The organism is Mesorhizobium sp. M7A.F.Ca.US.011.01.1.1 (assembly GCF_003998295.1).
Classification (GTDB): domain Bacteria; phylum Pseudomonadota; class Alphaproteobacteria; order Rhizobiales; family Rhizobiaceae; genus Mesorhizobium.
Genome location: NZ_RZRT01000004.1, coordinates 110,798 through 166,793, shown reverse-complemented (window position 1 = coordinate 166,793; position 55,996 = coordinate 110,798). Strand labels below are relative to the sequence as shown.

The 55,996-nt window shown below is 63.1% G+C and carries 55 protein-coding genes (2 of these 55 cut by a window edge); 24 read left to right on the top strand and 31 right to left on the bottom strand.

The annotated features are described in order from the left end of the window. The 6 genes from EOA13_RS07660 to EOA13_RS07635 all read right to left on the bottom strand — a co-directional run. Nucleotides 1–14 carry the 5' end (the start) of an ABC transporter permease subunit gene (locus EOA13_RS07660; RefSeq protein WP_127291034.1) on the bottom strand. 1,969 nt of this gene lie to the left of the window's left edge, so 14 of the gene's 1,983 nt are visible here — the first part of the coding sequence; the start codon lies at nucleotides 12–14; the stop codon falls past the left edge of the window. Continuing rightward, nucleotides 11–1,096: a glycine betaine/L-proline ABC transporter ATP-binding protein gene (locus EOA13_RS07655; protein ID WP_127291032.1), complete on the bottom strand. Its 1,086-nt coding sequence runs from the start codon at nucleotides 1,094–1,096 to the stop codon at nucleotides 11–13. Before EOA13_RS07655 ends, EOA13_RS07660 begins: the two co-directional genes overlap by 4 nt. A 78-nt stretch (nucleotides 1,097–1,174) precedes the next feature. Next, entirely contained in the window at nucleotides 1,175–2,149 is a 975-nt protein-coding gene (locus EOA13_RS07650; protein ID WP_127291030.1) for an ABC transporter substrate-binding protein, read from the bottom strand. Between the two features lie 419 nt (nucleotides 2,150–2,568). Continuing rightward, nucleotides 2,569–3,333 carry an SDR family oxidoreductase gene (locus EOA13_RS07645; RefSeq protein WP_127291028.1) on the bottom strand — a complete coding sequence of 255 codons (765 nt, stop codon included), beginning with the start codon at nucleotides 3,331–3,333 and terminating at the stop codon, nucleotides 2,569–2,571. 79 nt (nucleotides 3,334–3,412) lie between these two features. Beyond that, nucleotides 3,413–4,303 (bottom strand): DUF427 domain-containing protein, encoded by an 891-nt coding sequence (locus EOA13_RS07640; RefSeq protein ID WP_164780019.1) that lies wholly within the window; start codon nucleotides 4,301–4,303, stop codon nucleotides 3,413–3,415. After that, nucleotides 4,300–5,955 carry an ABC transporter substrate-binding protein gene (locus tag EOA13_RS07635; RefSeq protein ID WP_127291026.1) on the bottom strand — a complete coding sequence of 552 codons (1,656 nt, stop codon included), beginning with the start codon at nucleotides 5,953–5,955 and terminating at the stop codon, nucleotides 4,300–4,302. The genes EOA13_RS07640 and EOA13_RS07635 overlap by 4 nt, the downstream gene beginning before the upstream one ends. Nucleotides 5,956–6,068: 113 nt before the next feature. Between EOA13_RS07635 and EOA13_RS07630 the strand changes: the two genes are divergently transcribed. Next, complete coding sequence (locus tag EOA13_RS07630; protein ID WP_127291024.1) at nucleotides 6,069–6,971, top strand: LysR family transcriptional regulator; 903 nt, start codon at nucleotides 6,069–6,071, stop codon at nucleotides 6,969–6,971. 26 nt (nucleotides 6,972–6,997) lie between these two features. Here the strand turns inward: EOA13_RS07630 and EOA13_RS07625 are convergent, their stop codons facing one another. The 8 genes from EOA13_RS07625 to EOA13_RS07590 all read right to left on the bottom strand — a co-directional run bounded on the left by EOA13_RS07625 (nucleotide 6,998) and on the right by EOA13_RS07590 (nucleotide 16,762). Continuing rightward, nucleotides 6,998–9,040: an ABC transporter ATP-binding protein gene (locus tag EOA13_RS07625; RefSeq protein ID WP_127291022.1), complete on the bottom strand. Its 2,043-nt coding sequence runs from the start codon at nucleotides 9,038–9,040 to the stop codon at nucleotides 6,998–7,000. After that, entirely contained in the window at nucleotides 9,033–9,911 is an 879-nt protein-coding gene (locus EOA13_RS07620) for an ABC transporter permease (protein ID WP_127291020.1), read from the bottom strand. Before EOA13_RS07620 ends, EOA13_RS07625 begins: the two co-directional genes overlap by 8 nt. Beyond that, nucleotides 9,908–10,861 carry an ABC transporter permease gene (locus EOA13_RS07615; protein ID WP_127291018.1) on the bottom strand — a complete coding sequence of 318 codons (954 nt, stop codon included), beginning with the start codon at nucleotides 10,859–10,861 and terminating at the stop codon, nucleotides 9,908–9,910. The genes EOA13_RS07620 and EOA13_RS07615 overlap by 4 nt, the downstream gene beginning before the upstream one ends. 71 nt (nucleotides 10,862–10,932) lie before the next feature. Next, nucleotides 10,933–12,597: an ABC transporter substrate-binding protein gene (locus tag EOA13_RS07610; RefSeq protein ID WP_127291016.1), complete on the bottom strand. Its 1,665-nt coding sequence runs from the start codon at nucleotides 12,595–12,597 to the stop codon at nucleotides 10,933–10,935. Between the two features lie 249 nt (nucleotides 12,598–12,846). Beyond that, nucleotides 12,847–14,031, bottom strand: a complete 1,185-nt coding sequence (locus tag EOA13_RS07605; RefSeq protein ID WP_127291014.1) for a mandelate racemase/muconate lactonizing enzyme family protein — start codon at nucleotides 14,029–14,031, stop codon at nucleotides 12,847–12,849. A 1-nt stretch (nucleotide 14,032) separates the two neighbouring features. After that, a complete protein-coding gene (locus EOA13_RS07600; RefSeq protein WP_127291012.1) occupies nucleotides 14,033–15,139 on the bottom strand; it encodes a mandelate racemase/muconate lactonizing enzyme family protein in 1,107 nt (368 codons plus the stop codon). A gap of 35 nt (nucleotides 15,140–15,174) precedes the next feature. Next, the gene (locus EOA13_RS07595) at nucleotides 15,175–15,867 is read right to left on the bottom strand and encodes a GntR family transcriptional regulator (RefSeq protein ID WP_127291010.1); all 693 of its coding nucleotides are present in this window, start codon (nucleotides 15,865–15,867) and stop codon (nucleotides 15,175–15,177) included. A 106-nt stretch (nucleotides 15,868–15,973) separates the two neighbouring features. Beyond that, nucleotides 15,974–16,762: a 2OG-Fe(II) oxygenase gene (locus EOA13_RS07590; protein WP_127291008.1), complete on the bottom strand. Its 789-nt coding sequence runs from the start codon at nucleotides 16,760–16,762 to the stop codon at nucleotides 15,974–15,976. A gap of 102 nt (nucleotides 16,763–16,864) precedes the next feature. Between EOA13_RS07590 and EOA13_RS07585 the strand changes: the two genes are divergently transcribed. Then, nucleotides 16,865–17,797, top strand: coding sequence for a LysR substrate-binding domain-containing protein (locus EOA13_RS07585; protein WP_127291006.1), 933 nt, complete (start codon nucleotides 16,865–16,867; stop codon nucleotides 17,795–17,797). Between the two features lie 22 nt (nucleotides 17,798–17,819). Here EOA13_RS07585 and EOA13_RS07580 read toward each other — a convergent pair whose 3' ends face one another. The 3 genes from EOA13_RS07580 to EOA13_RS07570 are packed head-to-tail and all read right to left on the bottom strand — an operon-like array spanning nucleotide 17,820 to nucleotide 22,411. Next, nucleotides 17,820–18,971 carry an efflux RND transporter periplasmic adaptor subunit gene (locus tag EOA13_RS07580; protein WP_127291004.1) on the bottom strand — a complete coding sequence of 384 codons (1,152 nt, stop codon included), beginning with the start codon at nucleotides 18,969–18,971 and terminating at the stop codon, nucleotides 17,820–17,822. A gap of 15 nt (nucleotides 18,972–18,986) precedes the next feature. Further along, nucleotides 18,987–22,163 (bottom strand): multidrug efflux RND transporter permease subunit, encoded by a 3,177-nt coding sequence (locus tag EOA13_RS07575; RefSeq protein ID WP_127291002.1) that lies wholly within the window; start codon nucleotides 22,161–22,163, stop codon nucleotides 18,987–18,989. Next, entirely contained in the window at nucleotides 22,157–22,411 is a 255-nt protein-coding gene (locus EOA13_RS07570) for a hypothetical protein (protein ID WP_023808708.1), read from the bottom strand. Before EOA13_RS07570 ends, EOA13_RS07575 begins: the two co-directional genes overlap by 7 nt. 243 nt (nucleotides 22,412–22,654) lie before the next feature. Here EOA13_RS07570 and EOA13_RS07565 point away from each other — a divergent pair, with 243 nt between their 5' ends. Then, on the top strand, nucleotides 22,655–23,245 hold the full coding sequence (locus tag EOA13_RS07565) for a TetR/AcrR family transcriptional regulator (protein WP_023808707.1): 591 nt from the start codon (nucleotides 22,655–22,657) through the stop codon (nucleotides 23,243–23,245). A 329-nt stretch (nucleotides 23,246–23,574) separates the two neighbouring features. Here the strand turns inward: EOA13_RS07565 and EOA13_RS07555 are convergent, their stop codons facing one another. From EOA13_RS07555 to EOA13_RS07535, 5 genes are all read right to left on the bottom strand, one after another. Continuing rightward, the gene (locus tag EOA13_RS07555) at nucleotides 23,575–24,597 is read right to left on the bottom strand and encodes a LacI family DNA-binding transcriptional regulator (RefSeq protein ID WP_127291293.1); all 1,023 of its coding nucleotides are present in this window, start codon (nucleotides 24,595–24,597) and stop codon (nucleotides 23,575–23,577) included. A gap of 137 nt (nucleotides 24,598–24,734) precedes the next feature. Further along, nucleotides 24,735–25,526 (bottom strand): ATP-binding cassette domain-containing protein, encoded by a 792-nt coding sequence (locus EOA13_RS07550; protein WP_127291000.1) that lies wholly within the window; start codon nucleotides 25,524–25,526, stop codon nucleotides 24,735–24,737. A gap of 3 nt (nucleotides 25,527–25,529) precedes the next feature. Next, a complete protein-coding gene (locus EOA13_RS07545; RefSeq protein ID WP_127290998.1) occupies nucleotides 25,530–26,516 on the bottom strand; it encodes an ABC transporter permease in 987 nt (328 codons plus the stop codon). 114 nt (nucleotides 26,517–26,630) lie between these two features. Then, entirely contained in the window at nucleotides 26,631–27,566 is a 936-nt protein-coding gene (locus EOA13_RS07540) for a substrate-binding domain-containing protein (RefSeq protein ID WP_023808703.1), read from the bottom strand. Between the two features lie 345 nt (nucleotides 27,567–27,911). Then, nucleotides 27,912–29,069 (bottom strand): fumarylacetoacetate hydrolase family protein, encoded by a 1,158-nt coding sequence (locus tag EOA13_RS07535; RefSeq protein ID WP_127290996.1) that lies wholly within the window; start codon nucleotides 29,067–29,069, stop codon nucleotides 27,912–27,914. Nucleotides 29,070–29,288: 219 nt separating this feature from the next. Here EOA13_RS07535 and EOA13_RS07530 point away from each other — a divergent pair, with 219 nt between their 5' ends. The 8 genes from EOA13_RS07530 (at nucleotide 29,289) to EOA13_RS07490 (ending at nucleotide 36,632) form a co-directional block, all read left to right on the top strand. Next, entirely contained in the window at nucleotides 29,289–30,569 is a 1,281-nt protein-coding gene (locus EOA13_RS07530) for an FAD-dependent oxidoreductase (RefSeq protein WP_127290994.1), read from the top strand. 103 nt (nucleotides 30,570–30,672) lie between these two features. Then, on the top strand, nucleotides 30,673–31,557 hold the full coding sequence (locus tag EOA13_RS07525) for an ABC transporter permease (protein WP_023808700.1): 885 nt from the start codon (nucleotides 30,673–30,675) through the stop codon (nucleotides 31,555–31,557). Continuing rightward, nucleotides 31,554–32,423, top strand: coding sequence for an ABC transporter permease (locus tag EOA13_RS07520; RefSeq protein ID WP_127290992.1), 870 nt, complete (start codon nucleotides 31,554–31,556; stop codon nucleotides 32,421–32,423). The genes EOA13_RS07525 and EOA13_RS07520 overlap by 4 nt, the downstream gene beginning before the upstream one ends. Further along, the gene (locus EOA13_RS07515) at nucleotides 32,408–33,478 is read left to right on the top strand and encodes an ABC transporter substrate-binding protein (protein WP_127290990.1); all 1,071 of its coding nucleotides are present in this window, start codon (nucleotides 32,408–32,410) and stop codon (nucleotides 33,476–33,478) included. The genes EOA13_RS07520 and EOA13_RS07515 overlap by 16 nt, the downstream gene beginning before the upstream one ends. A 308-nt stretch (nucleotides 33,479–33,786) precedes the next feature. Continuing rightward, complete coding sequence (locus EOA13_RS07505; protein WP_127290988.1) at nucleotides 33,787–34,395, top strand: cupin domain-containing protein; 609 nt, start codon at nucleotides 33,787–33,789, stop codon at nucleotides 34,393–34,395. Next, nucleotides 34,385–35,470 carry an ABC transporter ATP-binding protein gene (locus EOA13_RS07500; protein ID WP_127290986.1) on the top strand — a complete coding sequence of 362 codons (1,086 nt, stop codon included), beginning with the start codon at nucleotides 34,385–34,387 and terminating at the stop codon, nucleotides 35,468–35,470. The genes EOA13_RS07505 and EOA13_RS07500 overlap by 11 nt, the downstream gene beginning before the upstream one ends. A 96-nt stretch (nucleotides 35,471–35,566) precedes the next feature. Then, on the top strand, nucleotides 35,567–36,175 hold the full coding sequence (locus tag EOA13_RS07495) for a 2'-5' RNA ligase (RefSeq protein WP_127290984.1): 609 nt from the start codon (nucleotides 35,567–35,569) through the stop codon (nucleotides 36,173–36,175). 103 nt (nucleotides 36,176–36,278) lie between these two features. After that, nucleotides 36,279–36,632 (top strand): nuclear transport factor 2 family protein, encoded by a 354-nt coding sequence (locus EOA13_RS07490; protein WP_127261632.1) that lies wholly within the window; start codon nucleotides 36,279–36,281, stop codon nucleotides 36,630–36,632. Between the two features lie 103 nt (nucleotides 36,633–36,735). Here EOA13_RS07490 and EOA13_RS07485 read toward each other — a convergent pair whose 3' ends face one another. Continuing rightward, a complete protein-coding gene (locus EOA13_RS07485) occupies nucleotides 36,736–37,215 on the bottom strand; it encodes an SRPBCC family protein (protein WP_127290982.1) in 480 nt (159 codons plus the stop codon). Then, nucleotides 37,212–37,568, bottom strand: a complete 357-nt coding sequence (locus tag EOA13_RS07480) for a metalloregulator ArsR/SmtB family transcription factor (RefSeq protein ID WP_023808692.1) — start codon at nucleotides 37,566–37,568, stop codon at nucleotides 37,212–37,214. The genes EOA13_RS07485 and EOA13_RS07480 overlap by 4 nt, the downstream gene beginning before the upstream one ends. A 146-nt stretch (nucleotides 37,569–37,714) precedes the next feature. Between EOA13_RS07480 and EOA13_RS07475 the strand changes: the two genes are divergently transcribed. Next, entirely contained in the window at nucleotides 37,715–38,062 is a 348-nt protein-coding gene (locus EOA13_RS07475) for an ArsC family reductase (protein WP_127290980.1), read from the top strand. A gap of 223 nt (nucleotides 38,063–38,285) precedes the next feature. Here the strand turns inward: EOA13_RS07475 and EOA13_RS07470 are convergent, their stop codons facing one another. From EOA13_RS07470 to EOA13_RS07460, 3 genes are read right to left on the bottom strand one after another with little or no spacing between them, the layout of a single operon-like run. Beyond that, nucleotides 38,286–38,642, bottom strand: a complete 357-nt coding sequence (locus EOA13_RS07470) for a DUF488 domain-containing protein (RefSeq protein WP_127290978.1) — start codon at nucleotides 38,640–38,642, stop codon at nucleotides 38,286–38,288. Nucleotides 38,643–38,661: 19 nt separating this feature from the next. After that, nucleotides 38,662–39,918 (bottom strand): aminopeptidase, encoded by a 1,257-nt coding sequence (locus EOA13_RS07465; protein ID WP_127290976.1) that lies wholly within the window; start codon nucleotides 39,916–39,918, stop codon nucleotides 38,662–38,664. After that, the gene (locus tag EOA13_RS07460; RefSeq protein ID WP_127290974.1) at nucleotides 39,915–40,907 is read right to left on the bottom strand and encodes a LysR substrate-binding domain-containing protein; all 993 of its coding nucleotides are present in this window, start codon (nucleotides 40,905–40,907) and stop codon (nucleotides 39,915–39,917) included. Before EOA13_RS07460 ends, EOA13_RS07465 begins: the two co-directional genes overlap by 4 nt. Before the next feature lie 94 nt (nucleotides 40,908–41,001). Between EOA13_RS07460 and EOA13_RS07455 the strand changes: the two genes are divergently transcribed. The 3 genes from EOA13_RS07455 to sbmA all read left to right on the top strand — a co-directional run bounded on the left by EOA13_RS07455 (nucleotide 41,002) and on the right by sbmA (nucleotide 43,872). After that, entirely contained in the window at nucleotides 41,002–41,223 is a 222-nt protein-coding gene (locus EOA13_RS07455) for a hypothetical protein (RefSeq protein ID WP_127290972.1), read from the top strand. A gap of 115 nt (nucleotides 41,224–41,338) precedes the next feature. Beyond that, on the top strand, nucleotides 41,339–42,499 hold the full coding sequence (locus EOA13_RS07450; RefSeq protein WP_127290970.1) for a YbfB/YjiJ family MFS transporter: 1,161 nt from the start codon (nucleotides 41,339–41,341) through the stop codon (nucleotides 42,497–42,499). 113 nt (nucleotides 42,500–42,612) lie between these two features. Then, nucleotides 42,613–43,872, top strand: coding sequence for a peptide antibiotic transporter SbmA (gene sbmA / locus EOA13_RS07445; RefSeq protein WP_127290968.1), 1,260 nt, complete (start codon nucleotides 42,613–42,615; stop codon nucleotides 43,870–43,872). Nucleotides 43,873–43,907: 35 nt separating this feature from the next. Here the strand turns inward: sbmA and EOA13_RS07440 are convergent, their stop codons facing one another. Beyond that, the gene (locus tag EOA13_RS07440; RefSeq protein ID WP_127291290.1) at nucleotides 43,908–44,906 is read right to left on the bottom strand and encodes a polysaccharide deacetylase; all 999 of its coding nucleotides are present in this window, start codon (nucleotides 44,904–44,906) and stop codon (nucleotides 43,908–43,910) included. 213 nt (nucleotides 44,907–45,119) lie between these two features. On the opposite strand from EOA13_RS07440, the gene EOA13_RS07435 reads away from it, so the two are divergent. Next, nucleotides 45,120–45,785: a tetratricopeptide repeat protein gene (locus EOA13_RS07435; protein WP_127290966.1), complete on the top strand. Its 666-nt coding sequence runs from the start codon at nucleotides 45,120–45,122 to the stop codon at nucleotides 45,783–45,785. Beyond that, entirely contained in the window at nucleotides 45,782–47,215 is a 1,434-nt protein-coding gene (der, locus tag EOA13_RS07430; protein WP_127290964.1) for a ribosome biogenesis GTPase Der, read from the top strand. The genes EOA13_RS07435 and der overlap by 4 nt, the downstream gene beginning before the upstream one ends. Nucleotides 47,216–47,243: 28 nt before the next feature. Here the strand turns inward: der and EOA13_RS07425 are convergent, their stop codons facing one another. Beyond that, nucleotides 47,244–48,167, bottom strand: coding sequence for a LysR substrate-binding domain-containing protein (locus EOA13_RS07425; RefSeq protein WP_127290962.1), 924 nt, complete (start codon nucleotides 48,165–48,167; stop codon nucleotides 47,244–47,246). 120 nt (nucleotides 48,168–48,287) lie between these two features. On the opposite strand from EOA13_RS07425, the gene EOA13_RS07420 reads away from it, so the two are divergent. The 7 genes from EOA13_RS07420 to EOA13_RS07390 all read left to right on the top strand — a co-directional run bounded on the left by EOA13_RS07420 (nucleotide 48,288) and on the right by EOA13_RS07390 (nucleotide 53,868). Next, nucleotides 48,288–49,586, top strand: coding sequence for an MFS transporter (locus tag EOA13_RS07420; protein WP_127290960.1), 1,299 nt, complete (start codon nucleotides 48,288–48,290; stop codon nucleotides 49,584–49,586). A gap of 144 nt (nucleotides 49,587–49,730) precedes the next feature. Next, nucleotides 49,731–50,915 carry a cell wall hydrolase gene (locus tag EOA13_RS07415; protein ID WP_127290958.1) on the top strand — a complete coding sequence of 395 codons (1,185 nt, stop codon included), beginning with the start codon at nucleotides 49,731–49,733 and terminating at the stop codon, nucleotides 50,913–50,915. Between the two features lie 254 nt (nucleotides 50,916–51,169). After that, the gene (locus EOA13_RS07410; RefSeq protein ID WP_127272330.1) at nucleotides 51,170–51,577 is read left to right on the top strand and encodes an AtpZ/AtpI family protein; all 408 of its coding nucleotides are present in this window, start codon (nucleotides 51,170–51,172) and stop codon (nucleotides 51,575–51,577) included. A 59-nt stretch (nucleotides 51,578–51,636) separates the two neighbouring features. After that, complete coding sequence (locus EOA13_RS07405; RefSeq protein WP_013532843.1) at nucleotides 51,637–52,395, top strand: F0F1 ATP synthase subunit A; 759 nt, start codon at nucleotides 51,637–51,639, stop codon at nucleotides 52,393–52,395. Between the two features lie 83 nt (nucleotides 52,396–52,478). Further along, the gene (locus tag EOA13_RS07400; RefSeq protein ID WP_006206606.1) at nucleotides 52,479–52,703 is read left to right on the top strand and encodes a F0F1 ATP synthase subunit C; all 225 of its coding nucleotides are present in this window, start codon (nucleotides 52,479–52,481) and stop codon (nucleotides 52,701–52,703) included. A 63-nt stretch (nucleotides 52,704–52,766) separates the two neighbouring features. Then, nucleotides 52,767–53,366, top strand: a complete 600-nt coding sequence (locus tag EOA13_RS07395; RefSeq protein ID WP_127290956.1) for a F0F1 ATP synthase subunit B — start codon at nucleotides 52,767–52,769, stop codon at nucleotides 53,364–53,366. Between the two features lie 10 nt (nucleotides 53,367–53,376). After that, nucleotides 53,377–53,868, top strand: a complete 492-nt coding sequence (locus EOA13_RS07390; RefSeq protein ID WP_127290954.1) for a F0F1 ATP synthase subunit B — start codon at nucleotides 53,377–53,379, stop codon at nucleotides 53,866–53,868. Nucleotides 53,869–54,146: 278 nt separating this feature from the next. Here the strand turns inward: EOA13_RS07390 and EOA13_RS07385 are convergent, their stop codons facing one another. Both EOA13_RS07385 and EOA13_RS07380 read right to left on the bottom strand, forming a co-directional pair. Further along, nucleotides 54,147–54,842 carry a ribonuclease HII gene (locus EOA13_RS07385; RefSeq protein WP_127290952.1) on the bottom strand — a complete coding sequence of 232 codons (696 nt, stop codon included), beginning with the start codon at nucleotides 54,840–54,842 and terminating at the stop codon, nucleotides 54,147–54,149. 152 nt (nucleotides 54,843–54,994) lie between these two features. Continuing rightward, on the bottom strand, nucleotides 54,995–55,996 hold the 3' portion of the coding sequence (locus EOA13_RS07380; RefSeq protein ID WP_023808673.1) for a PA0069 family radical SAM protein. 153 nt of this gene lie beyond the right edge of the window; only the last 1,002 of its 1,155 coding nucleotides appear in the window; the start codon falls outside the window, past its right edge — the gene reads right to left on this strand; the stop codon is at nucleotides 54,995–54,997.

Below are 55,996 nucleotides of genomic sequence, written 5' to 3'. Positions count from 1 at the left end.
GCTGTCACCATCATGCGCCGGCCCTCGAGCGATCGATGCCGGCCAGCAAATCGATCACCGCTTGCGGCGTCACCTCGCCGATCGGCTTGCCGGTGCCGTTGACCACCGCGAACGGCTTGTTGGCGGCAACGATGCTGGCGGAAAAGCTCGATATCTTGGCATCCGGCGCCACCGTGCCGCCATGCTCCGAGCCGTCGCAGGCGCGCATCAGGCTGCGTGCCGAGATCACCTTGGCGCGGTCGACGTCGCGGGTGAACTCGGCGACATAGTCGGTCGCCGGATTGACCACCAGCTCCTCCGGCGTGCCGATCTGGATGACCTCGCCATCCTTCATGATGGCGATGCGGTCGGCCAATCGGATCGCCTCGTCGAAATCATGGGTGATGAAGACGATGGTCTTGTGCAACATGGTCTGCAGCCGCATCAGCTCATCCTGCATTTCGCGGCGGATCAGCGGGTCGAGCGCCGAGAACGGCTCGTCGAGGAACCAGATTTCCGGTTTGGTCGCCAGGCTGCGGGCGATGCCGACACGCTGCTGCTGGCCGCCGGACAGCTCGCGCGGATAGAAATGCTCGCGGCCACGCAGGCCGACAAGTTCGATGACCTCGCGCGCCCGCGCTTCGCGTGTCGCCCGGTCCTGACCCTGGATGCCGAGCGGGAAGGCGATGTTCTCCAGCACGTTGAGATGCGGCAGCAGGGCAAAGTTCTGGAACACCATGCCCATGCGGTGCCGCCGCAATTCGATGAGTGCTGCATCGGAGATTTTCAGGAGGTCATTGCCTTCGAATTCGACCTTGCCATGGGTCGGCTCGACCAGCCGCGACATGCAGCGCACCAGCGTCGACTTGCCGGAGCCAGAGAGCCCCATGATGATGAAGATCTCGCCCTGGCGGATTTCGAGGTCGACGGCGCGCACCGCGCCGACCAGCCCGGCGGCAGTGATTTCGGCCATGCTGGCCTTGCCGTCGCGCTCTCGGATGAAATTGGCCGCATTCGATCCGAACAGCTTCCAGACATTGCGGCAGGCAAGCTTTATCGGGCGGGCATCTTTTGGCGTGCCCGCCCCAATGGACCCCTGTTCAGTCTTGTCCGTCATTCAAACGTCCTTCTGGAACATCAACAAGTGAGGCCCGGCTGATCAGGCAGCCGGGTCTCATTTTTCCAGTTGGAACGATCACTGCGCCCAGGCTTTCCAGTCTGCCTCATGGGCAGCGATCCAGGCGGCCGCGACATCTTCCGGCGTCTTGCCGCCGAGATCGATCTCGCCGCTCATCTTGTTGAGTTCGTCGGTGTCGACCGTGTAGGCCTTAGCCACCTTGTAGGCGACCGGCCATTTGTCCTTCATGCCGGACCAGGAGTACTTCCAGATCTCGCCATGCGGCTTGCCGCAGTCATATTTGGCGTCGGGATTGGTACCCCATTTCGGGTCATTGTAGCACTCGGGCGTGTATTCGGGGAACTCGACCCATTCGCCCTTGTACTTGGCCGGCGCCCAATGCGGCGAATAGATCCACAGCATGATCGGCGCCTTGCGCTGGTAGGCCGAATCGAGCTCCGCGAACATCGCTGCGTCGGTGCCGGCATGGATGACGGTGAAGGGCAGTTTCAGCGCCTCGACGCGCTCGTCGTCAAAACCTTCCCATGTCACCGGGCCGCCGAGATAGCGTCCTTTCGGCGCGGTCTCCGCCGTCGAGAAGGCTTCCGCGCATTTCGGATCCTTCAGCGCTTCCCAATTGGGCAAGCCGGGGCACTTCTCCTTCATGTATTCGGGAAACCACCATTCTTCCTTGGCCTTGGGGCCGAGCTTGCCCAGCCGTTCGGTCTGGCCGGTCGCATCGGAGGCCTTCATGGCCTCGCCGGCGGTCGTGTCCCAGAATTCCATGCCGACATCGAGATCGCCATTGGTGAGGCCTGTGGTCAGGCTGGAAAGGTAGTCGGCGGTCGGATACTCGACTGTGTAGCCGAGCTTTTCCAGGATGCCGCCGAGGATCTTGGCGTTCAGGTTGACGCTGGTCCAGTCGAACAGCGCGATCTTGATCGGGTCGTTGGATTCCGGCGCGGCTGCGTAAGCCGGTGATGTAAGCGCACTTGCGGCGGCAAGCGCGAAGGCTCCCATTGTTAAGTTCGAAATCACACTGCGAAGTGACATGCTTGTTCTCCTTCAAGCTGTGAAAATTATCGTTCGTTCCCTTCTTGCGGCTTTTCTTGATTGTGTTGGAAAGGCTGGTCTTTGCGCAAGGCCGTCGGCGCCAAATTGTTGCCCCGGCTTTGGCCAGCGCAGGCAAGATGGTGCTCAATTCTGGTGATGATGGGACAGGATTGGAGTGTCGGCGTCATGGCTGCCGACGGATCGCTGCGGGAGCGGTCATCTGCGGATCGATTGCCAGTCCTGCGGCGCCCTGCAAGGTGCGAGCCATCAAGGTCCTATGATCTCGGCTACCCGCCTGGTAAGCCCCATCTCGCCAAGGCCGTTTCATAGGATGAAATTATATATACCAAGGTTCATGTCGCGCAACGACTAACGCTTCGCGAGACGTACAAATTCAGACTGCAGGCGAAGCTGAGCTCTTACCAGCAGACGTAGCCGCCATCGACAATCAGGTCGAGGCCGGTGACGAAGCTCGCTGCGCGGCTGGCGAGGAACACCGTCGGCCCGACCATTTCCTCCGGCGCCGCCATGCGCCCCATCGGCGTGTCGCGCTTGAAGATCTTCACTTCTTCCGCCACCTCCGGCCGCTTGTTCATCGGCGTCAGCGTGTAGCCCGGACTGACGACATTGACGCGCAGGCCGCGATCGGCCCACTCCATGGCGAAGCTCTTCGACATGTGGATGACGGCGGCCTTCGAAGAGTTGTAGTGCGCCTGCGTCAGGCCGCGGTTGACGATGGTGCCCGACATCGAGGCGATGTTGATGATCGAGCCCTTGCCTCGCACCAACATCTTGCGCGCTTCGGCCTGACAGGACAGGAACACGCCGGCGACATTGACGTCGTGAACCTTCTGCCATGTCTCCAGCGGCATCGTCTCGGCGGGTTCGGAGCCGGCGATGCCGGCATTGTTGACGGCGACGGTGAGCGCACCGAGTTCGCTCTCAACGCGATCGATCGCAGCCGCGAGATCGCTCTGCGATGTCACTGTACCGGTCAGCACCAGCGCTTTGCGGCCGAGTGCCGCGATTCGGTGCGCGGTCTCGTCCAGCCCACCCTTCGATGTATGGCCGAAACAGGCGACGTCGGCACCTGCCTCGGCGAGCCCGATCGCGATTGCCTGGCCGATGCCGCTACCGGCGCCGGTGACCAGCGCGACATCGCCATCCAGCTTGAAAAGATCCATCGAGTGCCCTCCCTGCCTCGGAGAGGGTATGGCTGAGCCGTGTTTCGATCAAGCGCCCGCGCGCAGGCGGCGTCGATGCTCAGAAATAACCGCTCGACGCGGCCGTGGCTTCCTTCGGGATTTCGACGCCGTCGACCAGGATCTTGTCGACCAGTTCGTGGTGGAAGCAGACCAGCCCCTTGATGCGCTCTGCCTCGTGCACCGGTTCCGGATAATACCAGACGAGGTTCTCGTGACGTTTGGCCTTCGTCGTCACGTGATAATAGCTGGAGATCCCCTTGTAAGGACAGCGCGAGATGTAGCGGCTGGGCGCGAACATATCGAGCCGCGTGTCGGCGATCGGCAGATAGTGGCGCACCGGATGGCCGGTCTCGAACAGGAACACGCCGCGGCGTGAATCGGCGACCTGTTCGCCGTCGAGGATGACCTGCACGCGCCGCGACGACGGCAGGCAGTCGACCCGGCGGAACGGATCGCGCGCGTGGACGAAGATCTCCTCGTCCTCCTCGAACCAGTGGCCCATCTTGCTCCAGGTGAACGACATGTAGTCCGATATCGGCGGACAGCCCTTCACCGGATCGAGATAGCGCCAGGCCGCGTCCTCGACCAGCGTGATGCCGGTGTTGAGCGAGTAGTGGGTGGCTGTGCCCTTGAATGGGTCCTCCGTCGTCGTCTTGCTCGGCAGCAGGAATTCCTCGCGAACGTCGCCGATCGGGAAATAGTAGACCGGCAGGTGATCGGATTCGTAGAACACCAAGGCATTGGTCGTATCGGCCACGGTCATCGACCCCACCTGCACACGCAGTCGCTTCTGCGTGGGCATGGTGAAGGCGACATAGCCCGGCTCGAATTCGTACTGCACGATGTTGTCGAGCAGCGGAAAATGCGGCCCGCGGCCGCGCAGATGGGGCTTGCGAATGGTAGTCTCCCGTTTCTTTTCTTTCGTGATCGGGCGTTGTCGCACGATCAGCTCAATGATACGCGATCAAGCAGCAGCCCGGCGGCGATCGGCGGCAAGCCGCTGACATTCTTGCGCACCGGCACCAGCAGATCGGGGAAATAGCTGAAAATCACCGGCGTCTCGTCGAGCAACAGTTTCTGAATGTCGGAGGCGGCACTGCGTTGCGCGCCGACGTCGAGCGCCTTGAGATAGCTGGCGACCATACCGTCATAGGCCGGGCTCTTGAAATGCGCCGCATTCCACGGGCCGTCGCTGACCAGTGGGCTTTTCAAGAAGACGTTGGGCACGCTGCGATGCGCGTAGTCTGTGATGCCGAGCGGGCTGTCCAGCCAGTCCGACTGGCCGAACACCGCCTTGCCGTAATATTTGTCCTGGTCCTCGATGTTGAGCGAGATGCGCGCGCCGATCTCCTTGGCGAAGTTCTGGAACAGCTGCGCATAGCCGGGAATGTCGGAATAGCGCAGCGTGGTCAGCGTGATGTCGAAGCCGCTGGCGAGGCCCGCCGCTTCGAGCAACTGTTTGGCCTTGGCGATGTCCTGGACGCGCTGCGGCACCGTCTTGTCGGTCGCTGGGAAGGCCGGCGCAAACGGGCTGTCATTCCCGGTCGCCGCCATGCCGCGGCACAAGCCGTCGACCAGCTTGGAGCGGTCGATGCACAGCGCCAGCGCCTGGCGCACGCGCTTGTCGGTGAACGGGCCGGTGTCGCAGCGCATGTGAAGCTGGCGGTGCGCGGTCGAAGCGACGCGCAGCACGGTGATATCGGGGCTGTTCAGCACCACCTGGCTGACATCGAGCGGGACGGCATCGAGGATGTCGACCTCGCCGGCCTGCAGCGCCAGGATGCGCGGCTGCACGTCGCCGTAGAATTTGAACTCGAGCCGGTCGGGCAATGCCTTCTCGCCCCAATAGTCGGGGTTGCGGATAAAGGTCGCGCCAACCTTCGGCGTGTAGGTCTCCAGCCGGAACGGCCCGGTGCCTTCGAAAGTCTTTTCGTAATCGCCTTTGTAGCTCGCCGGCAGGATGACAGCGTTGTAATTGTCGATCGACACCGAATAAGGAAAGCTGCCATTTGGTGCATCGAGATGGAAGGCGACGGTGTGATCGTCGACCTTCTGCGTGCCACCCTTCGACAGCAGCCCCTTAAACACCGACAGCGCGTTCGAGGCGCCGTTGGGATCGGCCAGTCGGTCGAAGGTTGCGACGACATCGTCCGCCCTGAAGTCCTCGCCATTGTGGAATTTCACGCCCTTGCGCAGCTTGAAGGTCCATACGCTGCCATCCTCGTTCGGCGCCCAGCTTTCCGCCAGCACCGGCTTCAAGGTGAGGTCCGGCTGCGTGACGCAGAGAAATTCGGCGGTCTGGAAAACCAGCTGGTAGCTGCCGCTGTCATAGTATGTGACGGGATCGATGGCGCCGCCCGGCGTCGCCACGCCGGCGCGCACCGTGCCGCCCGGCTTGCCCTCGGCGCGCGTCTGCTGGGTGCCGAAGCCAGCTGCCGCGACAAGGCTGCCCAGGAACGGCAGGGAGAGGCCAAGCGCGCTGCCATGGCGCAGGAAATCGCGGCGGCCCATCCTGCCGGCCAGCAATTCGTCGACAGCGGAATTTTCGATTGCGGTGAGCGTTCTGCGAGCGTTGTCGATCATCCGGAAATGCTTGGGCATGGCTGGATTCCTCGCTGGTCTTGGGGCTCGGCCATCTAGTTCATTGTTGACTGCCGCCGGAAAGCGATATTTTTTGATAGGGGCCATCGAAATTTTCGATGCAAGAGGTGGGCATGGACACTGAAAATCTGCGCAGCTTTCTCGAAGTCGCCACGCATGGCAGCTTCACCGTCGCGGCCGGCCGGCTCAACCTCGCCCAGTCCACCGTCAGTGCGCGGATCAGGGGGCTGGAGGAGCAGTTGGGCCGCCGGCTTTTCGTGCGCGACCGCGATGGCGTCACGCTGACGCCGGCCGGCCGGCAGTTCCTGCCGCATGCCTCGTCGATCACCCGCACCTGGGAGCAATCGAGACAGGACATTGCCGTTCCCGATGGCTACGAGACCTTGCTGCGGCTGACCGCGCCTGCCTATCTCTGGGACCGCATCACCTCGCCATGGGTCGAGTGGATGCGCGCCAGGCGGCCGAACGTGGCGCTGCGGCTCGAAGGCAGCTTTCCGGACTCGGCGATCGACCAGCTGGCGGAAGGCCTGCTCGATATCTGCATCCTCTATCTGCCGCGGCCGCATCCCGGCATCGTCTACGAAACGCTGGCTGTCGATCAGGTCGTGCTTGTCCAGCATGCTGCGCAGACGAAGCCGTGGACCGAAAACTACATCCTGATGGACTGGGGACTGGAATTCCGCATCGAGCACGACCGCGCCTTTGCCGGCATGGTCAAGCCGGCCATATCGGCCGGGCTGGTCTTCATCGGCCTCCAGCATGTCCTGTCGCAGCAAGCCGCCGCCTATCTGCCGCTCAGCGCCGTCAGCGGCCATATCGAGCGCGGCGAAATGCGGCGCATCGACAACGCCCCGGTGTTCCAGCGGCCGATCTACCTCGCCTATCCCTCGAATCCCGTGTCTTCGGATGTTCTGGATGTCGCGCTCACAGGTCTGCGCACGCTGGCCAGGGACTGGGCCGAAGGGCAGGGCTTTTCAGAAGGTGACCGTGCTGTCAGCATGGCCGGTCAGATTTGACAGGCCCGGCCACGCGAGCGAGAGCGCTATGCCGGCTCGGCCACGACCGCTTTCTGCAGCCTCGCCAGTTCAGCGTAGGGAATGTGGCAGCGGATGGAATGGCCGGGCTGGGCCTCGCTGAGCGGCGGCTCCTGCTGCTCGCAGATCGGGCCGATCTTGCGCGGGCAGCGCGTGTGGAACACGCAGCCCGACGGGGGGTTGGTGGCGCTGGGGATTTCACCGTCGAGACGAATACGCGCCGTCTCGGTGTGGTCGAGTTTGGGCACCGCCGACAGCAGCGCTTCGGTGTAGGGATGATGCGGCCCGGAAAAGACGTCTTCGGACGGTCCGAGCTCCATGATGCGGCCGAGATAGAGCACGGCGATCTTGTCGGAGAGGTAACGCACCACGGCCAGATCGTGCGAGATGAAGATGTAGCTGACGTCTTCCTTCGACTGCAGGTCGGCGAGCAAGTTGAGGATCGCCGCCTGCACCGAGACGTCGAGCGCCGAGGTCGGCTCGTCGCACACCACGATGCGCGGATCGCCGGCGAAGGCGCGCGCGATGGCGACGCGCTGCTTCAGGCCGCCGGAGAGCTGGCGCGGCTTGACGGCGAGATGGCGGTCGGTGAGCCGCACCGAGCGGACGAGGTCGTTGAGACGAGCCTCCAGCGCCTTGCCGGAGAGGCCGGCCAATCGCTTCAGCGCGCGGCCGATCAGGTGGCGGATCGAATGCGAGCGGTTGAGTGCGGAGTCCGGATTCTGGAAGACGATCTGCATCGCCTTGATCTGGTCGTCGCTGCGGTTCTCCAGCCTGGGCGCCAGCGCCTTGCCCTCGAGCTCGATGGTGCCGCCGTCGTCGGGCGGCACCAGGCCGAGCAGCAGCCTGGCGAAGGTCGTCTTGCCGCTGCCGGATTCGCCGACCAGCCCGAGCGTCTCGCCGGGCCGCAGGTCGAGCGACACATCCTTGACGGCGCGCAGCGCGTGGCCATGGCTGGCATAGGTCTTGTTCAGCCCCGCGACCCGCAGCACCGGTGCGGCTGTCGCCTTTGGTGCTACCGCTACATCGCTGGGTGTCGTGCGTGGCAGCGCCTGCGCCTTGTCGTGATAGTGGCAGCGTGACAAGCGCCTCCCGCGTTCGTCACTCAGATCATAGAGCGGCGGCAATTCGGTGCGGCAACGGTCGTCGGCGAGCGCGCAGCGGTCGGCGAAGGCGCAGCCCTTGATGTCAGCCCCGATGCCCGGCAAAAAACCCGGAATGGTATCGAGCCGGCCCTGATCCTTGCGTTGGCCGCCGCGCGGCAGGCAGCGCAGCAGGGCGACCGTGTAGGGATGGCGCGGATCGTTGAATACAACCTCCGTCGGCCCTTCCTCGACCAGCATGCCGGCATAGAGCACGCCGACCCGGTCGCACATGTTGGAGACGACGGCGAGATTGTGGCTGATGAACAGGATCGAGGCCGACAGTTCCTGCCGCAGCTGCGCGATCAGGTCGAGCACTTCGGCCTCCACCGTCGCATCGAGGCCGGTGGTCGGCTCGTCAAGGATCAGCATCGAGGGATCGTTGGCCAGCGCCATGGCAATCGCCACGCGTTGCTGCATGCCGCCGGAAAGCTGGTGCGGGTAGCGCTGCATGACGCTGACGGGGTCGGAGATGCGCACGCGGTTCAGCATCGCAATCGCCCGGTCGGTGGCCGCTTGTCCCGAAATGCCGCCGAGTTCAAAAATCTCGGTCAGCTGACGGCCGACGCGGATCGACGGATTCAGCGCCTTGCCCGGGTCCTGATAGACCATGGAGACGCTTTCCGCGCGCGCCCGCCTGAGCGCCTCGGCGTCCAGCTTCATCACATTCTGGCCATCGAGGGAGATGGCGCCCCCGGTGATCGAGCCGTTGCGCGGCAGATAGCGCACGACGGTGAGCGCCACCGTGGATTTGCCGCAGCCGGATTCGCCGACCAGCCCATAGGCCTCGCCCTGGCCGATGGTGAGGCTGAGGTTGCGCAGCACCGCGCGGTTGCGGCCGGCGACGCGGTAGGCGACCGACAGATCGGTGAGTTCGAGTGCGTTTTCGGCCTTGGCGGAGTTAGTCATTGAGCGCTCCGTGAACGCCGTCGGCCGCCAGATTGACGCCGATCACCAGCGAGGCGATGGCGAGCGCATCGAACAGCACCGTCCACCAGAAGCCGCCGCCGATCATGCCGTAATTGTTGGAGATCGACAGCCCCCAGTCGGGGGAGGGCGGCTGGATGCCAAAGCCCATGAAGGAGAGCGTGGCGACGGCGAAAATGGCATACCCGAGCCGCACGGTGGTTTCGACCAGGACCGGCGGGATGACGTTGGGCAGGATCTCGACGAACATCGTATGCAGTGCACTTTCATGCCGAAGCTGTGCGGCGGCGACATAGTCGAGCTCGCGCTCGGCCAGCACCGCCGAGCGCACGGTGCGCGCGATGATCGGCGCGAAGCTCAGGCCGATGACGACGATGACGGTCGTCTTCGAGGTGCCGAGCGCCACGATCGCCAGCAGCGCAACGATGACCACCGGGATCGCCATGAAAGCTTCGAGGATGCGGCTGACGACATCGTCGACGAGGCCGCGAAAATATCCGGTCAACAACCCAAGCGCCGTGCCGGCCACTGTCGCCAGCAAGGTTGCCAGCGGTGCGACGGTCAGGATGTCGCGCGAACCGACGATGACGCGCGAGAAGACGTCGCGGCCGATCTGGTCGGTGCCGAACCAGTGTTCGAAAGAGGGCGGCGCCAGCGCGTTGATGATGTCGTCCGCAAGTGGATCATAAGGTGCGAAATGCTCGCCGAACAGCGCACAGGCAACCCAGAACAGCACGATGGCGAAACCGACAAGGAATGTTCGCGAGCGCAACAGCGAGAAAAAGACCTCCGCCAGCGGGCCGCGCCGGCGCGTGTCGTCTGGTGTCGGAGAGCTGGTTTGGACGGCGCTCATTGATCTGACCCCAGACGGATACGCGGATTGAGCACGGAATAGAGGAAGTCGGCGACAAGGGTGGCCACGGCATAGACGATGCCGATGGTGAGGATGCCCGACTCCAGCATCGGGAAATCCTTGCCGCGCGCGGCGGTGAAGATCAGCGAGCCGATTCCCTGATAGCGAAACAGCGTTTCGATGACGACAAGGCCGCCGATGAGGTAGCCGGTCTGCGTCGCGATGACAGTGATGGTCGGCAGCAGCGCGTTGCGCAGCACATGCCGCCAGATCACCGTGCGCCAGGGCAGGCCCTTCAGCACGGCCGTTCGCGTGTAGTCGGAATCGAGCGCCTCGATCATGCCGGAGCGTGCCATGCGGGCGATGTAGCCGAACAGCACCAGGAACAGCGGCAGCGAGGGCAGGATCAGGTAATAGAGTTGCGTGAAGAAGCCGGCATCGCGCGGCCATGCGGCCGAGATCGGCAGCCAGCGCAGCCACACGCCGAAGATCAGGATCAGGATGATGCCGGTGACGAATTCCGGCAGCACCGTCACCGACAGGCCGCCAAGGCTGATGATGCGATCGAGCGGCCGGTTGAGGTTGAGCGCTGCAACGACGCCGCCGAGGATGCCGATCGGCACCACCAGAACGAAGGCGACCGCCGCCAGCTTCATCGAATTGCCGAGCGCATCGATGACGAAAGGCGCGACCGGTGAGCGGAAGATGTAGGACGTGCCCATGTCGCCCTGGACGAAATTGGAGATCCAGCTCCAATACTGCGCCAGCAGCGGACGATCGACACCGAGCGTGTGATTGAGCGTGTTGACCGCGCGCTGGTCTGCGAACGGACCCAATATTGCGCGCCCGACATTGCCGGGCAGCACCTGGCCGCCCAGGAACACCATGATGCTGAGCAGGAACAGCGTGACGAGCGACAGCGAGACACGCCGGACAAGAAAGGAGAGAATGGCTAGGACTCCTTGTGGAGCCAGCCCCCATGCGGGAGCTGGCTGTTAGAGGATTGGCTTTTCCTTTCCGCTCAGGCCTTCGATGCCTTATCGAGGAACAGCTGCGACATGGCGGTCGGCTGTACGCCGGCCACGCCCTTCGCCGTCGCCGTCAGATAGTCGTAGAAATAGCCGAAGATGACAGGCGTTTCCTCGAGCAGCAGCTTCTGGATCTTGCCGGCGTCGGCCTTCTGCGCCTCGAGGTCAAGGGCCGCGATGTAGCTGGTCGCCAGCGCGTCATAGTCCTTGTTCTTGAAGTGTGCCGCGTTCCAGGTGCCTTCACTCTTCAGCGGTGCCGCGAGATAGACATTCGGCACGCCGCGGTGACCATAGTCGGTGATGCCCATCACCGAATCCAGCCAGTTCGACTTGCCGAACACCGCGTCTCCGTAATAGCCGCTCTGGTCGAGGATGTTGAGGTCGAGTTGGACACCGATCTCCTTGACCCAGTTCTGGATGAGCTGGGCGTATTCAGGGATTTCCAGGTAGCGTTCGGTGGTCAGGGTTATCTTGAAGCCCTGGCCAAGGCCGGCTGCTTCCATGAGCTGCTTGGCCTGGGCGATATCCTGCTTGCGTTGCGGCACGCTCGTATCGGTCGAAGGATAGACGGCGGCGAATGGGCTGTCATTGCCCAGAGCAGAGCGTCCCTTCATGAGGCCGGCGGCCAGCTTGTCGCGATCGAGGCAGAGCGCAATGGCACGGCGCACGCGCGCATCTTTCAACGGACCCTCGTCGCAGCGCATGTGCAGTTGCTGATGGGCCGACGACTTCAGGCTGATGATGTCGACGTTCGGATCGTTGAGCAGAGCGACACCGGCCAGCACCGGCATCTGGTTGATGATGTCGACCTGGCCGCCCTGCAGCGCCAGGATCTGCGGCTGCATGTCGGTGAAGAAGGTGAACTCGGTGCGTTCCGGCAGCGCCTTCGGCCCCCAATAGTCCTCGTTGCGGACGAAGGACGCACCGACCTTTGCCGTGTATTTCTCTATTTTGAACGGCCCGGTGCCGTCGAAGCTCTTCTCGTAGTCGCCCTTGTAGCTCGCCGGGATGATGACGGCGTTGTAGTTGTCGGATGACAGCATGTAGGGGAAGTTGCCGTTCGGCGCATCGAGGTGGAATTCCACCGTGTAGTCGTCGACCTTCTTGGAAGCGCCCTTCTGCAGGATGCCGGTGAACACCGACAGCGCGTTGGACGAGTTTGCCGGGTCGGCGAGGCGGTCGATGCTGGCCACGACGTCGTCGGCCTTCATCTCGCCGCCGCTGTGGAATTTTACGCCCTTGCGCAGCTTGAAGGTCCAAACAGTGCCATTGTCGTTCGGCTTCCAGCTTTCGGCCAAGGCCGGCTGAAGAACGAGGTCAGGGCCGTCGACGCAAAGAAATTCGGCAACCTGCTGCATGACCAGCAGGCCGCCTGCGTCAGCGATGGTGACCGGGTCGATGGTTGCCGCCGGCACGCTGCTGGCGACGCGGATGGTGGCGCCGGGCGCGCCCTGGGCGCGCGCCAGCGACGGCATGCCGCCGAGGCCGGCTGCCATGCCGATACGGCCCAGCAACGGCAGCGACAGGCCAAGCAGGCTGCCGTGGCGGACGAAGTCGCGGCGGCTGACCCTGCCGTCGACAAGGCCGTCGATCAGGTGATTTTCAAGCGGCGAGCGATTGCGCCGGATCAGGTCGAGAATGCTATAGTTCTTGCTCATGGGTTTTTACCCTTTCCCCTGTTTCTTATGGTTGACGAAATTTCGTGGATTGCTCCATTTTCCGGTCGCCAGAGAGGCCTGTCGACCGGAACCTTAGCATGCGGTTTTGTCCGGTCCATCCAGTCGTGGCGTGGACGCGCCGGCTTCCTGGCTGCACGGCTTCCACCGTCTTTGTCCAACCTTCCCGACCGAAGTCGCAGCGGCTGGCTTCTCGTCTCTTGGCCGCTTGTCTTGGCCGCTTGTCGTCATCTAGTTCAGCGGCAAACGGCGATAGGTCCCGGGCTTTGCCGGGTCATGATACTTGTTGCACGGTCCTTTCTCGGTAAAGTCTCTGTGACAGGCAGCGAGGTTTTCGCGCGACAAGGTGACGCCGAGACCGGGACCTTCCGGAACGCGCACGACATTGTTCTTCGGCGAAAACGGCCCTTCCTCGGTGACATCCATGGGCAGCATGCGAAACAGCGACTGGTTCGGCTCCCTGATCCAGCCGAGTGCCGCGCACAGGTGCAGATAGGCGGCACTGCCGATACCGCTGTCGCCGCTGTAGCACCAGAAATCGATGCCGGCGTGCTCGCAGGCGCCGACGAAGCGGAGCATGCGGCCGATGCCGCCATGCGTTGTCGGGTTGCCGACGAAAGCGTCCGGCACCTTGGTTTCCATGGCACGCGCAATGTCGATGTTGTGGGTCGAGAACGGGATCGAGCAATGGCGCCGCAGCTCGCGCATCTCCTCGATGGTCGCCACCGGATCCTCCCAGTTGCGCACGCCCAACTCTTCCAGCGGCCGCGCTAGGCGACGCGCGGTGCTGAGCGAATAGGCCTGGTTGGAATCGATGCGGATCATCACATCGTCGCCGAGCTTGCGACGGATCAGCTCGATCATCCTGAGCGAGATTTTCGGATCCTCGGTCGAGAACTTGCCTTCGAAGAAGGTCGTTCCGTGCGTCTCGTGCAATTCGACGCAATAATCGGCAACTTCTTCCGGCGTCGTCTCGCCCTTCACCTTTGGTCCATCACCGCGCAGCGAAAAATAGTCGGTGAACGGGATGTCCTTGCGCACTGCGCCGCCAAGCAACAGGTAGAGCGGCTGGTTCCACGCCTTGCCGCGCAGGTCCCACAACGCCATCTCGATGGCGCCGAAGGCCATGATGCGGGTGCGGTCGTTGATCGACTGCACGCCGGTCCAATAGGGCAGGCAGACATGCTCGGCGCCGGCGATGTCGAACGCATCGCGGCCGACCAGCCGTGGCGCGAGGACATCGTTGATGATCGCCGCCGCTCCCGGCGTCGGTGCTTCGCCAAGGCCGATCAGCCCATCCTCGGTCTCGACCTCGATAATGGTCGGCGAAAACCCGTCGAGTTCGCCGAACACCCAGGCATAGGGCGCCTCGAGGCGCAGATTGATCGGCGTGGCTTTGATGCTGCGGATTTTCATCTCAGCGGCCGACTTCGAAGAAAGGTTTCCCGAGCAGATCGGGAACGACGTCGATGCCAAGGCCGGGTCCGTCCGGAATGCCCATGCGGCTGCCGGTGACCGGTGGCATGTTCGACGCCGTGCGCACCGTCACCCACTCATGGAAGGCAATCGCATGCAGGCGGCGCTCTTCCGGCGTCGACAACGACAGATGCGCCATGGCCGCGGTGTCGATCTCGGCGCCGCCCGTGTCCTCGACCGTGATCATGAAGCCGAGGTCGACGGCAACGTCGCGGATCTGGCGCGTCTTCGTCACGCCGCCAAGGCGCGAGATCTTCAGGGTCAGCCCGTCGGCCGCGCCCTGGCGGTGGATTTCCAGCATCGCCTCGAGCGAGGTGACGGATTCGTCGAGCACCATCGGCTTGTCGAGCATGCGGCGAACCGACATGTTCTCGTCGATCGTCGTACAGGGCTGCTCGAACGTGTAGTCTATGCTGCGCGTGGCGTCGGCGAACTGGCGCGCCTGGTAGGGCGTCCAGCCGGCATTGGCGTCGCAGAAGATGACCGTGCCTTTCGGCACCGAAGCGGCGACCGCGGTGACGCGTTCGATGTCGTCATGGACATTGCCGCCGACCTTGACCTGTAGCCGGTGGAAGCCGTCCTTGACGATGCGCTTGGCAAGTGCTGCCATGGCGTCGACGCTGCCGTGCGTGACGACCTTGTAGAGTTCGGCCGTCTCGCTCTCCTTGCCGCCCAGCAGCGTTACCAGCGGCACGTCGGCGGCTCGTGCCGCCAGATCCCAGCAGGCCATGTCGAGCGCCGACTTGATGTAGGGATGGCCCTTGAACACCGTATCCATCAGCCGCCCGATGCTTGCCAGCCCGCGCGGATCGTGGCCGATAAGGTGCGGCGCGATTTCGGGCACGCCGGCGCGGGTGCCGGCCGGGAAGGCTGCCGAATAGAAATTGCCGAGCGGCGCCATCTCGCCCCAGCCGGTAAGGCCGCTGTCGGAGGTGATCGACACGATCACCGCGTCGAAAGCGTTGGCCTCGCGCCCCTTCGACATGCGGTATGGCCCGTCCACGAAGGGCTGCACGACATGGTAGGCCTTGATGGTTTCGATCTGCACGTGTCTTGTCCGCTGTCTGTGATGTTGGGAACGGGTCAGGCGCCCCTCGACGGGCGTTGTTCGAGGCCGCACGCGTAGGCAAGCAACTCCTCGAAATCGAGATCGATGTGCTCCCTGGCATGGCGCTGGGCGGCACGCATGTCCTTGCCCTTCAGCAACCGCACATAGGTTTCATGAACGTCTTCGGCCGGAACCGGCTCATTGCGGGCATGTTGGTGGAGCGCAAAATACATCCGCAGCCGGCTGGTCAGCCGCTGCCAGGTTTCCAGCAGCACCGAATTGTCGGCCCATTCGTAGATCAGGCCATGCAGTTGCAGCGCGGTTTCGATTCGGCGTGTCGTGTCCAACGCACGGGTCGCCTGCTTCACGGCTTCGTGGCGCCGGTCGAGCTCGTCGAAGAAGCGCTGGTCGCGCAGCGGCCACGCCCGCTCGATGGCCAGCTCGTCCATCACCTTGTTGAACGAATAGGCATCGTCGATGTCCTTGGCTGTGACCTCGATGACAAAGGTGCCGGCATAGGGAATGCTGGTCAGGATGCCTTCCTGCACCAGCTCGCGCATTGCCTCGCGCAACGGCGCGCGGCTGACCCGCATTTGTTCGGAAATCCGCAGCTCGTTGAGCTTCTGGCCGGGTGCGAGCTGCCCGGTCAGGATCGCGCGCCGCAACAGCGCGACGATCTCGGCGCGTCGCGTCGTGTCCGCAATCGGACTGAAATCCGCTTTCGCCATTCGGCCGCTCCCAGGGAAATCGAAAGCAAGACAAGCAGATTGTCGACAATCTAACAAGAGGTCATCTTCGGATTCTTGGGGCCGCTGGCATATTGCCTCTTCGGTCTCAGGCGGCGCGGCCGTAGAAGCCGACGCGCTCCTCGGCGCTAAACATCACGCCGGGCTTCTCATAGTAGGAAAACACCGCGATCATGCGCTCTCGCTCGCCTTCGACGGTGGTGACGCGATGCGCGGTGTTCTTGCCGCGGAAGACATTGAGTGTGCCCGGTTTCATGCACAGGATCTTGGAATCGGGGTCGCGCCCTTCCAGCAGCCTTGCGACGCCGTCATAGTTGGGATTGTCGTCCGACCTCAGATCGGTGCGGTATTCGAGGTCGCCGCCACGCTCCGCTGCCTGCAACAACAGCGTCGTCGTGAATTCGGAACGATCGAAATGCCAGTTCAAAGCCTCGCCGGCGCGATAGGCCATGACGTTGGTACGGGCCAGGGGATCCTGCATGACATGCAATCTGGGCTTGCCCATCGTCGCTGCCAGGAAGCGCAGTAGCGGTTCGTATTCGTAGATGGCGAGCACGACACTGCCAGGAATCTGGTCGGCACAGACGGTGTGACTGATGGTCTCCACCTTGCGCAGCGCCGGATGGTCGGGTGCAAGCTCGGGAATGTCAGGCTTGAAGTAGATGTTGTGCATGCGCTTGTGCACATGCGAGCGCGCGGCCATCACCGGCTGGATTTCGCGCACGGCTTGTTCCGCCACGCCGGGGCGCAAAAACCCTTCCAGATTGAACATGCCGTCGGCTTCGAGCGCGGCGACGGATTGTTCGACAAGGCGCTGCCATTCGGCGCTGCCTTCGCGGTCGAGCGGATAGCGGTTGAGATCGAGGATGTCTTTCATCGTCACGGCTCCGAAGGTTGTGAGCTTATGAGACGGCAAAAAAATCTTTCTCTCAACGTCGAAAATAGTTAGGATTGGCCAAGAAAAACTTACGGACTTGATGTGGAACGGTTGCCGCCGCTGAATGCGATCAAGGCTTTCGAGGTTGCGGCGCGTGCCGGCAGCTTCACTTTGGCCGCCTCTGAACTCGGCGTATCGTCGGCGGCGGTCAGCCAGCAGATCCGCAATCTCGAAACCTGGTTCGGCAAGCAGTTGTTCGTGCGCAGCGGCAACCGCATCGCGCTCACCGATGCCGGCCACGCCATCTATCCGCAGACAGCGAAAGCTTTAGGAGACATCGCCGCCATAGGCCAGCGCATGCTGGAGGGCGGGGTGCGGACGCGTCTGGTCGTCAGCGTGCCGTTCTCGCTGGCCGAACTGTGGCTGGCGCCGAGGCTGGCGGTACTTCTCGATGCCTTCCCGCAGATGGCGATCGACGTTCGGGTCGAGGACGATCCGGTCGACCTGATGCGCCAGAACATCGACCTGCGCATCAGCTATGGCGATTATCACTATCCCGGGTTGAAACTTGTTCGTCTCGTCCATGACGACGTCCTGCCGGTCTGTGCTCCGGAATTCTGGCACCGGCACGGCAATGGCGATCCCAGTCTGGCGGATTTGCACGAGAGCCAGTTCATCCACACCAATTGGGGGCCGAACTATGCCTCGCACCCGACCTGGGCGGACTGGTTCGCGGCATCCGGCGGCAGTCGCTCGCCCGACCCGTCGCACGGGCGGCGCGTCGGCCTGTCCAGCCTTGCGATCGCCTCGGCAAGGCTCGGCCTGGGCATCGCGCTTGGCCAGCGGGTCATGGCGCGCGCCGATCTGGAGGCCGGTCGGCTGATTGCGCTCTCCTCCGTCTCGGTGCGCCTCGGGCATCCCTACTGTGCATTTATGCCGCCGGCCAAGGCCGACCGCGCCGATGTTGCCGGTCTGGTGGAACTGCTCAGTCGAGCGGCGCCCGCGACCTGTGGGAAGGTCGGGGCGCCGCGCTGAAGCCGGATCCTGACGGGGGTGTTCAGGTGGCCGGCTTTTCCGGTATCGGCGATACAGGCGCTCCGGGTCCGATCTTCTGGAGGTTGCCCGTGATCACCTGGTCGCCCTCGGCGACGCCGCTGAGGATGGCGACCTGATCGCCGCTCGTCGGTCCGAGCGAAACCAGCCGCTGGTCGACGGTGTTGCCCTTGCCGACGACATAGAGATATTTGCCGAGCTGGCTCGAGCCCAGCGCCGTCTGCGGCACCATCAGCGCGTCGGCCTGCTCTCTCACATGCAGCCGGACACGAACATATTGGCCGGGCAGCAGCGTGAACTTGCCGTTACCGATCGTTGCGCGCGCCGTGATCGTGCCGGTCGAGCGGTCGACCGAATTGTCGATGAAGGTAAGCTCGCCCTTTTGGCTGGCCTCGGTCTGGCCGGGGAGCAGCACCTCCACTTCGATCGGGCCGTTCGCACGGGCTTGCTCGATCTCGGCCAGATCCGTCTCGCTCGGGTTGAAGGTGACGTAGATCGGATCGAGTTGCACCAGCGTGTTCAGCACGGTGCCGGCAACGCTGACCAGCGTTCCGACCGAAGCCTGGTTGCGGCCGAGACGCCCGGCAAACGGCGCCCGGATTTCGGCATAGCCCAGATTGAGTTCGGCTGTGCGGACCGCCGCTTGGTTGACCGCCAGCGACGCCTGCGCTTCGCGCAAGGTGCTGGTGCGCTGGTCGAAGCCGTCCTTGGCGAGGTAGCCGCTCTTGGCGAGCTCGGTGCCGCGACCGAGATTGGACCGGGCATAGTCGAGCGTCGCCGTGTCGCGCTGCACTTGCGCCTTGGCCTGGTCGAGAGCCGCCTGGAAGTCGTCAGGCGAGATCTTGTAGAGAAGGTCGCCTTGCCGGACGTCGACGCCGTCGGCTGCGGTCTGCTCCTGCAGATAGCCCGGAATCCTGGCCTGCAAGGTAATGCTGCGGATCGGTTCCGTCCGCGCGGCATAGTCCAGGTAGATCGGGATCGTCTTCTTGACGACATTGACCACCGGCACAGGCATGACGAATGCCGCCGGAGCAGGCGTCGCCGCGGCCGTGCCGGCATTGAGGCTGAGATTGCCCATGTCGAGCAGATGAACGCTAGCCACCGAGATCGCTCCCAGCGCGACAGCCGTTCCCAACGCGATTTTCCATTTACGCATGATCAGTCTCCAATCTTATTCGGCCGCTTCCGCCAGGGGCGGGATAGCGTGCTCACTCGTTGGTTCATTGTCTTGAGAGGCGGGCTCGTCACTGCCGCGGCGTTCCCGCAGCTGTTCGATGACCGCGTAGAACACCGGCACGAACACCAGCGACAGGATGGTCGCCGCGACCATGCCGCCGAACACGGTGGTGCCGATCGACTGCCGGCTTGCCGCACCGGCGCCGGTCGCAAACATCAGCGGCAGCACGCCGAGGATGAAGGCGAAGGCCGTCATCAGGATCGGCCGCAGCCTGAGCCGTGCCGCCTCCATCGCCGCGTCGACGATGCTGAGGCCTTCCTCGCGCCGTCGCCTTGCGAACTCGACGATCAGGATCGCGTTCTTGGCCGCCAGGCCGATCAGCATGACGAAGCCGATCTGCGAGTAGACGTCGATCTGCATGCCGCGCAGCAACAAGGCCACGAAGGCGCCGAACAGGGCCAGTGGCACCGCCAACAGCACCATGAACGGCATCGCCCAGCTCTCATACTGCATCGCCAGGATCAGGAAGACGAAGACGATGGCGAGGCCGAAGACGACGGACGCGATCGATCCTGCCTTGAGCTCCTGGAAGGTGATGCCGGTCCATTCGAAACCGAAATCCCTTGGCAGCGCAATGGCGGCGGCCCGTTCCATCGCGGCAACCGCCTGGCCTGAGGAAAAGCCGGGTGCGGCACCGCCATTGATCGAGGCCGAGGCATTGTTGTTGTAATGCGGCACGGTCTCCGGGCCGACGAAGGGCACGAGTTTGCCCAGCGTCGAGAGCGGCACCATGCCGCCGGAGGCATTGCGCACATAGAGCCGCGAAATGTCGGCGGCACCCGCACGTGCATCCTTGTCGGCCTGGATGGTCACCCGGAAGGTGCGGCCGAACAGGTTGAAGTCGTTGACGTAGAGCGAGCCGAGATAGATCTGCAGCGTGTTGAAGACATCGGGCAGGTTGAGGCCGAGCAGTTTGGCCTTGCTGCGGTCGAGGTCGTAGTTGAACTGCGGCGTCGAGGTCGAGAACGGCGAGAACAGCTGCTGCGGGTTGATTTCCGGCTGCTTGCGCGCCTCGGCGATCACGGCTTGCGTCGCATCGTTGAGGGCTGAACTGCCGCGGCCGGTCAGATCCTCGACGACGAATTCGAAGCCGCCTGTGGTGCCGATACCCGGGATAGACGGCGGATCGAAGCTCAGCGCGAAAGCTTCCGGGATCTGCATCAGCTTGCCGCGCACATCGGCGACGAGCTTCGATGCGCTCTGGTCGGGGCCGCGCTCCTCCCAGGGCTTCAGGATGGCGAATTCGACCGCCGAATTCGACTGCGCCGCACTGGTCAGGAAGTTCAGGCCGCTGATCGAGCCGACTATCTCGACGCCGGGCGTCGCCTGCAGGATGTCGCGCGCCTTCTGCGCCACCGCGTCGGTGCGTTCCAGCGACGCGCCGTCGGGCAACTGGATGACGACGAAGAAATAGCCCTGGTCCTCGACCGGAAGGAAGGTCGAGGGCAGCCGCTGCCAGACGAAGTAGGTGGCGACCAGGCCGGCCGCGAACAGGCCGAGCATGATCCAGCGCAAGCGGATGAGAATGCGTACGCCATTGGCGTAGGCGTGCGATAGCCTGTCGAAGCCGGTGTTGAACCAGCGGAACGGGGCGAACTGCGTCTCGCCGCGATGGCGCAGGAAGGCCGCACTGAGCGCGGGACTGAGCGTCAATGAGTTGAAGGCGGAGATACCGACGGAGATCGCCACGGTCAGCGCGAACTGGTTGTAGAGCTTGCCGGAGACGCCGGGAATGAAGGCGACCGGCACGAACACCGCCATCAGCACCGCGGTGGTGGCGATGATCGGTCCGGTGACCTCGCGCATTGCGGCCTTGGTCGCCGCAAGCGGCTTGAGCCCGGCCTCCAGCTGTCGTTCGACATTCTCAACCACGACGATGGCGTCGTCGACGACGAGGCCGATCGCTAGCACCATGCCGAGCAGGGAGAGCATGTTGAGCGAGAAGCCGAGCATCTCCATGACGACCAGCGTCGCCACCAGCGACACCGGAATGGCGATGGTCGGGATGATCGTCGTGCGCCAGCTTTGCAGAAAGAGGAACACCACGGCGACGACCAGCACCAGCGCTTCGCCGAGCGTGATCAGCACGTCATGCATGGATGCCGAGACGAAGCGCGTCGTGTCGTAGTGCATCGCATAGGACACGCCCTTCGGGAAGCGGCCCGACAGCTCCTGCATCTTGTCCTTGACGCGCTGCTGCAGATCGAGTGCGTTGGAGCCGGGCATCTGGTAGACGGCAAGCACCACGGTCGGGTCCTTGCCGAAGAAGGCCGACGACGAATATTGCAGCGCGCCGAGCTCGATGCGGGCGACGTCGCGCAGCCTGACCAGCGAGCCGGTGTCGGTGTTGGCGCGCACGACGATGTCGCCGAATTCCTTTGGATCGCTCAACCGGCCGACGGCGTTGACCTGCATCTCGAAGGCGGTGCCAGCCGGGGCCGGCGATTGGCCAATCTTGCCGGCCGCCACCTGGACATTCTGCTCGGCGATGGCGTTCTGCACATCGACGGCGGTGATGCCGAGATTGGCGAGCTTGTCGGGATCGAGCCAGACGCGCATCGAATAGCGCCGCTCGCCGAAGATCTGCACATCGCCGACGCCGGGCAGGCGCTTCAGCGGATCGACCACCTGCAGATAGGCAAGATTGCTCAGCGCCACCGGATCGACCGAACTGTCGGGCGAAGTCAGGTTGACGATGAGGACGAAGTTCGGGTTTTGCTTCTTGATCGTCACGCCGCCCTGGTTGACGATCGCCGGCAGCGACGAGGCGGCCTGCGAGACGCGGTTCTGCACGTCGACGGCGGCGGTGCTCAGCGAATAGCCGACATCGAAGGTGATGGTGATGGTCGAGGAGCCGTCATTGGAGCTCGTCGACGACATGTAGGTCATGCCCTGCACGCCGTTGATCTGCTGCTCCAGCGGCGTCGTCACCGTATCGGCCACCACTTGTGCGCTGGCGCCTGGATAGTGGGCGCTGACCACGACCTGCGGCGGCGTGATGTCGGGAAACTGCGAGACGGGCAGCAGGAAATAACAAATCGACCCGGCGAGCACCATGATGATGGCGATCGCCGAGGCGAAGATCGGACGGTGGATGAAAAAGTTTACCACGAGACGCAAGCCTCCCCGGCTGCTCTTGCCCGCCCGAAGGCGCTGGCGACGCTGGACAGTCTTTGACCGCGCTTGTCACCGAGGTCGTCCCGCGAATGCAGCAACGGCACCTCGTTGCGCTGCGCATCGGCAAGCGAGCGCAGCATCGTCTCGAAGGCGCGCGGGTCGACGCCATCGGCTTTCATGACCAGCCGGATCATCGGATCCCGGACGGCCTCATCTATGGTAAGATCGCGGCGCTGTGGCATTGGCCGGCTCCTTGTCTGTCGATTCGCAGCCCATGTTCGCGAACCGTTTTTAATCTCTTCACCGGCCGAGGCCGCATGATTGGCAGTTTCTCGCCCCTCTCGTCTGGCAGGGCCGTTCACGGCCTTGTTATTGACGGTGGACGATATAGGTGTTACCAGTAAGTAACATTCTGGAAGTTACAGACCGGTAACACCCTAGTCAAGAGGTGGCCGAGGGTTTTTTGGAAACGAAAGGAGATCATGATGACAGACGGCATCGTGGAGCGCTCTCGTCCCCGGGATCGGATCCTGGAGACGGCACGCGACATGTTCCACAAGCATGGCATCAAGGGCGTCGGCGTCGACGCCATCACCGAAGCTGCCGGCACGAACAAGATGACGCTCTATCGTCACTTCGAATCCAAGGACGAACTGATCGTCGAATGCCTGCGCGCCAATGCGGCCAAGGCCGGCGCTATGTGGGATGCGTTCGATGCCGAATTTCCTGGTGACAAGCTTGCGCAGCTGCATGCCTGGGTTCGCAAGGCGGCTGCCATGCTCAATGCCGACGGGCGCGGCTGCGACATGGCCAACGCCGCCGCTGAACTGACCGAGCCGGACCATCCGGCCAGGCTGGTGATCAAGGAACTCAAGGAAGCCCAGCGCGAGCGCCTTGTGACGCTATGTCGGGACGCGGGCATCGGCCAGGCTGAACTGCTCGCCGATACGCTGTCGCTTCTGCTCGAGGGTGCGCGGGTCAGCGTGCAGACCGTGGGTTCGGAAGGTCCGAGCACGCAGTTCGTGCGCATGGCTGAAGGATTGATCGCTTCTTTCCGGGGCGCTGCCGCCGGTTGAGATCTGCCACGATTGTTGGCGGTTTACGGCTCTATGACGGAGGGCCGCTCACGCATTTACCCGGGCGGTATGGGACTTCCGACGGCTGAACGAAAAAAGCCCGCTGCCGGGAGGAGGTGGCAGCGGGCTCGATTTTCGAATGTGGCGCGGGAGGAGGTGCACCCCATTCAGCGTCGGCATCGCATCTGGGAGGAGTAGATGGCCGACAACCAGAACCTACGAGTTGCCCAACGATTCGGCAACAAAGAAACTTGCATAGCTGCTGTGCAGATTTGCCGTGCCAATTATCGTACAAATCCGGAAACCCGGTTTAGCCAAGCCATTTCGCATTACTGCACCGGGACGTTTTCCCTGAAGATCAAGCGCGGTTCGATGAACTTGCGCGTCAGATAGGGTGCCGAGGAGGCAATCGAGCCGAGCAGGCGAATGACCGACTGTTCCGCGATCAGCCTGGCATTCTGGTCGATGACGACATCGAGCAGGTCCTCGACGAGATGACCGCGCGTGTCCTTGGTCAAGTCGTGGCAGATGAACACCGGCTTGCGGTTCGGCCTAGCCTCGCGGATCGCCTTTGCAACGCCCGAATGTCCAGCTCCGACGCAATAGATGCCGAGCAGCTCCGGCTCGTCGTGCAGCGCCTTCATGGTCTCGGTGTAGCTGGCATCGGGCTCGTCGTTGACCTCGACGGCGCTGCTGACGGTCAGATTGGGAAACTCCTCACTGAGCACCGAGCGGAAACCCATTTCGCGTTCCTCGTGGCCGCGATAGGAACGTGAGCCGACGACCATCGCCAGATGACCGATGCGGCCGCCAAGGAAGCGTCCCATCAGCAGCGCCGCCGTTCGTCCCGCCACCCGGTTGTCGATGCCGACATAGGCCGCGCGCGGTGCCGCCGGAACATCGGACACCAGCGTCACCAGGCGCATGCCGGCATCGACGATGTCGCGCAGGATGTTGCGCGTACGCGGATGATCGACGGCGATGACACCGACGCCATTGGCCCTGAGCGAAAGGTTTTCGACAGCGCTCTGCAGCGCGTTCGGCGAGATACCGGCGAGGTTATGGATCCGGCACGAGGCAACAAGCGGCAGGCGCGCCGCGTAGTCCTCAATGTGCCCGGCGAGATCGCGCATGAAGGCATTGCTGCCGATCGGCAGCAGGAATTCAAGGTGGGCGGGCCGCGACGGTAGCGTCACCTGATCGGCGACCGGCAGATAGCCGACTTGCTTGGCCGCCTCCATGACGCGCTGGCGGTTGGCCGCACTCGCACCCGGCCGGTTGTTGAGCACCCGGTCGACCGTTGCGGTCGATAGCCCGCAGCTACGAGCGATATCGGAGACAGTGGCTTTCATGCCGTAACCCACAGCCCGCAGTTGCATGCGGTATCCGAGACTGTGGCTTTCATGCTGCAATCCTGTTCGCCATGCGATGGCGCGTCAGACAAGCGATGCGATCTGACGTGACGGGTGATTGCTGCCTATCACCATTCTCAGTGCGATGGCTTGCCATCGGCGATGGCATCGCGGATCTCCTTGTCCGACATGCCGGTGATGATCCGTTCGACCTCCGCCACGCTGGTCTTCTTGGGGTCTATGTCGTCAGCAACCACCTTGCCCCGGCGCATGACCACGATGCGGTCGACCACCTGGAAGACATGGTGGATGTTGTGGGCGATGAAAATGCAGGAATGGCCGGAATCGCGGGCGCTGCGCACGAAGCTCAGCACACCCTGTGTTTCGGCGACGCCGAGATTGTTGGTCGGCTCGTCGAGAATGATCAGGTCGCTGTCGAAATGCATGGCGCGCGCGATCGCCACCGCCTGGCGCTCGCCGCCGGAGAGCGAGCCGATCGGCGTCGTCGGCGGGATGTTCTTCGAGATGCCGACCTGCTTGAGCAAGTCGCGGGCAACCGTGTTCATCGCGTCCTGGTCCATCCGGTTGAGAAAGCGCGGCGGCTTGATCGGCTCGCGGCCGAGGAACAGATTGCGGGCGATCGACAATTGCGTGACCAGCGCCGAGTCTTGGTAGATGGTCTCGATGCCGTGGGCGATGGCGTCGCTGGTGCTGCGCAGGCTTACCTTCTTGCCGCGGATGAAGATATCGCCGCTGGTCAGCGGAACGGCACCCGAGAGCACCTTGATCAGCGTCGACTTGCCGGCGCCATTGTCGCCGAGCAAGCCGACGATCTCCCGTTCATTGACGTGGAAATTGGCATCCTCCAGCGCCTGCACGCGGCCGTAGGACTTGCGGATGTTCATCATGCGGATCAGTGGCTCGGCCATGGTTCAAGTCCCTGCCTGATGCCGGCGTTCCAGCCATGAATGCAGCGCCATCATGCCAAGGATGATAGCGCCGATGAAGATGTTGTAGGCAAGGCCGGGCACGCCGATCAGCACGATGCCGTTGCGCATCACGCGCAGTATCAGGATGCCGAGCACGGTGCCGATGATCGTGCCGCGCCCGCCGGTCAGCGCGGTTCCGCCGATCACCACCATGGCGATGACTTCCAGTTCATAGCCGGTGCCGCTGTTGGGATTGGCCGCCGAGGTGCGCAGCGACGAGATGACGCCGGCAAGCGAAGCCATGACCGACGACAGCACGAACAGGCCGATCTTGACGCCGCTGACATTGACGCCGCGCGCCCTTGCAGCACTCGGGTTGCCGCCGGCCGCCTGGATCCAGTTGCCGGTGCGGCTTTGCGTCAGCACATAGCCGAGCGCGATCGCCGCGGCGATGAACCAGAACAGCGACATGTAGATGCGGAACGGTCCGATGAAGAAATCGCCGACCAGCGCTTCGGCCAGCCAGCTGCCCTCCGCACTCCAGGTGCGCTGCGGAAAACCGTCGGTGACGAAAAGGGCGGTGCCGCGCACCACCAGCAGCATGCCGAGCGTCACCAGGAAGGATGGGATCTTGAGCTGCGTCACGAACCAGCCATTGACCAGCCCGATGAAGGCGGCGACCAGCAGCGCGGCGACAAAGCCGAGCTCAAGGGAGGTCAGGCCGCTGTTGAACAGGGTCCACATCAAGACCGGCGAGAAGCCGAACAGGGAACCGACCGAGAGGTCGAACTCGCCCGACGTCATCAACAGCGTCATCGCCAGCGCGATCAGGCCGAGCTCGACCGTGAAGGCCAGCGTGTTGGAGATGTTCTGCGGCGACAGGAAGTCGTGGTTGAAACTCCAGAAAACGGCGATCTCGACGACGAGCAGCACGAAAGGGCCGAATTCCGGCCGTGCGATCAGGCGTTGGACGAGCGAATGATTTTCCACAGGCAATCCGCGACGTGAGTGGAAGGCTGAGCGTTGCACATCGCGTGCAAAGGGCTCGGCGAAATGGAGAGCCAGTCGCGACCGTTGGGCGGCCGCGACTGTTGAGATTGGATGTTACTTGCCGGACAGGATGTCGTCGTAGATCTGCGCGGTGTCCTTTTCGTAGAGCGCGCCGGTGATGACGTTGAAGCCCGGAGGAATGCCGCCGGCGGCCATATTGGCCAGCGAAAGCGCGACATAGCTGGTCGCCTGCGGGTCCTGCCACTGGCCGGCATTGACATAGCCGTTCAGCACTTCCTGGGTGGTGTCGAGCGAGTTGCCCCAGCCGACAACCGGGATTTCGCCCGGCTTGATGCCGACCTGGTCGAACACCCGCTTGATCGAGCCGGTGACAAGATCGCCTAGGCCGATGATCGCCTTGACCTTGGCCTTGTTGGCAGTGAGGTAGTCGACCATGCGGTTGATCACTTCAGCCTGGTCGAGCGTCGCTTCGGTGATTTCATAGGTGATGCCGAGCGGCTCGAAGACGCTCTTGATGCCTTCTTCTTCCTGCACGCCATAGGTGGCACCGGGGATTTCGACCGGCATCCAGACGAAGTCGCCTTTCTTCACCAGGCCCTTGTCGACCAGGTATTGCGCCCAATGCTTGCCGAAGGTGACATTGTCGCCGCCGACATAGGCGTTGAAGTCGGCTTTAGGGTCGGGCGTGTTGAAATTGATGATCGGCACTTTCGCCGCACGCGCTTCCTTGACGATCTCGATCAGGCTGCCCGGATCGGGGCTCGTCGTGACGATACCATCGGCCTTGGCGGAGAGGGCGGCGCGAACCGCTTCTTGCTGTGAGGCCACGTCGCCGTTATGGAACGAGGTGTTGACCGTGTTGCCGGTGTCCTTGGCCCACTGCTTGGCGCCGGCCAGGAAGTAGGTCCAGACCGGATCGGCCGGACCGCCATGCGAAATCCAATAGAACGTCTTGGCCTGTGCCGCTGCTGGTATCACCATCAGCGCCACCAACAGGCCGTATAGAACAAGTCTTAGCCGTGTCAGCATTTGATTTCCTCCCGTTTGTAGATGGTCAGTTCAAAATCCGTCCCTTGTTCAGCGTCTTTTTGCCAGCGCCGGTTGAATGCGTCAGAGCATCCCCTTTTTCGACGGATGGCAAGCCTCCATCTGCCAAGCCTCCATCTGCAGGTGTAGTGGGCGCCTGACGGGTCGTCATCAGCGGTCCCATCAGATTGCATCAGTTGAGGTGATTTTCCGACTGTCGGATAATTGATGTGATTGTTTCGGGTCGCGCGAGCGCGGCCTGCGTCGACAAGGGTCAGGCCGGCGATCATCCTACGCCCACGGGACCAGGTCCGTAGCGCCCTGGCAGGGCGTCGACGATACCAGTTGCTAGATCAGATCGGCTCTGGCTAGCTCCCGCATCAGATGGCTGGCGCCATAGGTCCAGTGCGGGCAGTCGGGCGAGAGCCGCACCCGGTTGACCAGCGCACCGAATTTCTCCGACGAGATGGTGACGATGTCGCCGACCTTGTGGGTAAACCCCTTGCCCTTCTCGCCTCGATCCTTGGACGGAACGAACATGGTGCCGAGATAAAGCGCCAGCCCGTCCGGATACTGGTGGTGCGGCCCCATGGCCGCGGCGACCAGTTCCTCCGGCGAGCGGCTGATCTCGGCCATCGAGCTTGCGCCCTCCAACGAGAACCCGTCCTCGCCCTCGACTTTCAGGCGCACGACGGCGCGCTTGACGTCATCGATGGAGAATTTGTCGTCGAACAGGCGGATGAAGGGGCCGAGCGAGGCCGAGGCATTGTTGTCCTTGGCCTTGCCGAGCAGCAGCGCCGAACGCCCTTCGACGTCGCGCAGATTGACGTCGTTGCCGATGGTGGCGCCGACGATCCTGCCGCTGGAGGCGGCGATCATGGCGATCTCGGGTTCTGGATTGTTCCAGGTCGACACCGGGTGCAGCCCGACATCGGCGCCGAAGCCAACCGAGGCCATCGGCTGGCACTTGGTGAAGATCTCGGCATCGGGGCCGATGCCCACTTCCAGATATTGCGACCAGGCGCCGCGCGAAATCAGCTTGGCCTTGATCTCCGTGGCTTCGGGCGAACCGGGCTTCAGCTTCGAAAGATCGTGGCCGATCAGTCCGGCAATGTCGGCGCGGATGGCATCGGCTTTTTCAGCCGAACCGCGCGCCTGTTCCTCGATCACCCGTTCCAGCAGGCTGACGACGAAGGTGACGCCCGATGCCTTGACCGCCTGCAGGTCGACCGGTGAGAGCAGGTAGGGTTTTGCTGGATCGCGCCCGGTCTCAAAACTGTTGGCGGCGATGTCATCGAGCGATCCGATCGGTCTGCCCTCGGCCGAGCGGACATGCCCAGCGGGGTCAGCCATCTCGCAAAGGTCTCGCATGGTTGGTGCCGCACGCGAGGTGATGTCGAAGACCGTGCCATCGCGCACCGTGACGACCAGCGGGTATGCGGCATCGCTCCCTCTGGCGCGTCCGACAAAAAGGCCCTCGGTGGGCAGGTGGGTCGGGTTCGTCATAGCGCTCTGTCCTCTGAGTGATCGACAATGTGGCGAAGTGATCGTCAATGTGGGCTGGCCGGATCGGCGCGGCACTTTCACCGGATTCCCGTCAAAGGTCTATCCCGTCGCAGGCGATCGGAACTCTGGGTCTCCGATCGCCTCGGCGGCAGTCCACAGACGAAAGCCGGAGGGCTCTTTCAAAAAATTTTCACCAATCGCAGCGCATTCAGGTGACCTTTGGCGACAGCATTCTCCGATCCGATCTGGCGCAAGCCACAGGCGGCTTCCACGTTTCAATCGCTTCCCAATGGCCAACGTGTCGATCTCGCCATTGTTGGCGGTGGCATCATGGGCTTATCGACCGCCTTGCATGCCGCCCGGCTTGGCCTGTCGGTGCAGGTGCTGGACGCCGGCGAGATCGGCCAGGGCGCATCAGGCTTGAATGGCGGCCAGGTCATTCCCGGGCTGAAATACGATCCGGAATGGCTGCTGGAGCATTTTGGCCTTGAGCGCGGCGAGGCGCTTGTCAATTTTGCGGCGTCGACCGCCGATGCGGTGTTCGAGCTGATCCGCGACGAGAAGCTGGCGGTGCCGTTCGTTCGCAATGGCTGGATCCAGGCGGCGCACACCGAGGCCGCGCTAAAGGCGGCGGGAAACCGTGACCGGCAATGGCGGGCACGTGGCGCCGACGTCCGGTTGCTCGATGCTGCGGAGATCGCGGCGATGACCGGCGCACAGGGTTATCTCGGTGGCTGGCTCGACCGCCGCGCCGGTGTCATCGATCCGCTTGCCTATACGTCGGAACTCGCCCGTGTCGCGACCGCGGCTGGCGTGAGGGTAGCCGAGCGCGAAAAGGTCGTGCGGCTCACCAAGACCGCCGGCGTTTGGCGTATTTCGACCAAAAATGGCCCGGAGTTGCAGGCAAAGGCGGTCGTTCTGGCGACCAACGCCCATACGGACGGTCTGATCCCCGGCCTTGCGCAGACGATCGTGCCGCTGCATTCTTTTCAGATCGCCACAGCACCGCTGTCGTCCGGTCAGGCGGCCCCGATCCTGCCGGAAGGGCAGGCGGTGTCGGACTCCAGGCGCATCCTCGTCTACTACCGCAAGAGCGCCGACGGCCGGCTGGTGCTTGGCGGACGGGGTCGCACGGCGCTGCCGACGAGCGCCGGCGACTGGGCGCATCTCGAGCGTGCGCTGGTACGGCTCTATCCCGTGCTGTCCGGTGTCGCCATCGAGAAGCGCTGGTTCGGCCGGGTTGCGATGACGCCGGACCACCTGCCGCACATCCACGAGCCGGAGCAGGGCCTGCTCGCCGTGGTCGGTTGCCAAGGCCGCGGTGTCGGCCTGATGACCGCGCTTGGCGAGCGCATCGCCGGCTACCTCCAAAGCGGCGACGCCAGGCATTTGCCCTTCCCGGTCTCGCCGATCCGGCCGATCCCGTTTCACGCCTTCCGCCAGATCGGCGTCGCCGCGACCATCGCCAGGTATCGTCTGCTCGATGCGTTGGAGCGCTGACCAGGGCGATTCATCTCCTTGGGATTCCATTAGGGGATTCCGCTTGACAGTTTCATGGATATGAAAAACTCTAAGCCAATTTCAAATTCCGATAGGCAGGTCGATGTCGACCCTAGTTGCAACATCAGCGCCAGAGGCCCGGTCTTCTCAGGGCTTCCGGGTCGCCATGCTGCTGCCGGGCGCTCTGGTCACTTTCCTGCTGATCCTGTTTGCCCTCGGCCTCGTGCTTTTCCTCGCCTTCCGCAACAATGACGGTTCGCTGCTCGGTGCCGGTTTCAGCTTGGCGAACTTCGCAACTGTGGTGTCCGATCCGCTGTACTGGACGGTGACGCTGCGTTCGCTGATCATTGCCGCTCTGGTCACGCTGGCGACCGTCGTCACTGCCTATCCCGTCGCCTACTATCTTGCCTTCCACGCCGGCCGGCGGCGCGGCCTGCTGCTGTTTCTGGTGACGCTGCCATTCTGGACCAGCTATCTCCTGCGCGTCTTCGCCTGGAAGATCGTGCTCGCCTACAATGGCGTTTTGAACTCGGCGCTGATCGAAAGCGGAATCTGGTCCGAGCCGACATTGGCCTTTCTCAACACGCCGGCCGCCGTCGTCGTCACGCTGGCGCACGCCTACGCGCCTTTCGCCATCCTGCCGATCTACGTGGCGCTGGACACCATCCCGAAATCGCTGATCGAGGCCGCTTCCGATCTCGGCGCGCGGCCCTTCACCTCTTTCCGCCGGGTCGTGCTGCCCAATTCGATGCCGGGCGTGCTGGCGGCAGCCCTTGTCGTCTTCGTGCCGACGGTCGGTGACTATGTCACGCCGGCGCTCGTCGGCGGCCCGGCCAGCACCATGATCGGCACGCTGATCCAGGCGCAATTCGGCAAGGCCAATGACTGGCCGTTTGGCGCCGCACTCTCCGTCGCCGTCATGCTGGTCATCCTGTGCGTGGTGCTGGTCGCGCGTTTCGCCGACCGCAGATTTGGCAGCCGCACATGAGCGCTGCACGCACGCAGGGAGGCGGCCGCTGGCTCGGCGTCTACGTCGTCGCCTATCTGGTCTTTCTCTATCTGCCGGTGCTGCTGATCCCGCTGTTTTCCTTCAACAACTCCATCCAGGCCGCGTTTCCGCTGCAAGGCTTCACCTTGCAATGGTACGCGACTTTGTTCGGCAATTCGGCGCTGACCGGTGCACTCCTGAACAGCCTCGTCATCGGCGCCATTGCCGCCACGGGTGCGACGCTGTGCGGCATCACCGTATCCTACATGGACCTCTACGGCCGCTCGCCGCTGGCCGCCACCATCAGCGCCATCGCCCGGCTGCCGATCCTGATCCCCGGCGTCATCGTCGGTATATCGCTGCTGATCCTCATCAATCTCATTGGTCTGGGGCCATCGCGCATCGCCATCGTTCTCGGTCACATATTGGTGGCGCTGCCGACGACCGTGGTGATCATGCGCAGCCGCTTCGCCGCCATCCCGAAAACCATTCGCGAGGCGGCGCTCGATCTCGGCGCCTCCGACTGGACGACGTTCCGGCGGATCATGCTGCCGCTCAGCCTGCCGGCCATCGTTTCGGCCTTCATGCTGGCCTTCCTGATCTCCTTCGACGAATTCATCGTCGTCTTCTTCCTGGCCGGCACCGAGCCGACGCTGCCGCTCTACATCTGGAGCCAGCTGCGTTTTCCAAAATCGCTGCCGACGGTCATGGCGCTGGGCACGTCGATCCTGGCGGTGTCCTTCGTCATCGCTGCAGCGGCTGAAATCCTGCGCCATCGCGGCTTGTCCGCCACGGCGCCAAAGCCCGCGGATCCATCACAACCAAAACAAACCAAGAGAGGAGAACTGCAATGGCATTCGACCTGAAATCGATCTCTGCAAAGACTGTTTGCGCTGGATTGACGGCGTTCGCGCTGGCGTTGTCGTCGACCGTCGCTTTCGCCGGCGACAAGCTGCAATATTTCACCTGGTCGGGCTATGAACTGCCCGATTTCAACAAGAGCTTCCTGGCTGCGCATCCCGATGGCGTCGAGGCCTCGATCTTCGGTGACGACGATGACGCCTTCACCAAGGTCAAGGCCGGCTTCCGCCCCGACATCGCGCACCCCTGTTATGACAAGGTGGCGCGCTGGAACAAGGAAGGCCTGCTGCAGCCGATCGACACCAAGCGGATCAAGAACTGGGATTCGATCTTCCCGGTGTTCAAGAACCTGCCCGACCTGCAGGCCGGCGACGGCAAGGTCTGGATGGTACCGTGGGACTGGGGCAACACCTCGATCCTCTACCGCACCGATCTGGTGAAGAACCCGGAAGCGAGCTGGAACCTTCTGTGGGACAAGCAGTATGCCGGTCGCATGGCGACGATCGACGCGGTGCACGACACGCCGGTCGTTGCCGCACTGCTCGCCGGCGTTAATCCGTTCGACATGACGCCGGAGCAAATGGACAAGGTGGCCGAGAAGCTGCGCGAGCAGCGCCCGCTGCTCTCCAACTACACCACCGACATGACCTCCGTCGAACAGGCGCTGGCCAGCGGCCAATTGGTCGCCGCCATGACCTGGAACGCGTCGGCCACCTCGCTGAAGAAGCAGGGCGTGTCGGTCGAGTTCATGAAGCCGAAGGAGGGCATGCTGACCTGGGCCTGCGGCTTTGTCATGCTCAAGGACGCCAAGAATGTCGACCTCGCCTATGACTTCATCAACAGCCGGCTGGAAGCCGACTCCGGCAAATACCTGATCGAGGCCTATGGCTATGGCAGTTCGCTGAGCTCCGCTTTTGCCACCGTGCCGAAGGAGGAACTGGAGAAATTGCAGCTGCCATCCGACCCGGAAGTGATGCTGAAGACCACCATCTTCACCGGACCGATGAAACAGAATGACGACCTCGCCAAGATGTTCGAAAAGGTCAAGGCAGGCGGGTGAGCTTCGGCTGTATTGGGCGATTGGACGACTATTGTTGAAGTTTACGCCGCCCCTCACCTGCCTGCCGGCATCCTCTCCCCGTATAGGGACGGGGAGAGGGGCGCTCTCATCGCCGGTTTCGCTAGTCACCTGCGTCGCAAAAAGGCGCCAAGGTCGCGGCCAGCCCCCTTCTCCCCGTCACTGTACGGGGAGAAGGGGCCGGCAGGCGGATGAGGGGCGGCGCCGACGCCTGGTAAAAGTGCGAATTCAATCCCGAGGCAGGCCTTTGTCAGGCGCTGGCCCCCAGAGACCGCAACAAGGACCGACCGATGGACATGCTGGACGAGGCGGCTGAGAAGCCGAAGGACGATGCCGATGTGCGGGTCGGCCGGCGCGTGCGGGCGCTGCGGCTGGAGCGCAACCTGTCTCTGGCCGATCTTGCCGCAAAAGCCGGTGTGTCGATCGGGGCACTGAGCCAGATCGAGCGCGGCATGTCCTCGTTGCGCGTCAAGGTGATCTGGCCGCTCGCCGCTGCCCTCGATATCGAGCCGTCGGCGCTGATCGCCGACGGCAACGATGCCATCAACGATCTCTATTGCGTGCGTGCCGACAAGCGGCGGCAGATCCCGGTAAAATCGGAAGGCATTGCCAAGGCGCTGCTGTCACCGCCGGGCGCGACGCTGACCGGCATGCTGGTGACGGTGGAAGCCAGCGGCGGCACGGCCGAGGCCTATGCCCATGCCGGTCATGAATTCGGCTTCGTGCTGGCCGGCGAGGTCGAACTGGTGGTGGATTCGACAAATTACGTGCTGAAGGCCGGCGACAGTTTTGCGTTCAAGAGCACGCTTTTGCATGCCTTCCGCAATCCGGGCGCCGAGCGCTGCCAGATCCTCTGGGTCAACACCACGAAGCCGTCCGAGGTTCGCGATGGCGCTTGATCCACTTGTGCGGCTGCAGGCGGTTTCGAAGATTTTTCCTGGCGGCGTCGTCGGGCTCGACGCCGTCGATCTCGACATTGTCGGCGGCGAGTTCATCACGCTGCTCGGGCCGTCGGGTTGCGGCAAGACCACCAGCCTGCGCGTCATCGCCGGCTTCGAAAGCCCGACGACCGGCAAGGTGTTGCTCGATGGTCGCGATATCACGGCACTTCGGCCGTTCGACCGGCCGGTCAACACCGTTTTCCAGGATTACGCGCTGTTCCCGCACATGAATGTCGCCGAAAATGTCGGCTTCGGCCTGTCGCTGCGCAAACTGTCTGGAGCCGAGCAGGCAAAGCGCACCGGCAAAGCCCTCGACATGGTCGGCCTCGCCGACAAGCTTGGCGCCCGCGTCTCCGAACTGTCGGGCGGCCAGCGCCAGCGCGTCGCACTGGCGCGTGCCATCGTCTGCGAACCACGCGTGCTCCTGCTCGACGAGCCGTTGTCGGCGCTCGATGCGCATCTGCGCGAACAGATGCAGGTTGAACTGAAGCGGCTGCAGTCGCGGCTCGGCACCACCTTCGTCATGGTCACCCACGACCAGACCGAAGCGCTGTCGATCTCCGACCGCATCGTCGTCATGAACAAGGGCCGCATCGAGCAGATTGCGCCGCCGGCCACACTTTATGACCGGCCCGCCACGAAGTTTGTGGCGAGCTTCATCGGCACCATGAATCTCCTGCAATCACGGTTTATCGGCCGCGATGGCGATCGCTTGCGTTTCGCCGCCGGCACCCTGCCGCTGGAGGCTATTTGTGAAACCGGCCAGTCACCCAGCGAAGGTGAGGTGCGGACGATTGGCGTGCGCCCGGAGGATTTGCTGGCGACGACCGAGGCCGCGCCCGGCACTGCACCGGCGCGCGTCAACAGCATCGTCTTTCACGGCCGCACGCTGCGCCTGCATGCCGAACTCGGGCAGGGCGCACCTGTTGTCATCGATGCACCGCGCCAGGCCGAAGGTTTTCAATTCAGCGCCGGCGACGTGGCGCATATCAGCCTGCGCCGTGGTGCCAACTGCCCGGTGCTGCCAGGTTAGTTCATCGACCAAATTCACGCTTGACTCCAAGAGTTGTTCCTGTTTTGTTCTAATCGTAGACGAGAAACAGGAGCGTTCTTCGCCGGACGTATGAGTATGTATCGGCAAGGTGAATTCGATTTCGGCATACCAGAGCCTCCGTGGCAACCGAAGCGGCCGGATCGTGCCTTCTTCGGGTTGTTCTTACAGCCGAAGGACTATGGTTCATTCGCCAATCTGCAGACCCAGCTTTGTCATCGACATGAAGTCGGTGAATCGCTGCTGTCGGTTGAACGGTTCCATCTGAGCCTGCAACATGCCGGCGACTACAAGCGGCTACGGTCTAGGACCGTCTTTGCGGGATCTCGATCGGGTCAGCGTGTCCACATGCCTGCTTTCGAGGTCACGTTTGGCCACGTCGGCAGCTTTCCCGGTCGCCCGGCAACAAGGGGCAGGCCACCTCATCGCCCATTTGTGCTTCTCGCCGATGATGGACCGGTTTTTGAACTTCACAAATTGCTTGGTGTCGAGATGCTGAGGAATGGGCTCAAAGCGTCGGATCATTTCGTTCCGCATCTGACACTTGCCTACGATCAAAAGTTCATCTCTCGGCAGCCCATCGAACCGATCAGCTTCGTTGCCCATGACTTCATCTTTGTTCACAGCCTGCGCGGCCTGACAAAATACCTCTTCCTGGATCGTTGGCCTTTGCCGTTGGCATCGTAGTCCGCAAGCTGGTGACACGTATTGTCAGCTACCGCGCGGTCCGACGATGGCAGGCCAGCGAGCCGTTCCCTATTTGCAGTGCGTCCGAACAGGAGGAACACAGATGACCATTGCGGAAATTGCCAAGGATTTCACCGAACTGCTCAAGCAGGGCGATAACGAAGCTGCTGCCGAGAAGTACAACGCCGATGATATCGTCAGTCTCGAAGCCATGGCGGGGCCGATGGCCATCTCCCACGGCAAGGAGGCGCTCAGGCAGAAGGGCCAGTGGTGGCAGGAGAACAATGAAGTGCATGGCGGCTCGGTCGAGGGCCCCTACGTCAACGGAGACCAGTTCGCGGTGCGCTTCAAGTTCGACATAACGCCCAAGGCTACCGGCGAGCGTGTCACCATGGATGAAGTTGGCCTCTACACGGTCAAGAACGGCAAGATCACCGAAGAGCGCTTCTATTATTGAGGCCGTGAAATACCATCGGCTTGCGGGAGCTCGGTCTCGTCGCTGAAGGTTGAAAAATAAGCATGGCGGCCGGGACGATGTCCCAGGCCGCCATGTGAGAGGCTCAAATGGTCTTCACGTACTGCGCAAGCTGATCGGCCACCGTGCCCCAGCCATCGAAGAAACCCATCTCTTCATGGTTGTTGCGGGTCGCCTCGTCGCGATGGATGGCGGTGGCGGTGTAGCGCGTGCCCTTGCCGTCCGGCTGCAAGGAAATGACAGCGGTGATGAAGGGTTCCCCTGACGGCCGGTAACCCGGCAACAATGCATCCGTCCACACCAGCCGCTCGTTCGGCACGATTTCGAGATAGCAGCAATGGCGGTCGTTGACCTCATTGCCGTCGGGCGACTGCATGCGCGTCCGGAACAGACCGCCCGGCCTGAGGTCGATCTCGCAGTCGGTGATCATCCAAGGCCTAGGCGTGAACCATTGCTTGACATGCTCAGGCGTCGTCAAGGCGCGCCACAGCAATTCGGGCGGCGCATCGATGACGCGCTCCAGCACGAGGTCCAGTCTGGGATCCGGCTTGAGGGGATAGATCATTTTTCTGTCTCCTGGAGGGTCATCACATAGGCGTCGAACTGGTCGAGGCGGCGCTCCCACAGCGTGCGCTGTTCGGCCAGCCAGTTTTCGGCAAGCTTCAGCGGCTCGGGTGCCAGTTGATAGGTCCTGACCCGGCCGGTCTTTTGCGAGCGCACCAGCCCGCAACCTTCGAGGATTTTGAGATGTTCGATGAAGGAGGGCAGGGCCATGTCGAACGGTTGGGCAAGCTCGCTGACCGAGGCAGGGCTGCGGTTCAGCCGCTCCACCACGCGTCGCCGCGTCGGATCGGACAGTGCGCGAAAGATGCCGTCGATCGGTGGACGGCTCGGAGTTGTGGTCTGAAGGCTTGTCATTGGTTGTCCTGAGGCACTGTCAAAACACTTAGGGAAATTCCTTAGCGTTGGCAAGAGCAAAACCGCAGGCATGCCGGGGAGCGCTGGCAAAGCGCGCAGAGCGTCCTTAATCTGCGGTCAGATTCGAAATCGGAAGGGCCACTGTTTTGACGATCATCATCTACGGCATCACCACCTGCGACACGGTCAGGAAGGCTCGCGTCTGGCTGGAGGGCCATGATGTTTCCTACCGGTTTCACGATTTCAGGGCAGAGGGGCTGGATGCCAAGCGGCTCGATGGCTGGGTTGGCAAGGTCGGCTGGGAAAAGCTGCTCAACAAGGCGAGCACGACGTTTCGCGAGCTGCCGGACAACGACAAGCAGAGCCTGGACGAGAAGAAGGCCAAGGCGTTGATGCTGGCCAAGCCGACCGTGATCAAGCGGCCGGTGCTGGAACTGGGCGAGCGCGTCCTCGTCGGCTTCAAGCCGGATGTTTATGAGCAGGCGGTGAGGTAGCGTAGCGAGACGGCGACGCTGCCAATCTCCCCCCTTGCGGGGGAGATGGCCGGCAGGCCAGAGGGGGGTGTGAAGGATCGCCACCCTTTGACTGTTCGTCTCAGAATTTAGCCGGTGATTGGCTGACAGGTCGGCGGGACAGCCCCCCCTCTGCCCTGCCGGGCATCTCCCCCGCAAGGGGGGAGATCGGCCAATCGCCGACCTTGCAGATTGTGGGCGCCCTTCAATCCGTCTTTCTGAGAAATGCCGCCAGCGCCACCGCATTGTTATGCGCTTCATCATGCGCGCCGTAGAGCAGCGTCACCTTGCCGTGGCGAAGCAGGCCGCGCAATTCACCCACCGCCTCGCCGTTCCCGTCCAGCTCAGCACGATACCGCTCCTGAAACTCCACCCAGCGCGCCGGCTCATGTCCGAACCACTTTCGCAGCTCGTCGCTCGGCGCGATCTCCTTCAACCACAGCGCCAGCCCGGCGTGTTCCTTGCTGACGCCGCGCGGCCAGATGCGGTCGACCAGAACCCGCTGCCCGTCATCGGGCGCGGGTGGCTCGTAGATACGCTTGACCGCCAGGTCGAAGGCCATCGGACCCTCCGTAAGCGGGTCAGGCCCACTCGCCCTTGCGCATGACGGGCACGCGGGCGCCGTCCTTGTGGACGCCATCGATGTCGATCCTGTCCGAGCCGATCATCCAGTCGATGTGGATTAAACTCTTGTTGCCGCCACGCGCCGCGATCTCGTCCTGGCTGAGCGAGGCGCCGTCGACGAAGCACTTCGAATAGCACTGGCCGAGCGCGATATGGCAGGCGGCGTTCTCATCGAACAGCGTGTTGAAGAACAACAGCCCGCTCGCCGAGATTGGCGAGGAATGTGGCACCAGCGCCACCTCGCCGAGGCGGCGCGCGCCCTCATCGGTGTCGAGCACCTTCTTCAGCACGTCCTCGCCCTTCGAGGCCTTGGCCTCGACGATCCTGCCTTCTTCGAAACGCACCGAAATGTCGTCGATCAGCGTGCCCTGGTAGGACAGCGGCTTGGTCGAGGAAACATGACCCTCGACCCGCCTTGCGTGCGGCGTGGTGAAGACCTCCTCGGTCGGGATGTTGGGGTTGCAGGTGATGCCGTTCTTGGCGGTCGAGGCGCCGCCCATCCATTCATGGCCGTCTGCCAGTCCAACCGTCAGGTCGGTGCCTGGCCCGGTGAAGTGCAGCGCATGGAAATTATGACCGTTGAGCCATTCGGTGCGGCTGCGAAGTGCTGCGTTGTGCGCTTTCCAGTTGCCGATCGGGTCCTCCACATCGACCCGCGACGCGGCGAAGATGGCATCGGCAAGCTTCACGACCGCAACGTCGTCGGCATCGCCGGGGAAGACCTGCCTGGCCCAGGCGAGGTCCGGATAGGCGACGATGTTCCAGTTGATGTCGAAGCCGGTGATCTTTTCCAGCGCCGGCTGGTAGGCCATCGAATTCGCCTTGTTGGCGCGCGCCACTTTCGCCGGGTCCTGTGCCGACAACAGCGACGGATCCTCGCCGCGCACGGCAAGCCGCGCCGCATTGTTGGCAAAGGCTTTCGCCATGCCCTCATAAAGCCAGCCGGCGGCGCGGTCGAAGCTCGCGTCGGCGCCGAAACGGTAGCGGGCCAGCGTCATCTCGTCATCGTTGAAGATCGGCGTCACCAGCCCGGCACCGGCCTTGTAGGCATGCTCGACGATCCGCCTGGTCAACGGCAGTGCCGCGATCGATGAGGTCAGCACCAGATCCTGTCCTGGCTGCAATTGCAGCCCGACCTTGATGGCGACTTCCGCCAGCCTGTCGAGCTTCACCGGGTCGATCGATGCGGAAACGCCGCGCGAATGTGTGGTCATGATCCTGCCTGTCGTAGTTTGATGTCCGACCTACCATAGAGCGGCGGCGCGGTGCTTTCCACCGCGATCGCGCCGGCGGGTGCTGGGTTTGCGGACCCGAACCGCGCCATGGTTGCCTCGATCTCTTCCCTGATCCAGAGCTTGAAATCCCGGACCTTGCGGCTTTCCGCCTTGACGGACGAGGTCACCAGCCAATAGCCGAGCCCGCTCTGGGCGCGGATTCCGAAAGGCGCCACCAGCCGCCCGTCGGCCAGCGCATCCGCGGCGAGCAATTGCCAGCCCAGCATCACGCCATGGCCGGCAATCGCCGATTCCAGGCACAGCATCGGGTCGGTGAAACGCGCACCCTTGAGGAAGGTGACAGGTGGAACGCCGGCCGTTTCGAACCAGCTTTCCCAGTTGATCATCGCCCGCTCGTCGGTAATCGCGCAGGTCTGGGCAAGGTCCTCGATCGATTTCAGTTTTTGGGCGATCGCCGGCGCGCAGACCGGGAAAACTTCCTGCGCCAAGAGCAGTTCCGTGCGCCCGCCTGGCCATTTGCCGTCGCCAAGCCGGATGGCGATGTCGATGTCCGAGTAATCGAGATTGGCCAGCCGCACCGAAGCGTCGATGCGCAGCAGCACGTTGGGATGCCGGTCGAAGTGGCGCGACAGTCGCGGCAAGAGCCATTTCGAGGCAAAGGCCGGCGCCACCGAAACCACCAATGTGCACTGCGTCGCCTCGTCGGCCAGCGCCACGGCCTGGGCAAGTTCACGAAATCCAGCGCCGAGACGGGTAGCGAAGACGGCGCCGAATTCGGTCAGCACGAGACCGCTCGCCGTTCGCTCGAACAACGCCTGGCCAAGCTGCTTCTCGGTGCGGCTGATCTGTTGGCTGACGGCACTGACGGAAACGTTGAGCTCACCGGCCGCCGCGGCCAGCGATCCGAGACGGGCAACGGTTTCGACGGCGCGGAGGCCGTTGAGATGGACGCGGTTGAGCATGGCCATTGAGTTTTTCTAAACTGATCCGGCTGAAATCTCAATTGAAAGGCATGTCGAAACGGCAGATTTTCTCGGGAGAGACAGACCTGTGGAGCCGGAAATGCTGAGGATATTGTCGTCATCGCTGAAGGTCTTTTTCGCTGCGAGTACTTCGCATGAGCCGCGCCAGGACAGCGAAACGCAGAGATGGCTGATCGATCCGCTTTCGCATCCGGTGCTGAACACCATGTCGGAGCGCGAACTGGGCGATGTGCCGTTCAGGCTGACGGCACGGCGGACAGTGCACGAGACGGCTCCATTGCACGCCGGTTGCCGCTGCTGAGCAGGGGCCAAGCGTTCGGCTTGGGGAAAGTCGACGCGAGCACCGCGTCCCGCGTACGCACTGGCCCAACAGATGGCGATTGTTTCAGCGATCCCTGCACTTATTGTGCAGTGCAATGACATCAGCCACCTCGACAGCGCTGCGTTTCGCTCTCGCCGGCATGATTGCCATGGCGATTGCCATGGGCATCGGCCGTTTCGTCTACACGCCGATCCTGCCCGGGATGATGCAGGAACTGCATCTGTCGCCTGCCGATGCCGGCTGGATCGCGTCGGCCAATTATCTCGGCTACCTCGTCGGCGCGTTGGCAGCGGCGGGCGGCTGGGCGCATGGGCGCGAGCGCCTGCTGATGCTGGCGGGGCTTGGCGCCAGTGCGGTCCTTGCCGCGCTGATGGGGCTGACCGAAGCGATGGCGGCCTTTCTCGCCATCCGCTTTCTGGCCGGTCTGGCCAGCGCCTTCGTCATGGTGTTCATGGCCAGCATCGTGTTCAGCCATATCGCGGCTGCCGGTCGCAACGACCTGCAGGCCTGGCATTTCGGCGGCGTCGGACTCGGCATAGCGGCATCGGCGGCGATGATGGCGGTGCTGGTCGCCGAGCATTCGGGCTGGGCGGCAGGCTGGCTGTGGTCGGCGGCGATTTCGGCCTGTGGTTTCGTCCTCGTGGCTCTGCTGGTCAATGAGGGGCCGCTCGGAAACGGCGAAGTCGCCCGCGAGCCGGCACTGCGGATGGACCGGTCGTTGGTCAAGGTCATCATCGCCTACGGCCTGTTCGGCTTTGGCTATGTGGTGACGGCGACATTCCTGGTCGCCATCGTTCGGCAAGGCGGCGGCAGCCGCATCTTCGAGGCCATGGTGTGGATGGTCGCCGGTCTTGCGGGCTTTCCCTCGGTCTGGCTCTGGCAGAAGATCGCAGCCCGGACCGGCCTCTATGCCGCCTATGCGCTGGCGTGCTTCATCGAAGTTGCCGGCGTCACCGCCAGCGTCGCCATCGGCGGAGCCACCGGGCCGCTGCTCGCCGGCGTGCTGCTCGGCGGCACCTTCATTGCCATCACCGCATTTGGCCTGCAGGCCGCCCGGCAGCAGGCGCCAGACGCGCCGCGGCGGATCTTTGCCCTGATGACGGCTGCGTTCGGCCTTGGCCAGATCATCGGGCCGGTCGCCGCCGGATTTCTGGCGCAAATGTCCGGCGATTTCTTCCTCGCCTCGATCACCGCCGCAATCGTGCTGGTCGTCTCCGGCGCCATCACATGGTCGGCTGCGCCAAAATCGCCATGATTGTGGGCTTGCTGTGCCGGGCATCGGGCACGGGCATTTTCTTTCCCACTAATGTGTGACTTTATGCCCGCTGTCGTCAGCTGATTTGCGCCTAGATCGAGGAATTCGCCACAGTGTTCGTATCCTTTTTCCCGCAGCCGAAGCTGTTCTTCACTTCGGCCGCCATCTGGAGCCTTGCGGCGATCCTGTTCTGGTTCTTCGGTGGTGAACAATTAGGTGCGGTTTTCGGGTTACCGCCCGCCGCGGCCGGCGCGCCGCCCATCATCGGCATCGCCATCCTCATATCGCCGCCATTTCTGTGGTTTTATCTCTATTTCGCGTTCTGCGTGCTCGTCTTCTACGCATTCTGGAGCTGGTATTCGCCGCATCCATGGCAGCGCTGGTCGATCCTGATGACCGCGGTCATCCTGTTCTTCATCTATTTCAATGTGCAGGTCAGCGTCGCCGTCAACGCCTGGTATGGGCCTTTCTTCGACTATGTGCAGGGCCTGATGTCGGGGACTGGAAAGTCGACCAACAGCGAATTTTATGTCGGATTGGCCGATTTTTCGTGGCTGGCGCTGGTCGGCATGAATGTGCAGGTGGTCAATGCCTTCATCGTCAGTCACTGGATCTTCCGTTGGCGCACGGCGATGAACAACTACTTCGTCGAGAACTGGGGCAGGCTGCGCCATATCGAGGGTGCCTCGCAGCGTATCCAGGAAGACACGATGCGGTTCTCGCAGATCATGGAAGATCTCGGCTCCAGCTTCGTCCAGTCGATCATGACGTTGATCGCATTCCTGCCGGTCATGATCCAGTTGCAGGCCCATATCACCGAGTTGCCGATTATCGGCGCGATCCCGCAGCCATTGGTTGTCGCGGCCCTTGCCTGGTGTCTGTTCGGGACGATCTCGGTCATGGTTGCCGGTCTGAAGCTTCCAGGGCTGCAGTTCCGCAACCAGCGTGTCGAAGCCGCCTACCGCAAGGAACTCGTCTACGGCGAGGATCATGCGGACCGGGCCCAGCCGGCCACCACCGCCGAGCTGTTCGAGAATGTTCGTCACAATTATTTCAGGCTCTATTTTCACTACATCTATTTCAACGTCGTCCGTTACACCTACCTGCAGGCCGACAACATTTTCTCGCTGCTGATCCTCGGTCCCTCGCTGGTGGCGCACAAGATAACGTTCGGCGCGCTGAATCAGATTTCGAACGCGTTCGGTAAGGTGACCGGTTCGCTGCAATTTCTGCTCACCTCCTGGTCGACCATCGTCGAGCTGCAATCAGTCCACAAGCGCCTGCGCGCCTTCGAGGCGACGCTCCAAGGCGAGCCGCTGCCTGAAATCGACCAGCGCTATCTGGCAAGGCAGGGCGCCGAGGACCCAGCCTAAAAACCGAGGGTTGGAAATCGAACCGGGTTGGCGGCTCAGCCGCCGACCGAGACCTGCCTCTGGCCAGCATCCTGGCGCGAAACATAATCGCGAAAACTGATGCATTCGACATCGGCTTTGACGCAGACGTCGCCGGCAAAGCGCTCAAGCGCGTTCCAGTAGGCGCCGTCATTCATCAGCGCGAAGTGGAAGCCGAGTTCCAGCGGAATGCGTTTTCCCGCATACTGCTTGTCGAAGGCGGCGCGGAAGGCAGCATAGGTCCGGTTGGCGAACTCGCCCGCTTGGCTTGGCCGCTCGAAGCCGCCGGAATGCCTAATATAGAGGTTGTAGTCCATGGCAATCACCGGCCGCGACTTCGGTCCTTCGGGAATCTGAGGCAGGGAAAAGTGCATGATGCCGTTGCTGGCCGTCGGTCGGGCAGGGCCTTGCGAGACGCCGCTGGCATCGAATTTATATCCGGCCGCCGGCAGCGCTTCGTAAAGCGCCTTGCCAGTCGACAGATACGGCGCGCGAAAGCCGACCACCGCATGCCGCGCGAAATCGCGCCAGCCCTGTGGTTCGGGTGCAATGCCGTTGATCGCATAGGCGTTCTCGAGAATGTACTCGAACGAACTGAACTCTTTCAGCCAGTCGGCCTTTCTCCAGTCCTTGCCGTCGAAATGGCCGCAGCCATGGCTGGCGATATCGTGGCCTTCATGCGCGGCAAGGCCGATCTGTTCGAGCCGCTCGGTGACTTCCTGCTTCGAGGCGGCAAAGCCGATGTTGGATTTGCCGGCGCCTTTGCCCGGTGCGGTGTACTCCTTGCGTGTCTCCGTCGACAGCAGGAAGACGCAGGACAGAAAATAGGTGAAATGCGCGCCGGTGCGCTCAGCCAGTGCCCGGCTGCGTTTCCACTGCGAAATGTCGCGGGCACTGTCGAATGAGATGATGACGACCTGTTTCGGCTTCGCCGGCACCGGCGGATCGGCCAAAGCCCCGCCACCAGTGGTGAGCGCGGCAAGCCAAAACGCAACAACGCGGAACGGACGAAGCATAGGCAATCTGATCTTCACTGGGGGAACGTCTGCAAGCCTGCTATCGCCTAAATGTGGCGTGGGTGCGATTGGCCTTTTCGGCTGCTTGTCCGGGGCAAACATCCGTTTGCCCCGGACAATAGCGATTTTCCGGTTGAACCCCTTCCATGCCGGCAAAATTTCGCTAAAACGCGGGCTGACAAAGGGCCCGACCGGGCAGGAATGGTTTGATTGATGTCCGACGACAGTTTTATCCGTGAAGTCAACGACGAGATCCGTCGCGAGCAGGCGCAGGCGCTGTGGGACCGTTTTGGCCCCGCTCTGATTGTCGTTGCGATCCTCGTGGTGCTCGGCACCGCCGCCTTCGTCGGCTATCGCTATTGGGACGAGACGCGCGCCAACCGCTCGGGCGATGCGTTCTCACAGGCGCTGAAGCTCGCCAATGACGGCAAGAACGACGAGGCGCTGACTGCGCTCGATCAGTTGGAGAACGATGGCTACGGCGCCTATCCTTTGCTCGCCCGCATGCGCGGCGCGACCGTCAAGGCGAACAAGGGCGACGTCCCCGCCGCCGTCAAGGATTTCGACGAAGTCGCCGCCGATACGGCCATTCCCCAGGGCATTCGCGACATGGCGCGGCTGCGGGCAGCGCTGCTGCTCGTCGACCATGGCTCGTTCGCCGACGTTTCCAGCCGTGTCGAAGCGCTCACATCCGACACCAACACGCTGCGCCATACGGCGCGCGAGGCACTCGGCCTTTCCGCCTGGAAGGAAGGCAAGACGCAGGATGCGCTGAAACTGTTCGACCAGATCGCCGCCGATGACGGCGCCCCGCGCAACACCCGCGAGCGCGCAACATTGATGTCCGAGCTGATCCGCGGGTCGGGCAGCGCGTCGTGACCTTCAAAGTCGCCATCATCGGCAGACCTAACGTCGGCAAATCGACTCTTTTCAATCGGCTGGTGGGAAGGAAGCTGGCGCTCGTCGACGACACGCCGGGCGTCACCCGCGACCGTCGCGTCCATGCCGCCAAGCTCTACGACCTGCATTTCGATGTCATCGACACCGCCGGCTTCGAGGACGCTGGCGCCTCGACCTTGCCCGGCCGCATGCGCGCGCAGACCGAGATCGCCATCCGCGAAGCCGACCTGATCTTCTTCACCATCGACGCCAAGTCCGGCCTTTTGCCTGACGACAGGACCTTCGCCGAGATCGTGCGCAAGTCCGGCAAGCCGGTCGTGCTGGTCGCCAACAAGGCCGAGGCGAAGGGCGCCCAGGGCGGCATGCTGGAAGCCTGGGAACTCGGACTTGGCGAGCCGATCCCGGTTTCGGCCGAGCATGGCCAGGGCATGCCCGATTTGCGCGACGCCGTGATCGGCGCGCTCGGCGAAGCGCGCGCCTTCGGCGAAGAAGAAGACGGCGAAGACGAAGACGTCGCTGCCGGCGAGGTGCTGATCGGCGAGGATATCGCCGATCCGGATGCCGAGCACGCCTATGACGACACCAAGCCGATGCGCATCGCCGTTGTCGGCCGTCCCAATGCCGGCAAGTCGACGCTGATCAACGCGCTGATCGGCGAAGAGCGGCTGCTCACCGGACCGGAAGCCGGCATTACCCGCGATTCGATCTCGGTCGATTGGGATTGGCATGGCCGCCGCCTGAAACTGTTCGACACGGCCGGCATGCGCCGCAAGGCCAGGATCCACGAAAAGCTGGAAGTGATGTCGGTGCAGGACGGCCTGCGCGCCATCCGGTTTGCCGAGATCGTCATCATCGTCCTCGACGCCACCATCCCCTTCGAGAAGCAGGATCTGCAGATCGCCGACCTGATCATCAGGGAAGGCCGGGCGCCGGTGATCGCCTTCAACAAATGGGATCTGATCGACCATCCCCAGGAGCTTCTGGCCGAACTGCGCGAGAAGACGGAACGGCTTCTTCCCCAGGCGCGCGGCCTCCAGGCGGTACCTGTCTCCGGCGAGACCGGGCGCGGCCTCGACAAGCTGATGGATGCCGTCATCAGGACGCACAAGGTGTGGAACAGCCGCGTCTCGACCGGCAAGCTCAACCGCTGGCTGGAAGGCATCCTGGCACACCATCCGCCGCCTGCCGTGGCCGGGCGCCGGCTGAAGGTCAAATACGTCACCCAGGCCAAGACCCGGCCGCCGGGTTTCGTTGTCCAGTGCTCGCGGCCCGATGCGATGCCGCAATCCTATGTCCGCTATCTCTCCAACAGCCTGCGCGAAGCCTTCGACATGCCCGGCGTACCGATCCGCATCGCGCTGCGCACGTCGGACAATCCATTCGCCGGCAGGTCCAAGAAACGCAGCTGATCGGCGGTGCCCCCTTGGTGCCCCATGATCATGCCACAGCGCGCAGGTCGCCGTCGCTGGCTCGCGTATTTTCAGGCAGTGCCTGTCGCGCTGCATCCAGCAGGATCTCGGCGAGGCGGGCCGCCACCGGCTCGGCCTCGGCATCCTTGCGATGCAGCACCAACGCCATTTTGGGCAATGCGGGCAGCCCGGCGATCTCCGGCGTCATCGCGCTGACGCTGGCCGGCAGGCCGATGTCGGTGCGGATCGTCAGCCCCAGCCCCGCCGCCACGGCTGCCCAGATGCCGCCAAGGCTCGGGCTGGAAAAGGCCATCCGCCAAGGCAGGCCGGCGCGGTCGAGCGCTTCGGTTGCCACCGTGCGCAAGAGGCATGGCGCTTCGAGCGCCACCAGCGGCAGTGGCTCGCTGTTACGCAGGCTGGTCTCGATGCGCTTTGCCGGACCGATCCAGCGCATCTGCACGTCGGCGACGTGCTGGCTGTAGGGCAGCGTCTCGCCGCTGTGCCAGGCCAGCGCGATGTCGAGACTGCCTGACAGGATCCGGTCAGCAAGGTCATGGCTGCGCGCGATCCTGGCTTCGATCTTGACCCTGGGATGGGCGCGAGCGAAGCGGCCGAGCACGTCCGGCAGCACCGCCTCACCGAAATCCTCCTGCAGGCCGAGCCGTACCCAGCCTTCCAGCTCCACGTCGTGGATGGCGGATGCCGCTTCGTCATTGAGCTCGATCAGCCGGCGCGCATAGCCAAGCATGGTCTCGCCGGCATCGGTCAGAGCGAGGCCGCGCCCCGACTTGCGGAAGATCGGCGTCGCTGCCTGTTCTTCCAGTTTCTTCAACTGCGCGCTGACCGCCGACGTCGACCGGCCAAGCCGGTCGGCCGCCTTGGCAAAGCTGCCCAGCTCCATGCCGGTGACGAAGCTGCGGAGAACGTCGAGGTCGAATGTCACGCGTCGCATACTATTAGTCCTATTTTTTAGGATGATATGTTTAAAAATTCCTGATTTTAGGGATGAAGCTATGGCGCTAGAGACAGACCGTCAAGGCCCGGATCACTGGCCAAGCACGGGAATGAAATCATGTCCGCCATCGTCAATTGCACTGACCGACAGCCGCCGGAACTCCTGGAAGATACCGCGGCCGGTTCCGCCAGGAGGGCATTCAAGCCCAGCCATCGCTGGAAGGTTCTGGGCATCGGCGTTGCCGCCAATGCCAGCTTCTCGGCCACTTTCTCCGGCATACCGGCAACGGCCGTCATGATTCGCCAGGGCTACCACTTGGGCAATGCCGAACTTGGCCTGGCACTCGGCCTTCTCGGGCTGGGGGTCGCGCTCAGCGAACTGCCCTGGGGCCTGCTCACCGACCGCTGGGGCGATCGCCGCGTGCTTTTGATCGGTCTCGGCGCAACGGCGGCGTGGCTCCTGGTCATGGCGATGCTGGTTGTGCCGACACGGACCCGTATTCCCGACGTCGCGCTGCTCTCCGCCAGCCTGCTCATCACCGGACTGCTCGGCGGCAGCGTCAACGGTTCGAGCGGCCGCGCCATCATGGGCTGGTTCCGGGAAAACGAGCGCGGCTTCGCCATGAGCATCAGGCAGACGGCGGTGCCGCTCGGCGGCGGCCTTGGCGCCCTCATACTGCCCTCCCTTGCTCTGGCTTTCGGCTTTAGCGCGGTGTTCGGGGTCCTGGCTGGCGCATCCGCTCTGTCTGCCCTGTTCGCCTGGCGCTGGCTGCACGAGCCGCCGACGGCGGGCAAGGACCATCTCGCTGCGGCTTCTGTGGCCGGACCGGCGCCGCTGCGCAATCGCGATGTCTGGCGTATCGCGACCGCCATCGGCCTGCTCTGCTTTCCGCAGGTGGCCGTGCTCACCTTCGCATCCGTGTTCTTGCACGACTTCGTTGGGTTGGGAACGGCGGCAATCAGCGCGAGCCTCGCCACCGTTCAGATCGGCGCCATGGTCATGCGCATCTGGAGCGGCCGCTTCACCGACCGTCACGGCAACCGCCGCCAATTTCTTCGCTTGTGCAGCGCGTTCAGCGCCCTTGCCTTCACCATGCTTTGGCTGCTGGTCCTGCTCGGCCCAACCGTTCCGGGCGGCCAACTCATCCGGTTGGCGGTCCTTCCAGTCGTGCTTATTGTCGCAGGCATCTCGGTCTCCGCCTGGCACGGCGTCGCCTACACCGAGCTTGCCACCCTTGCCGGGGCCAGCCATGTCGGGACCGCGCTCAGCCTTGCCAACACCTTTGTTTTCGTCGGCTTCTTCCTGGTGCCGGTGGCTATTCCGGGGCTTTTGCACCTTTGGTCTTGGTCCGGCGTCTGGCTGGCGGCCGCCATCTGCGCGCTGATCGCCCGGCCGATCTTCCTGCGTCCGGCCTAAATGGACCGCCGCAAAACCGCCCGACTTCGGAACCACCACCTCGGGCCGACCGGGAAAACCCGATCGAACCTGTTAACGTCCCATCAAGGTTAATGCATCATTTTGCTCTTCAGTGGGGTCAGTCGCGTTCCTGGAGAGTGTTCCGTGCATCGACGTGTGTTGAAGCGGCTGGTTGCCGCCGCCGGTGAGAGAAAACGTGGCTTTCTGGCTCCGCTCGTCATCGGTTTCGGCATCTGGATCGGCTTTCCGACGGTCGCCGCCTATCAGGACATGACGAGCCTGGTTTCCGGCCTCGAGGCATCGAGCACGCGCTGGAATTCCTATGTCGAGAAATCCGTCGCCGGCTCCACCCATGCGGCCGAGATGCCCTTTGTCGATTCTGATGTCACCGGCTCCATCTCCGGATCGGGTGTCCACCTGGCCGGTGTCGGCAACGTGTCGTTTCGCGGCAAGGGCGGCAAGGTCAGCGGCACGCCCGATGAGGACCGCGTCGTGCGCGCCGAGAAGAAAGGGCGCATCGTCCAGATGTCTCCCGTCGCACCGCCGAAGAACTTCAATGCCGGCTCGATCTTCGAGCGCACCTCCTCCTTGCTGCGGCCCAGCATGGACGGCGGCCTGAAGATGGCTTTCGCCAAGCCGCAGATCAAAGGCAAGGAAATCCAGATCGCCGCGGCATTCCATGCGCGCGAGGACAAGAAGCCGGATTCCGGCGTGCCGGCAATGCTTGCCGCACTGGTCAACAACGACCATCCGGATGTGCTGGCGACCGCCTACGCGCAGTCCGAGCCCGACTATGCCAAGGCATCGCCCTTCGAAGCCCTGCTTCAGGACGAGCAGCCCAATGAGGGCCGCTTCATTCCGCCGATGGCCAAGGGCGATCATTCGTGGATCCAGACCCCGCTGCCCGCCAGTGTCTTCTCCCAGAAGGAGCAGGCATGCCTTGCCAACGGCATCTATTTCGAGGCGAGGAGCGAATCCGTGCGCGGCCAGGCCGCCGTCGCCCAGGTCATCCTCAACCGCGTTCGCAATCCGACCTATCCCAATTCGATCTGCGGCGTCGTCTACCAGAACGACAGCTGGTTCAACCGCTGCCAGTTCTCCTTCGCCTGCGACGGCAGGAAGAAGCGCATCGATAGCCCAGCCGCCTACAAGACCGCCCAGGAGATCGCCATGGCCGTCACCGCCGGCAAGATCTTCATCCCGGAGGTCGGATCGTCGACCCACTACTATGCCCAATATGTCCATCCCGGCTGGGCGCGCACGATGCAGAAGATGACCAAGATCGGCCTGCATATCTTCTATCGGACCTATGGCGGCGGCTGGAGCTGAGTGCGGAGCAGCCGCTGATCTTTGATGTGGCGCGCAGCCTATCGAAGAGCCATTGCGCGGGGGATTCGCGCCAAGCATCCTCGTCATCATGGCGGGCACGATGTCGCACCTTTCTAATTCATTGATTTCATTGCATAAAATACATGGCACTGAACTTCCGCCCGTGGCTTGACGGGCGCAAACCCTCTAACTATGTTGCCGGCGACTTTAGAAGCGGACGGACGGTGACGGTCTGACCGGGCAGGGGGGTTGCGATGGCCGACAAGAATGGGCCAGACGGAACCGGAAAAACCGGCCGCGGCAATCAGCATGAACCCGATATCCGCGACGACGATCTTGAGCGCCGCCGCCGTGACCTTGAAGCTTCGCTTGCGACAAGGCGGCCCGGCCGGCTCGAGGGGAAAGACGACGCGAAAGCGGGCAGTGTGGCCGGTTACGGTCAGGCGCTCAAACTCTCCAGCGAGTTTATCGCCGGGGTGGTGGTGGGTGCCGGCATCGGCTGGATCATCGACCGTCTGGCGGGGACATCGCCATGGGGTCTGATCGTGTTTCTGCTGCTTGGTTTTGGCGCCGGAGTGCTCAATGTGATGCGTTCCGCCGGCGTTGTGGCAGAATTTGGACAGGGCGATAAATCGCGCCGTGGTCAAGACGACAAGAAATGACCGCGCACCATGTGCGGTAATGGTAACGAGGCCGTACGCGGCATTGACGGGGTTTGAACGTGGCAGCTGACAAGGTCGATCCGATCCACCAGTTCCATATCAACAAGCTGATTCCGATCGACATCGGCGGCTATGACCTGTCTTTCACCAATTCGGCGCTGTTCATGGTCGCAACCGTGATTGTCGCGGCTGGATTCCTGTTTCTCACGACGTCGAGCCGCAGCCTGGTTCCCGGGCGGCTTCAGTCGGTCTCCGAGATGGCCTATGAGTTCGTCGGCAACATGTTGCGCGACGCCGCGGGCACGCAAGGCATGAAATTCTTCCCTCTCGTGTTCTCGCTGTTCATGTTCGTGCTCGTCGCCAATCTGCTTGGCCTGTTCCCGTATTTCTTCACCGTCACCAGCCACATCATCGTCACCTTCGGCCTTGCCGTGCTGGTGATCGCAACCGTGGTCGTCTACGGCTTCATGAAGCATGGTCTTGGCTTCCTGAAACTATTCGTGCCGCATGGCGTGCCGGTCTTCCTGCTGCCACTGGTGGTGCTGATCGAAGTGATCTCCTTCGTGTCGCGCCCGGTCAGCCTCTCGGTTCGTCTGTTCGCCAACATGCTCGCCGGCCACATCACGCTGAAGGTGTTCTCCGGCTTCGTGGTCAGCCTGAGCGCGCTCGGCGCGGTCGGCGTCGCCGGCTCGATCCTGCCTCTGGCGATGGCAGTGGCGCTGACGGCACTGGAACTGCTGGTCGCCTTCCTGCAGGCCTACGTCTTTGCCGTGTTGACCTGCATGTATCTCAACGACGCCCTGCACCCTGGGCATTAGGTCCAAAAGTTCCGGCCCAGGAATTCCAACATTGGCGCCGGATGGAATCGCAACGGAATTTTAGATCCAAAGGAGTTGAACAAATGGACGCAGAAGCAGCAAAGTACATCGGCGCCGGCATCGCTTGCCTGGGCATGGGTGGCGCGGGCATTGGCCTCGGCAACATCTTCGGCAGCTACCTGGCGGGCGCTCTGCGCAACCCGTCGGCTGCCGATGGCCAGTTCGGCCGCCTGATCTTCGGCTTCGCCGTGACCGAAGCTCTGGGCATCTTCTCGCTTCTCATCGCGCTTCTGGCCCTGTTCGGCTGAGCACTCGGGAAGATTGGACAGGCCGGCCGCGCAAGCGGCGGGCCTGAATTTCGGGGATAGTCCATGTTCGTGACATCTGCCTTTGCGCAAGAGTCCGCGCCATCAGCCGATACCAGCCACGCTGCGACGGAAGGCGAAACGCATTCCGGCACCAGCGTGCCTGCTGAAGCGCATGGCACGTTTCCGCCATTCGATCCGGCGACGTTCCCGTCGCAGCTTCTGTGGCTGGCGATCACCTTCGGGCTGTTCTATCTCTTCCTGAAGCGGGTGGTGATGCCGCGCGTCGGCGGCATCATCGATGTCCGCAACGATCGCATCACGCAGGACCTTGATCAGGCGGCCAAGTTGAAGGGCGAGGCCGACGCCGCCGTTGCTGCCTACGAGCAGGAACTGGCGGAAGCCAAGACCAAGGCCAACGCGATCGGCCAGCAGGCCAACGACGCGGCCAAGGCCGAGGCCGACACCGCGCGCAAAAAGGTCGAGGCCGCGCTCGACGCCAAGCTTGGCGAAGCCGAAGCCCGCATTTCTTCCATCAAGGCCAATGCCATGAAGGAAGTCGGCAGCATCGCCGAGGATACCGCTTCGGCGATCGTCGAAGCCCTGGTTGGCGGCAAGGCCAGCAAGGCCGAGATCGCGGCCGCGGTCAAATCCGTGGCCCGGTGAGGAGCGCATCATGGATTACACATCTCTCGCGACGCTCTGGGCCACGATAGCCCTGATCATCTTCCTGGGCATTGCCGTCTACATCAAGGTGCCTCGCCTGATCGCCAAGGCGCTCGACGCCCGCGCCGAAAGGATCAGCAACGAACTCGACGAAGCGCGCCGGCTACGCGAGGAAGCCCAGCAACTGCTTGGCCAGTATCAGCGCAAGCGCAAGGAAGCCGAGCAGGAGGCCGCCGACATCGTCGCCGCCGCCAAGCGCGAAGCCGATATGCTTGCCGCCGACGCGCACAAGAAGACCGAGGACTATGTTGTCAGGCGCACCGCGCTTGCCGAACAGAAGATCGGTCAGGCCGAGCGTGATGCCATCAGCGAAGTCCGCGCCAGCGCCGTCGACATCGCCGTAGAGGCAGCGCGCGCGCTGCTTGCCGGCAAGATCGACGCCAAGGCCGGTGCCGATCTGTTCAAGGCATCGCTCGCGGACGTGAAGTCGAAGCTGAACTGAGCCCTCACAGCCCTCATACAATTAAAGCCGCCCGGGCAACCTGGCGGCTTTTTTGTTGTGGCGCTGAAGCTGCCAATCTCCCCCCTCATGGGGGAGATGCCCGGCAGGGCAGAGGGGGGGCGTGAAGGAACGCTAATCTTTGTTGTCCTGCGATCTATCGGGACAAGCCTGAGGGCGCAATTGCAATCGGTTGAGAGGCCGGCGGGGCAGCGCCCCCCTCTGTCCTGCCGGACATCTCCCCCACGAGGGGGAGATTGGCTTGTCGCTGCCGCCGTTGTTCAATCCAGCCCAGCAAAGCTCTCTTCTTCAACCACTTCAGCGCCACCCAGCCTGAACGGCGAAAACGACACGCGATGCAGCCGCGCCACCGGGCCATGCGCTTCGATCGCGGTGCGATGGCGAACCGTGGCGTAGCCCATGTGGACTTCGAACCCGTAGCGGTCGTGATGGTTGCCGCAGCCGCACATCATGCGGTCACGCATCACCTTGGCGACGATCGAGGCGGCAGCGATCGATTGCGAACGCTGGTCGCCCTTGATCAGCGCGCGCCCTTCACAAGGCAGCCCCGGCGGCACGTCGCGTCCATCAGCGAGGGCTAGTTTCGGTCGGACCGACAGTCCGACCAGGGCGCGCCGCATGGCTTCCAGGCTTGCCTTGAGGATGTTGCTGCCGTCGATGCCCTCGGCACTGATTGAGGCCATCGAGACCGCCTGCGCGGAGCCAAGAATTCGCAGGAACAAGGCCTCACGCTGCAAATGGCTGAGGCGTTTGGAATCGTCGAGGCCGTCCGGAATGTTGGCGGGATCGAGCACCACCGCCGCAGCGACCACCGGCCCGGCCAGGGGGCCACGGCCGGCCTCGTCCATCCCGGCGACCGGCCACAGGCCCTCCGCCATCGCCTTCGTCTCGAAGGAGAAGTCAGGCTTCTCGATGATCTCAAAGAGAGGCGGAGAATCAGAACGCGCGCGAGCCATGTTGCGGCGAGGTTCGCATCGGCTCTGATTCTCCGCAAGTCCCTCCGGGTCGGGTGGGGCGCCGGACCGGGAGGGGCACCGTCTGCAGGCCGGGGCAGGCCGGACGGGATTCTGGTGCCGCGACGGATCAAACCATCGCGACGAATTGTCTCTCAAAGCAGCGTCAGCTGCACCTGATCTTTCCCGGCGGCAACGAACTGGTCGGTTCGCAACGTGCGCCGTTCGGCATTGAGGCCGAGCCGCTTCGCTGTGATCTCGAAGCGCCGGCCGATCTGCCAGGCATAGGGACCGGCGCCCTTCATGCGCTTGCCCCATTCCGAATCGTAGTCCTTGCCGTCCCGCATCGAGCGGACCAGCGACATCACATGGCGGTAGCGGTCGGGATAATGGCGCAGCAGCCAATCCTTGAAGATCGGGCTGACCTCCAGCGGCAGGCGCAGGATCACGTAGCCCGCTTCGCGCGCGCCGGCCGCACGTGCGGAATCGAGGATGCGTTCCATCTCCGGATCGGTCAGGCCCGGAATGATTGGAGCCACCATGACCGACGCCGGAATGCCGGCATCCGAAAGCTGCCGGATCGCTTCCAGCCGCTTGGTCGGTGTCGACGCGCGCGGCTCCATGGTGCGCGCCAGCATACGGTCGAGCGTCGTCACCGACAGCGCCACTTTGGCGAGCCCGCGTTCGGCCATGCGTGACAGGATATCGATATCGCGCGTCACCAGAGCGGACTTTGTCACGATGCCGACTGGATGGCCGCGCGCTTCCAGCACTTCGAGGATTTCGCGCATGATCCGGTATTGCTTCTCGATCGGCTGGTAGGGGTCGGTGTTGGTGCCTATGGCGATGGTGCGCGGCTGGTAGCTGTCTTTCGAAAGCTCCTTGTCGAGCAAGCGCGCCGCATCAGGCTTGGCGAACAACTTCGATTCGAAATCCAGACCCGGCGACAGGCCCATGAACGCGTGCGTCGGGCGGGCAAAGCAATAGACGCAGCCATGCTCGCAGCCGCGATAGGGGTTGATGGAACGGTCGAAGGAAATGTCGGGCGATTCGTTGCGGGTGATGATGGTGCGCGGCTTCTCGACCTGCACTTCGGTCTTGAAGGGCGGCAGTTCCTCCAGCGAATTCCAGCCATCGTCGAACACGTGCCGGCTGAC

Bases quoted from the DNA above. Each gene is read 5' to 3' on its own strand.
- EOA13_RS07655 (WP_127291032.1), bottom strand. From the start codon at position 1,096: ATGACGGACAAGACTGAACAGGGGTCCATTGGGGCGGGCACGCCAAAA.
- EOA13_RS07650 (WP_127291030.1), bottom strand. From the start codon at position 2,149: ATGTCACTTCGCAGTGTGATTTCGAACTTAACAATGGGAGCCTTCGCG.
- EOA13_RS07645 (WP_127291028.1), bottom strand. From the start codon at position 3,333: ATGGATCTTTTCAAGCTGGATGGCGATGTCGCGCTGGTCACCGGCGCC.
- EOA13_RS07635 (WP_127291026.1), bottom strand. From the start codon at position 5,955: ATGCCCAAGCATTTCCGGATGATCGACAACGCTCGCAGAACGCTCACC.
- EOA13_RS07630 (WP_127291024.1), top strand. From the start codon at position 6,069: ATGGACACTGAAAATCTGCGCAGCTTTCTCGAAGTCGCCACGCATGGC.
- EOA13_RS07625 (WP_127291022.1), bottom strand. From the start codon at position 9,040: ATGACTAACTCCGCCAAGGCCGAAAACGCACTCGAACTCACCGATCTG.
- EOA13_RS07620 (WP_127291020.1), bottom strand. From the start codon at position 9,911: ATGAGCGCCGTCCAAACCAGCTCTCCGACACCAGACGACACGCGCCGG.
- EOA13_RS07610 (WP_127291016.1), bottom strand. From the start codon at position 12,597: ATGAGCAAGAACTATAGCATTCTCGACCTGATCCGGCGCAATCGCTCG.
- EOA13_RS07605 (WP_127291014.1), bottom strand. From the start codon at position 14,031: ATGAAAATCCGCAGCATCAAAGCCACGCCGATCAATCTGCGCCTCGAG.
- EOA13_RS07595 (WP_127291010.1), bottom strand. From the start codon at position 15,867: ATGGCGAAAGCGGATTTCAGTCCGATTGCGGACACGACGCGACGCGCC.
- EOA13_RS07590 (WP_127291008.1), bottom strand. From the start codon at position 16,762: ATGAAAGACATCCTCGATCTCAACCGCTATCCGCTCGACCGCGAAGGC.
- EOA13_RS07580 (WP_127291004.1), bottom strand. From the start codon at position 18,971: ATGCGTAAATGGAAAATCGCGTTGGGAACGGCTGTCGCGCTGGGAGCG.
- EOA13_RS07570 (WP_023808708.1), bottom strand. From the start codon at position 22,411: ATGCCACAGCGCCGCGATCTTACCATAGATGAGGCCGTCCGGGATCCG.
- EOA13_RS07565 (WP_023808707.1), top strand. From the start codon at position 22,655: ATGACAGACGGCATCGTGGAGCGCTCTCGTCCCCGGGATCGGATCCTG.
- EOA13_RS07555 (WP_127291293.1), bottom strand. From the start codon at position 24,597: ATGAAAGCCACTGTCTCCGATATCGCTCGTAGCTGCGGGCTATCGACC.
- EOA13_RS07550 (WP_127291000.1), bottom strand. From the start codon at position 25,526: ATGGCCGAGCCACTGATCCGCATGATGAACATCCGCAAGTCCTACGGC.
- EOA13_RS07540 (WP_023808703.1), bottom strand. From the start codon at position 27,566: ATGCTGACACGGCTAAGACTTGTTCTATACGGCCTGTTGGTGGCGCTG.
- EOA13_RS07535 (WP_127290996.1), bottom strand. From the start codon at position 29,069: ATGACGAACCCGACCCACCTGCCCACCGAGGGCCTTTTTGTCGGACGC.
- EOA13_RS07525 (WP_023808700.1), top strand. From the start codon at position 30,673: ATGTCGACCCTAGTTGCAACATCAGCGCCAGAGGCCCGGTCTTCTCAG.
- EOA13_RS07520 (WP_127290992.1), top strand. From the start codon at position 31,554: ATGAGCGCTGCACGCACGCAGGGAGGCGGCCGCTGGCTCGGCGTCTAC.
- EOA13_RS07515 (WP_127290990.1), top strand. From the start codon at position 32,408: ATGGCATTCGACCTGAAATCGATCTCTGCAAAGACTGTTTGCGCTGGA.
- EOA13_RS07505 (WP_127290988.1), top strand. From the start codon at position 33,787: ATGGACATGCTGGACGAGGCGGCTGAGAAGCCGAAGGACGATGCCGAT.
- EOA13_RS07500 (WP_127290986.1), top strand. From the start codon at position 34,385: ATGGCGCTTGATCCACTTGTGCGGCTGCAGGCGGTTTCGAAGATTTTT.
- EOA13_RS07495 (WP_127290984.1), top strand. From the start codon at position 35,567: ATGTATCGGCAAGGTGAATTCGATTTCGGCATACCAGAGCCTCCGTGG.
- EOA13_RS07490 (WP_127261632.1), top strand. From the start codon at position 36,279: ATGACCATTGCGGAAATTGCCAAGGATTTCACCGAACTGCTCAAGCAG.
- EOA13_RS07485 (WP_127290982.1), bottom strand. From the start codon at position 37,215: ATGATCTATCCCCTCAAGCCGGATCCCAGACTGGACCTCGTGCTGGAG.
- EOA13_RS07480 (WP_023808692.1), bottom strand. From the start codon at position 37,568: ATGACAAGCCTTCAGACCACAACTCCGAGCCGTCCACCGATCGACGGC.
- EOA13_RS07470 (WP_127290978.1), bottom strand. From the start codon at position 38,642: ATGGCCTTCGACCTGGCGGTCAAGCGTATCTACGAGCCACCCGCGCCC.
- EOA13_RS07465 (WP_127290976.1), bottom strand. From the start codon at position 39,918: ATGACCACACATTCGCGCGGCGTTTCCGCATCGATCGACCCGGTGAAG.
- EOA13_RS07460 (WP_127290974.1), bottom strand. From the start codon at position 40,907: ATGGCCATGCTCAACCGCGTCCATCTCAACGGCCTCCGCGCCGTCGAA.
- EOA13_RS07455 (WP_127290972.1), top strand. From the start codon at position 41,002: ATGCTGAGGATATTGTCGTCATCGCTGAAGGTCTTTTTCGCTGCGAGT.
- EOA13_RS07450 (WP_127290970.1), top strand. From the start codon at position 41,339: ATGACATCAGCCACCTCGACAGCGCTGCGTTTCGCTCTCGCCGGCATG.
- EOA13_RS07440 (WP_127291290.1), bottom strand. From the start codon at position 44,906: ATGCTTCGTCCGTTCCGCGTTGTTGCGTTTTGGCTTGCCGCGCTCACC.
- EOA13_RS07435 (WP_127290966.1), top strand. From the start codon at position 45,120: ATGTCCGACGACAGTTTTATCCGTGAAGTCAACGACGAGATCCGTCGC.
- EOA13_RS07425 (WP_127290962.1), bottom strand. From the start codon at position 48,167: ATGCGACGCGTGACATTCGACCTCGACGTTCTCCGCAGCTTCGTCACC.
- EOA13_RS07420 (WP_127290960.1), top strand. From the start codon at position 48,288: ATGTCCGCCATCGTCAATTGCACTGACCGACAGCCGCCGGAACTCCTG.
- EOA13_RS07410 (WP_127272330.1), top strand. From the start codon at position 51,170: ATGGCCGACAAGAATGGGCCAGACGGAACCGGAAAAACCGGCCGCGGC.
- EOA13_RS07400 (WP_006206606.1), top strand. From the start codon at position 52,479: ATGGACGCAGAAGCAGCAAAGTACATCGGCGCCGGCATCGCTTGCCTG.
- EOA13_RS07395 (WP_127290956.1), top strand. From the start codon at position 52,767: ATGTTCGTGACATCTGCCTTTGCGCAAGAGTCCGCGCCATCAGCCGAT.
- EOA13_RS07390 (WP_127290954.1), top strand. From the start codon at position 53,377: ATGGATTACACATCTCTCGCGACGCTCTGGGCCACGATAGCCCTGATC.
- EOA13_RS07385 (WP_127290952.1), bottom strand. From the start codon at position 54,842: ATGGCTCGCGCGCGTTCTGATTCTCCGCCTCTCTTTGAGATCATCGAG.